A 55,599-nucleotide genomic window follows, 5' to 3' on the forward strand; every position below is an offset into this window, starting at 1 on the left:
GGCAGGCACGACGAGTCGTACAGCAGCACGAACAGATCGGCACGATCGAGCGCGGCGGCAATGTCGGCGGGTGGGGTGCTTTCGAGGCAGAGTGTGGTCGCGTCGAGCGAATCGGGCAGGGCGGAAAACGCGCGCAACGCGATGTCGCGGTTGCGGGTGTCATGGCCGACCAGCAGTTTTCCCGACTCGCCGCGCGCCAGCTTGTCGCGCAGCGCGGGGTGGAAGCCCAGTGCGCGGTGCAGGTTCAGCATGCGTGTCTCCGGAAACGGCGGAAGGGCCGCAGCCCTTCCGCGAGAACGGGTGGCCCGCTCAGACCGGCCAGAGCGCGGTGCCGAACGGCACCACGGCGTCCTCGACCATCATGTCGACGGCCTCGGGGTGCGTGTCTTCCTGCATCCAGTCAAGCAATTCGATCTGCTGAGTGTCCTGCATGTCAATTCTCCTGTGGTGAACATGAGTGATTCAACATGAAAGCGCGGCTAAAAAGTTGCCACTCCTCATCACGCATTTCGTGAATGCGCGGCGAGTGGCGTTGATATTAGTCTGACGAATTTGCGAAAGCAATGCGTTGCAAGGTTTTTAGCCGAGACGTGCTAAACACGGCGGATTTGTGGATCACGTGCCGTAATACAGGGATAAAGCGAATGACGGATTCGATGTCATTTTTTCAATGAAATCGAATCTCGATCGATGCATTGCATCCGGCGATTTTTCATCGGGAATTCAATCGCCGCGATCATCGTGATCGAAGGCGTTCGCCGCGACCGTGCATGCGCGTGAACGTGTCGTCGATCATCGGCGGCGCGTCGGCGGCTCGACGCCCGTGTCAACCGAGCAGCGCCTTGCCGAGCGGCTTGGCCGGCTCGGACCGCAGCACCAGCGACGTCGTGACCGCGCCGAAGCGGGCAATCGCATCGATGATGGTTTCCAGTTGTCCCGGTGTCGGCACCAGGACCTTCAGCAGGAAGCAATCCTCGCCGGTCATCCGGTGGACCTCGATGACGTGCGGCATTTCCCCGAACGCGCGCAGCGCCGGCTTGATGTGTTCGTGCGTCGTCTTCAACCGGATGATGGCCATCATCCCCAACCCCAGCGCGGCCGGGTCGATCCGTGCGCCATAGCCCGAGATGATGCCGCGCTCTTCGAGGCGCTTGACGCGCTCCGACGTGGCCGGCTGCGACAGGCCGATACGGCGCCCCACTTCGGACAGCGGCATCCGCGCGTTTTCCTGCAGCGCCTCGAGGATCGACAGATCCAGGCGATCGAGCTCTCCGTTCGACATGTCCGCTTTCCCGTTCCGTTAATTCATCGGCATATTGTCTCAATATCCGATGATTTGCCATTCCCGGCCGGTTGCCGGCAAGCCAGACTGCGAGCTCGCTTATTCATGGAGACGGAGATGGACCAGACGATCGTGATCGTGCCGGGGATCGGCAACTCGGGACCGGATCATTGGCAGAGCCACTGGGAGGCCGCGCTGCCGGGCGCCGTGCGCATGGCGCCGGCGTCATGGGATGCGCCCGACCTGCGCGACTGGATGGCGGCGCTCGATGAAGCCGTTGCGCAAGCCGCGACGCCGCCGGTGTTGATCTGTCATTCGCTGGGTTGCCTGCTGTTCGCGCACTGGCGTGCGGCGTCGACGCGCGTCGTGCGCGGTGTGTGGCTCGCGGCGGTGCCCGATCCGGGCGGCCCGCGTTTTCCGGTTGCGGCCAGGGCGTTCGCGGATGTACCGGGCGGCGATTTCGGTGACGCGCCGGTGCTGGCGGCCGCCAGTTCGGATGACGGGTACGACCCGTCCGGGCGCGGTATTGCGTGGGCGAGCGAGCGTGGCGCGACGCCGTTGCTGCTCGGCGCGCGCGGCCATCTCAATACGGAAGCGGGATTGGGGGAATGGCCCGAGGGACGCGCGCTGTTGACCGCTTTTATGGCCGGATTGCGGCGGTAGCGCGGGCAAATTGCCGACCTGCTCGCGCGACGGCCCGCGGCGGGCGAGGCATGGACGATCCGGCTGCTGCGGCCGGGTTCCTGTTGGCCACGCATGCCGGCCCGCGACGGCTCAAGTATGATCGCTCGACAGAATCGGAAGCCTCGACAGTCGGGATCGCCGCGTGCGGAACACCGGTGCCGCCGTCACGATGCGTCGCGGCTTCGAACGACACAGGAGACACGCGATGCGCGCAGCGCCGCAACCGGAACATGCCGGCCCGTCGCGGCCGGGCACCGGCGCGACCAGCACCTACCCGGACCGTGACCGTGACCCCGATCGCATCGCCGCGTGGCGGCTCGCGATCTGCCTGTCGCTCGGCAGCGCGATCGCGCTCGGCCTCGCGCGTTTTTCGTATGCGCTGCTGCTGCCGCCGATGAAGGCCGATCTCGGCTGGACGTTCGCGCAGGCCGGCGCGCTGAACACGGCGAACGCGGCCGGCTACCTGGTCGGTGCCCTCGCGTTTCCGTTGCTGTCGCGGCGCTGGCGAGCCGGCTCGCTGCTCGCGGCCGGGTGCGTGCTGACCGCGTTGCTGATGGCCGCGTGCGGGCTCACGTCCGGCATGCACGCGCTGCTCGTGCAGCGGCTCGCGACCGGCGTCGGCAGCGCGCTGATCTTCATCAGCGGCGGCGTGCTGGCCGCGCGGCTCGCATCTGCATCGCCGCGCGACGCGGGTTTGCTGCTCGGCCTCTACTACGGCGGCACCGGATGGGGCATCGTCGCCGCGTCGCTGCTCGTGCCGGCGACACTCTCACGCGGTGTGCATGGCTGGCAGCCCGCGTGGTTCGCGCTCGCGTTCGCGTGCGTGCTGTTCTCGGCGGTGGCCGTGTCGGCTGCACGCCGCATCGAGCGCGTGCATGCGGCTCCGACCGTACCGCGGGACGGTGCGGCGCCCGCCGCGACCGCGAGCCCCGCGCGCTTCGCACTCGCGCTGGCCGGTTACGGCCTGTTCGGCGTCGGCTATATCGGCTACATGACCTTCATCGTCGCGCTGCTGCGCGGCGCGGGAATGAGCGGCACGGTGGTCGCCGCGTTCTACGTGATGCTCGGCGTCGCGACCGTCGTGTCGGCGCGGCTGTGGTCGGGGCTGCTCGACCGGATGCGCGGCGGCCAGGCGCTTGCCGTGCTCAACGCGCTGCTCGGCATCGCGACGCTGATGCCGGCGATGTTCGTGCATCCGGTGGCCGCGTTCGCGTCGGGCGTGCTGTTCGGCGCGACGTTCCTGTCGGCCGTCGCGTCGACGACGGCCTTCGTGCGCCACAACCTGCCGCCCGACGGCTGGGCGAAGGGGATCAGCGCGTTCACGACGGTCTTCGCATTCGGGCAGATCGCCGGGCCGGTCGCGATCGGCTGGGTGTCGGACAGTGCAGGGCTCGCGCGCGGGCTCGTGTACTCGGCGCTGACGCTGTTCGCGGGCGCCGCGCTCGCGGCCGGGCAGCGCGCGTTGCGTGCCGCCGCGTAATCACGCGCGAGAGGCGGCATTCACCGCACGCACGCGGTGCGCGACACGCGATGGAACGCACGGCTGAAGTAGATCAGGCTGTCGCCGTCGTCGCGCACGCGGATCGACGTCGCCTCGATGAACATCACCGAATGCGAGCCGACTTCCTTCATGTCGGCGATCGTGCCCTGCAGGCTCGCGAGCGCGTCGCGCAGCACGGGCACGTCCTGCTCGCCGCGATCCCACACGGGCAGGTCGAAGCGCCGCTCCATCGGCAGGTCGGTGAGCCCCGCGAAATGCCGCGCGAGCTGCTCGTGTTCGGCTGGCAGCACGTTGATGCAGACGTGGCGGTTGCGTTCGAACGTCGCACGCATCGCGCTCGACCGGTTCAGGCACACGAGCAGCGTCGGCGGCGTGTCGGTGACGGAGCACACGGCGCTCGCGGTGATGCCGCAGCGGCCGTGCGGCCCGGCGGTGGTGATCACGTTGACGGCCGCACCGAGGTGGGCCATCGCTTGCCGGAAGGCCTTCTGTGCGTCGGTCGGTTCGACGCGTGCCGGTCGCTGGATATCGGTCGTGGAAGACATGGGCGCTCCTGGTTGGACGAATGCGGCGATCGCGTGGCGCTGCCGGTGCAGCGCGGATCGCCGACGATGATCCAAGCGTACGACGCGAAAATGCCGGCGACCATTCGCACGATTGACGATGGAGATGGCGTTCTCGCCAACGCGTCTAAAGGTTCTACCTAGATGCGCGCCGCACCGCGCGAAAATATCGGAGATTGCACGTTCATGCGGCACGTGAAGGGGTTTTCAGCGGGTTTTCGGCTCGTTATGATGTGCCGCACACCCCCAGCGAACGACGCGCGCGACGAGCCGGAACCGGCCCCGTATGCGGCGCGTGCGATACCGATACTGATATTCAATGAGACACCCGCGATGACGTCACCCGCACCGATCGTATACATCGTCGACGACGACAACGGCATGCGGACGTCGCTCGCGTGGCTGCTCGAATCGGTCGGCATCGCGTCCGAGGGGTTCGCGAACGCCACCGATTTCCTCGCGCGCTTCGACGTGAACCTGCCTGCGTGCCTGGTGCTCGACGTGCGGATGCCGGAGAAGAGCGGCTTCGACGTGCAGGCGGAACTGAACGCGCGTGGCGCGACGCTGCCGGTGATCTTCGTCAGCGGGCACGGCGATATCCCGATGTCCGTGCGTGCGCTGCAGAACGGCGCGATCGATTTCGTCGAGAAGCCGTACAACTCGCAGCAGATGCTCGAGCGCGTGCAACGCGCGCTGCGGCTCGCGCAGCAGCGGCATGCGGTGGGCCAGCGTCACCGCGAACTGCGCCAGCGGCTCGATGCGCTGACCGCGCGCGAGAAGGAAGTGCTGCGCGGCGTGGTGGACGGCAAGGGCAGCAAGCAGATCGCGTCGGATCTGTCGATCAGCGTGAAGACCGTCGACGTGCATCGCGCGAGCATCAAGGAGAAGCTCGGCGCGACGTCGATCGCCGCGCTCGTGCGCGACGTGATGGTCGTGTGGGGCGACGACGGGGAAGCGTCGCGTTAGCGCGTCGCCGGAGCTTCGGCGACGCGCTAACGCAATGCACGGCGCTCAGCGCTCAGCGCATGTACAACCCGCCGTTGATGTCCCAGCATGCGCCGTTCGCGAAATGCGCGTCGCCCGACGCGAGCAGCACGGCCGCATCCGCAACGAAGCCGGCCGAGCCGAGCTTGCCGCCCGGCAGGCTCGCGAGCACCTGACGCAGCTTCTCCGGCGCGACGCTTTCATACACGATCGGCAAGTCGAGCGGGCCCGGCGAGATCGCGTTGACGGTCACGCCGCGGGCAGCGAGATCGCGCGCGAACACCTTGGTGAGCGTCAGCGTGCCGCCCTTGGCGGCCGCGTAGTGCGCGCCCGTCGCCGAGCCGCCGTTCTGCCCGGCGAGCGACGCGATGTTGACGATGCGGCCCGCGCCGCGTGTCGCGAAGTACTGGCCGAACACCTGGCAGCCGAACAGCACGCTGCGCAGGTTCACGTCGATCACCTGGTCGAACTGCTCGGCCGTGATCTCCATCGCGGGGACGACCTTCGATGCGCCCGCGTTGTTCACGAGCACGTCGATCGCGCCCCAGCGCGCGACGAGCGCATCGCGCGCGGCTTCGAAATCGCGTTTCGACGTGACGTCGAGCGGCAGCGCGATCGCGCGTTCGCCGCTCGGGTCGAGTTCGCGTGCGTGCGCCTCAATGGCGTCGGCGGCGATATCGGCCAGCGCGACACGGTAGCCGGCCGCATGAAAACGTTCGGCGATGACGGCGCCGAGCCCGCGCGCGGCGCCGGTGACGAGGACGACTCGGTCTGACATGGTGTGTGCTTCCGTGGTTCGCGAGCGCGCATCCGACGATGTCGCGCCCGCATCGTGGTTCATGAGGCGAGTGCCGCTTCGAAGTGTGCCGCAATGGCGCAGACATGTTCGTCCGCCCCCTTGCGGCCGATGATTTGCAGGCCGGCCTTCAGCGGCGAACCGGCGAGCGGCAGCGGCAGGCTGAGTGCCGGATGGCCGCTCAGGTTGAACGGCCGGATCAGCGACGACATCGCGATCACCGATACGCCATCGCGCGCCTGCTGCAGCGTGATCGGCAGCGCGGGCAGCGTCGGCAGCACGAGCACGTCCGCACGCTCGAGCGCGGCGTCGACCTGTGCGGTGAAGCGTGCGCGCACGGCTTCGGCTTCCTTCAATGCCGCAGGCGTGGTCGTCGCGGCCGCACGCAATCGTGCATCGAGGTCGGCGCCGAGCTTGCCGGTTTCGACGAGATGGCCGAATGCGCGCGACGTTTCCGCGTTGATCACGGTGAGCCCTGCGGCGAATGAAGCCGGCATTTCGTCGAGCACGACCGCGTGCGCGTGCAGGCCCGACGCGCGTACGGCCGCGTCGAGCGCGGCGGCGATGGCCGGGTCGGCATCGACCGTGACGTGCGCCACCGTACAGCCTGCCGCCGAGGCAGCCGCTTGTGCACGATCGAACCCCGGCGCGATCGCGGCCATTGCCGCAACCAGCGTGCGGATATCGCGGGCGAACGGCCCGACGCAATCGAGCGTCGTTTCGGCGGGCGCGACGCCGCGCCGCGACACGCGGCCGAACGTCGGCTTCAGTCCGGCCACGCCGCAGCAGGCAGCCGGCCCGCGGATCGAGCCGCCCGTGTCGGTGCCGAGCGCCGCATCGACCATGCCGAGTCCGACGAGCGAAGCGGAGCCGCTCGACGAGCCGCCCGGAATGCGCGTCGCGTCCTGCGGATTGACCGGCGTGCCCGTGTAGTCGTTGATGCCGGTCATGCCGAATGCAAGCTCGTGCATGTTCGCCTTGCCGGCGATCTGCCAGCCCGCGTCGAGCAGCAGGCGGACGACGTCCGCGTGTTGCACGGCCGGCGGGGCGTCGGCGAGCGCACGGCTCGCCGCGCGGGTCGGATAGCCTGCGATGTCGATCGTGTCCTTGATCGCGATCGTGGGGCCGGGGCCGCCGAGCGTGAAGGTGTCGATGAAGCCTGTCATGGTCGGTATCGTGAGCAAGCGTTGGAAAGCATCAGGACCGTGGCGCGGCGGCGATCGGCCAGGGGCCGTCGAGCACGCGTTCGGTGCGGAAATGGCGGATCAGCCACGCAGAGCCGTCGCCGGCCGGCGCGAAATCGACGGTCAGCCGCGCGGCGATCAGTTCGGCCGAGCCGTCCGCGTAGCGCGACGCCTGCAGCATGATCCAGCGGCCGCGCGCGCTCGCGTTGCCGGCGCCGATCTCGATCGACTCGGAGGTCAGGAAGTGCAGGTTCGCCGCGAAATGCGGATCGGGCGGCAGGTAGCGGCCCAGCATCGCGACGATCGCGGCCGTGCCTTCGAGGCGGCCGAACTTGCGCGCATACTGCGGGCCGATGCCTTCCCACACGGCATCGGGCGTGAACAGCCCGGCGAGCGCCGGGCCGTCGCCTGCATCCTCGGGCACGTCGCACAGCGCCATGTAGCGCGTGATCGTCGCGCGCACCGCGCGCTCGGCGTCGAGCGCCGCCAGGCGCTGCGCGAGCGCATCGATCAGGCCGGGAGACGGGGCGGTCATCGCGCGCCTCACGCCGCCGGCTTCGCGGCCGGCGGCACCGTCAGCGCACGGCCGACGCGCGCCTCGATCTTGCCGTAGCGCCACAGGTTGTATTCGCCGACCGGCGTCGTGCGATACAGGTTGCACACGGCGACCGTCGTGTCGAAGTCGGCGACGTCGGCCATGATGTAGAAGGTCCACGGCGCGCCGTCGGCCTGGCCGACCACGAGGCGGTCGTCATCCATCACGCCGAGCACGCGCACGCCGGGCATCGCTTCGACGGCGGCGAGCATCGCGCCGTACGCCTGCCACACCTCGCCGATCTTCTCGCGCGGCAGGTCGAAGAAGTTTTGCGACACGCCGCAGCAGAACAGGACGCGCAGCGGCAGCGGATTCGAATCGGACATCTGAGGTTCTCCGGAGGAAACGGTTGAGGGGACGAGCCGGCCGGCGAAGGTGCTTCGGCATCGGCGTCATGCGTGTTCAAAAAGGCTTCGGGCAAACGCGGGTTACAGGTAGCCGGGAAACGGCGTGACGCCGGTGAACACCGCGCCGGCGCCGTCGAAGTTGCCTTCGCCGAGGAACGCGTGCTGCGTGACGACCATCGCATCGCGCAGCAGCCGCTGCAGCGGGTGCGTGCGATAGATCGCCGCCGTGCCGCCGAGGCGGTACGCGCGTTCGACGACGCTCGCGCCTTCGCGTGCGATCTGCGTGGCCGCGAGCCGCAGCAGGCTGACCTGGTCGGGCGTCACCGGGTTGCCGGCGAGGATCGATTGCCACACCCCGTCGGTTGCGTCGTAGAAGAACGCGCGCGCCGAGCGCAGTTGCGCTTCGGCCTTCGCGAGTTCGATGCGGTAGTACGCGCGATCGGCGAGGCGCGGTGCGCCCGTCGTCGTCTGCCGGCCGCCCGACATCCGGTTCACGACGTCGAGCGCCGCGCGTGCGAGGCCGAGGTTCACGACGGCCAGCACCTGCGCCGCATACGCGACGGTCGGATAGCGGTACAGCGGCTCGTCGACGGTCGGCTCGCCGCCGCGCACGAAGGTCCATGCTTCGGGCACGAAGCGGTCGTCCACGCGCAGGTCGTGGCTGCCGGTGCCCTGCATGCCGACCACGCTCCAGTTCTCGACGATCTCGACTTCGGCGGCACGGAACACGGCCGTGCGCGGCTTGTTCGGCGCGGCGTCCTGCGCACCCGGCACGGCGATGCCGACGCCGAGCCAGTCGGCCCCCTTGCAGCCGCTCGCGAATTTCCACGTGCCGTTCACGCGCCAGCCGCCCGCTGCGGGCTGGGCCGGCTGCACCGGGAACAGGCCGCCCGCGAACACCTGGTCGGGGCCGCTCGCATACAGTTCGGCCTGGGTGTCGAGCGGCAGCGCGGCGAGATACACGTTCGCGGAGCCGAAGCTCGCGACCCACGCGGCCGAGCCGTCGGCAGTCGCGATCCGTTCGATCATGTCGAGGAACGCGGCGGGCGCGAGCGCATCGCCGCCGAAGCGGCGCGGCGTGCCCGCGCGATAGATGCCGGCCTCCTTGAACAAGGCGATCACGTCGCGCGGCACGTGCGACAGGCGGTCGAATTCTTCGCGGCGCGCGGCAACCGTCTCGATCACGGCGTCGAGCGGCGACAGCCGGGCGGCCGGTTCGCCGGCCGCGCGGGAAGCGCTCGGTGCGGTGTCGAGGGCGAGGGCGACGTGGGGCATGGCTGTCTCCTGGGGCGGATTGGGGTTCGAATGCGGGGTGGTCACGACGATGCAACCAGTCTAGAAACGCCGAAAACGCGCAGCAATTGGTGCGTTGGGCCGTGCGACTGGTGAGGTTCCGTGCCGCACTAAAGAAATCTTCAGATGCGGGCGGCGCGCGCCGGTGCTATGTTGGGTTTCCGGCCGCGCGATGCCGCGCGGCCTCATCCGAAGCCGATCATGAGTTTTCCCGACGAAGACGATTTCCACCGGTTGCTCGACGCGCTGACGACCTGCGTGCTGCTGCACGACGCGCACACCAAGGCGATCGTGTGGGCGAACCGCGCCGCGTGCATCGCGCTCGGCTTTTCCGTCGAGGAACTGCTGCCGCTGAAGGCGCCGGACATGACGCGCCCCGAACCGAAATACCAGCGCGAGATCGCCGTGAGCGCGTGGGACCGCGCGCTCGTCGACGGGCCGCAGGTGTACGAGTGGTGCTACCGGTCGCGCACGGGCGTCGACATGCTGTCCGAGGCGACCGCCACCTACGTGCCGCTGCGCGGGCGCGACGTCGTGATGGTGCAGTTCCGCGACATCAGCGCGGAAGAGGCGGTGCGGCAGCAACTGCGCCGCTACGAGGCGCGGCTGCGCGAATTCATGCAGGACCTCGACGAAGGCATCGCGGTCGTCACGCCGCACGGCGGCGTGCAGTTCATCAGCGAGTCGGGCCGCCGCGTGCTCGGCCTCGCGCCCGACGAAGCGCTCGGCGAGGTGCTCGACTACTGTTCCGAGGCCGACCGCGACCGGCTCGTCGCGCAACTGCGCGATGCGCCGTCCGCGTATCCGTCCGCGCCGCAGCGCTACCGGATCGTGCGGCGCGACGGCTCGCCGTGCTGGCTGCGCATCCTGTGCCGGCAGGTCGCGATCGAGGACGATCTCGACGGGCTGCTCGTGCAGTTCCGCGACGTGAGCGACGAAGTCGCGATCGAGGAGGCGCGCCGCGCGGAAGCGCGCATGCTCGAACACGCGGGCCGTTACAACGCGATGGGCGAGATGGCGAGCGTGATCGCGCACGAGCTGAGCCAGCCGCTCGCGGCCGTGCGCAATTTCATCGAAGGCGCGGTGCAGCGGCTGAACGGGCGCGGCGCGATCGACGACGCGATCTGGGGGCTGCGCAGCGCGGACCGGCAGGCCGAGCATGCGGCGCTGATCATCAAGAGCGTGCGCGAGTTCATCGTGAAGCGCGAGCCGGTCGTCGCGCTCGCCGACCTGCGCGACATCCTCGCGGACGTCGCGTATTTCATCGAGCTGCGCGCGAAGGAAGCCGGCGTGACGGTCACGATCGTGCAGGCCGACGAGCCGCTGCCGATCCGCTGCGAGCGCGTGCTGATCGGGCAGGTGATCCTGAACCTCGCGTTCAATGCGATCGAGGCGTTCGCCGGTTGCGAGCGTGTGCCGCGCATGCTGACGCTCGGTACCGCGAACGTCGGCGGGGATGCCGAGCTGCGCGCGATCGACAACGGCCCGGGGATCGCGGCCGATGCGCACGACCGGCTGTTCGACGGTTTCTCGTCGTCGAAGGCCGGCGGGAACGGCATCGGGCTGTCGCTGTGCAAGAGCATCGTCACGCGCCACGGCGGCCGGATCGCTGCGAGCCCGGCCGATGGCGGCGGGCTCGACTGCCGCGTGACGCTGCCGCTCGCCGGGATGAACGCGAATGCAAGCGCATAGTCGCGGGGGCGTGCGCGATGCCGCCGCCACCCGGCGGTCGTCGCGCACGAGCGGGCAGGCTCGCATGCCGCGCATGGTCAGCGCCCCAGCGCCCGCGCGGTCTGGCCGCCGATGCCGAAGTCGGTGTTCGGAATGTCCTTGATGATCACGCGGGTGGCTTGCAGCGGTGCGTCGAGCACGCTGGCGCTCGTCTCCGACAGCGCGGCGATCAGCGCACGCTTCTGTTCATCGGTGCGGCCCGCGATCAGGATCGCGACGATCACCGGCAGCGACGGCGGCGCGCCGTCCGCGGCGCTGCGCCCGCCCAGGCCGATGTGCGTCGCGGGCAATTCGGTCAGCAGCACGCGCACCGATTCGGTCGGCGCACCGATCGAATCGACGGTCGCGCCGGTCAGCCGTGCGATCAGTTCGGCCTTGCGGGCGTCGTCATGGCCGGCCGGCAGGAAAACTTCGAGTGTGGGCATGGTCGTCGGGAAAGGTGAAGGTGACCGGCTCACCTTTGCGTTTGCGGCGGTGAACCGGTCGGTGCTTACAGGTGAAGGTGACCGGCTCACCGTTGCAGCGGGCGGTGGTGAACCGGTGGTCGCGTGCAGGTGAAGGTGGCCGGCCCACCGTTGCGTTTGCGGCGGTGAACCGGTGGGTGCTTAAAGGTGAAGGTGACCGGCTCACCGTTGCGCGGGCGATGGCGAACCTGCGGCCGCTTACAGCAGGAAGCCGATCGCGCTGAGCGCTTCGGTCGAATCGATCAGGCGCACGACCTTCTCGGCGATCCGCATCTCGCCTTCGGCGTCGACGTGCAGCTTGTGCGTGACATCGGCCGCGAACAGCGTCGCGACGCCGCGTTTGTACGCGACGACGACCTGCGCCGATTTCAGCTCGACGGTGCCGGCGCTGCCGCTTTCCAGCGTGAAGCGCGACACGGTGCGCACGGTGCGCGCCGCGTCGGTCGCCGACGCCGAATAGCCGGACACCATCCGCTGCACGCGCTTCTCGCGCATGTCCTGGTCGTCGAACACGTAGTTCAGCGTCGCGGCGAAATCGGTCGTGTCGGGATCGATCGGCACCACGTAGTGGCCGGCGGGATCCCACAGGTCGAGCCACGCGCGATAGTCGCGGCGGTCGAGCATCTCGGCTTCGCGCCACACGAATTCGACCGCGCGGGCGAAGGTCTGCTCGGAAAAGAGGGCGTTGCGGTCGTCCATCATTGTTGCTCCATCATCTTGCGCCATTGCTGGTAGGCCTCGCGCATGCCGGTTTCGTCGGTCGCATGGGCGGTCTTTTCGCCGTTCGCGGCGGTCGTCTCGCGGTTCAGCCCGCGATTCACGAGGATCGGCACGTCGGGGCCTGCGTGCGCGCCGCGCTGTACGCGCTCCCATGCTTCCGCGTCGTCGGGGCTGCCGAAGCCGAACGGGCCCTGGAAGTGCTCGTGAATGCGCAGCCGCTCGCGGTTCGCTTCGTCGGGGCCGCCGTCCATCGCGAGCGCAACATGGCGGATCTCGGTTTCGTTCGCGGAGATCGGCCGCAGCACGCGGAAGAACGCCATCGACAGCGCGAGGTTCGGGAACAGGTTCAGGTTGAAGCCGACGCCCATCAGCGAGCGCACGATGCGGCGCACTTGTTCCGGCGAGTGGCGCTCGGCGAGCTTCGCCGCGAGCGGCGCGAAGCGCTCGGGCAGCGGCGCACCGTCGTCTTCGTCGAGGTCGATCAGCTCCGGCATCAGCACCGCGAGGCTGTGGCCGTTGCCGAGCCCGCGGCAGAACGCATCCTCGCTCGTCATGAAGCTCGTGATCGCGGCGGCCGTCTCGTCGTCGATCGACTTCATCCACGACTTGTGCACGACCGGGAAGTGATAGAGGTCGGTTGTGTTCTCGAGCTGGATCTTCCAGTTGCCCTTGAACTTGAACTTGTGCTCGCCGTTCGCCTTGATCGGGTAGCCGGCGCCCTGTTTCATGAACAGGTCGATCCACGGCTTCGCGCCGCCGAGGAAATCCTCGAGCGGTTCGATGTCGTCGTTGAAGCTCGCGAAGATCAGCCCCTGGTACACGCCGACGCGCAGCTTCACGAGCGGCAGGTCGCCTTTCTCGCACACGCCTTCGTAGCCGTCGCCGTACGGCAGCGCGCGCAGCGTGCCGTCGAGTGCGTACGACCAGCTGTGATACGGGCACGTGAAGCCCTTCGCGTTGCCCTTGTGCGATTCGCACACGGTCGCGCCGCGATGGCGGCAGCGGTTCTGCAGCACGTTGATCTCGCCGGTCTTGTCGCGCACGACGATCACCGGCTGCCGGCCGATCGTCGTCGTGATGAAGTCGCCCGGGTTCGGCAGCTCGCTTTCGTGCGCGACCCAGATCCAGGTGCGGTAGAAGATGCGGTCGAGCTCGGCTTCGAACAGCGCGGGATCGTGATACATCGCGGGCGCGATGCGGTCGGGTTGCGCGAGGCCGTGCAACGCGCTGGTGTCGATCGTCTGGTAGGAAATGTCGCTCATCGTTGTGTGGGGAAAGAGTCGCGAAATCGGGCCGCGTCGCGCGCGGTGTCGAGTACCCAGTCTCGTCTTCCACTGCATATCCGTCAAATTGATCTAAAATTGGCTTGTCAATAAATACGGCAAATGATGGAGGCTACGATGACATCGGTCGATCATCTCGATCTGAACCTGTTGCGCGTATTCCAGGCGATCGTCGAGGAACGCAGCCTGACGAAGGCCGGCGAGCGGCTCGCGCTGTCGCAGCCGGCCGTCAGCTATTCGCTCGGCCGGCTGCGCACGCTGTTCGACGATCCGCTGTTCGTGCGCACGCGCTCGGGCATGCAGCCGACGCCGGTCGCGCTCGAGCTCGCGGGGATCGTCGGCAAGGCGCTCGACATGGTGCGCGTGGCGCTGCGCTACGCGGAGCGCTTCGACCCGGCCACCAGCACACGCACGTTCCGGTTGTCGTTGTCGGATGCGGGCGAGATGGCGTACCTGCCGGCGATCTGCCAGGCGCTGCGCGAGCGCGCGCCGCGCGTGACGTTGAGCGTGCAGCCGCTGCCGGTGGAGGAGATCGAGGAAGCGCTGCGCGCGAGCCGGCTGGATTTCGCGATCGGCAACCTGCCGGAGCTGATGCCGAGCACGCGTCACCAGACGCTGTTCGAGGAAACCTACGTATGCATGACGGGCCGCCGGCGCGGGGTGCCGAGCGGCGCCGCGCTGAGCCTCGACCAGTTCGTGCGCGCCGCGCACGTCAACGTGAAATCGGTCGAGCACAGCCACCACGCGCTCGACGATGCGCTGCGCGCGCAGGGCGTGGGCCGCAACATCGCGCTCGAAGTGCCGCACTTCGTCGCGCTGCCGAGCGTGCTGTCGGTCACGGATCTCTATGCGACGCTGCCGAAGCGGCTCGCGCAGATCCTGAACCGCGACAATGCGTTTCGCCTCTATGCGCTGCCCGTCACGCTGCCGCCCGCGCCGGTGACGATGCACTGGCACGAGCATTTTCATGAAGACGAAGGCAACGCGTGGATGCGCACGCTGCTGGCCGAGCTTGTCGCGCGGTTCGACGATGCGTGATCCACGAGGGCGAGCGCAACGCGTAGGTGCGCGCGTTGTCGGCCGAGATCGGCGAGCGATTGGACGACTCGTGGACCTACGAGGTGAGGGCAACGCATGGATGCGCACGCTGCTGGCCGAGCTTGTCGCGCGTTTCGATGACGCGTGACCCATGACGCGGAGGGCAACGCATGGATGCGCGCGTTGCTGGTCGCGTTTGTCGAGAGATTCGACGGCGCGAGACGTCCTGAACGGGCGTTGCTCGTGCCGCGCGCGTCAGTGATCAGAGATCCAGAACGAGCACCGCCGAGCGCGCACGCGACACGCAGCAGCAGATCACCGTGTTGCCCGCGCGCTCGGCTTTGCTGAGGCAATGGTCGCGATGATCGGGCTCGCCGTCGATCACGGGCACCATGCAGGTGCCGCACACGCCTTCGCCGCATGACGTGTCGACCTCGATGCCGATGCGCGCGAGTGCGTCGACGATCGACGTGTCGGGCGCGACGCGCACCGATTGCCCGCTGCGCTGCAGGCGCACTTCGAAACCGTCGGCGGCATCCGTGCTGCCCGCAGCGGCGGCAGCAGGTTCCGCCGCGAACCGTTCGAGATGGATCGAATCTTCGGGCAAGCGCGCCGCGGCCGCCGCGACGACCGCATCCATGAACGGTCCCGGGCCGCACGTATAGACGTGGGCGTGCGCGTCGACCGATTCGACGCAGCGGCCCAGCTCGGCCGCAAGCGCGTCGGGCTCGACACCGTAGTGGAACGTCACATGCGACGCGAACGGCTCGGCCGCGAGTTCGTCGACGAAGGCCGCATGTTCACGGCTGCGTGCGAAGTAGTGCAGCCGATAGCGCGCGCCGCGCTTGTGCAGCGCATACGCCATCGACAGCAGCGGCGTGATGCCGATGCCGGCCGCGATCAGCACGTGCTCGCTCGCGCTATCCGTCAGACGAAACAGGTTGCGCGGCGCGCCGATCGACAGCTCGGCGCCGATCTGCACGTCGTCGTGCAGCGAACGCGAGCCGCCGCGCGACTGCGCTTCCTTCTTCACCGCGAACAGGTAGCTGCCGCGCTCGTCGGGGTTGCCGCACAGCGAGTATTGCCGCGTGACGCCGGACGGCGCGGTCACGTCGATATGGGCGCCGGGTTCGTACGCGTCGAACGGCTGGCCGTCGACGCGCGAAACCCGGAAACAGCGGATGTCCTGCGCCGCGTCGATCAGCGCGTCGATCCGGACTTGGTGGCGGTTCGCTTGCATGGGTAAATCCGTGGGGTAGGAGGAAAGCGGCGCGGCAAATACCGCGCCGTCGTGCGATCGAGAATAGGGACGGGCATCGCATAAATCAAATCGATTAAAAAGCGATGCCTGAATCAGTTAGATGGATGATGGTCGGGGCGCGATTGCACCTGATGTTCAGCGCGCGGCGATCGCGTTGCCCGCGTCGGCCGTGTGCGGCGCGGCGGCCGACGCATGGCCGCGTTCGCGATCGAGGCTGCGGCGATAGTGCCGGCACCCGGCGGCGAGCAGCAGCGCGGCGAGCGTGGCCGCCGCGACGTTGACGATCGACATCGAATGACCGACCGCCGCCGGCGCGCCGAACACGCGGTCGGTGAACAGCGCGACGACGGTCGTGCCGATCCCGAGCGCGATCAGGTTCGACACGAGCAGGAACAGCGCGGAGATCTGCGCGCGCATCTGGTTCGGCGCGAGCGTCTGCATCGCGGCGGTGGACGTCGGCATCGGGAACGACGCGAAGAACATCGCGACGACGAGCATCGCGAGCGACGCATGCAGCGAATCGAGCTGCGTGAACAGCGTCGCGGGGATCACCATGCACGCGGCGCCGATCGCGCCGGCGCGCATCGGCGCATCGCTGCGGCCGCGCTTGAGCAGCCAGTCGTTGAGCCAGCCGCCGCAGAACACGCCGGCCGTGTTCGCGACCAGCAGCACGATGCCGAGCGTGTAGCCGGCTTCGACGGCCGTCATCCCGAAGCGGCGGATATAGAACGCGGGCGTCCAGCTCAGCAGGCAGTACAGCGTCATCGCGTAGAACGAGAAGCCGAGGTAGTGACACGAGAAGGTCGCGCGATGCGTGCCGACGAAACGCAGCGAATCGCGCATCGACACGCGCCGCACGGCGCCCGAGCGATCCTGCGCGAGCCCCTTGCGTTGCGGGTCGCGCACGGTCGCGGCGAACAGCAGTGCCACGAGGATTCCCGGCAGCCCGACGATCAGGAACGTGACCTGCCACGCATGCACCTGGCCGACCACCGGCAGCGTGAACGCGCTCGCATGCTTGAGCAGCGCGATCACGTAGCCGCCGATCAGGAACGCGACACCGCCGCCGATGAACGAGCCGAGCGAATACACGGCGATCGCGCGCCCGAACTTCTCCTTCGGGAAGTAGTCGGCGAGCATCGAATACGCGCCGGGCGACAGCGCGGCTTCGCCCACGCCGACGCCCATCCGCGCGATGAACATCTGAACGAAATGCTGGCTGAGCCCGCACGCGGCGGTCGCGACGCTCCACAGCGCGATGCCGAGCGAGATGATCCGCGGCCGCGCGTAACGATCGGCGAGATAGGCGACGGGCAGCCCCATCACCGCATAGAACAGCGAGAACGCGAAACCGTTCAGCAGGCTGAACTGCGTGTCGGACAGGTGCAGGTCGCGCTTGATCGGCTCGATCATCAGCACGAGGACCTGGCGGTCGACGAACGAAAAGACGTACGCGAGCATGCAGATGACGACGACATACCATTCGTACGTATAGCGCTTGCCGTCGGCAGCGCGGGCCGTGGATGCGGACATGCGGATTCTCCAGGAGCGGGCGGTGGAAACGCGCGGCAGCGGCCTGGCGGGCCGGGCGCCGTCGCGGCGCGAAAGCGTGCGGGGGCACGTGTCGGAGACGCAGCGTAGTCGGCCAAATCCGGCCGCCATAGCCGGAGTGACAGCCGCGCCACACGGGCATTTACCGACCCGGATAAAGAAAACACCAGGGTCTCGCGCGCCGGCCGCCGCGCAGCGCGCCTGCGGCGGGGCGCGCGTGCATCATGCGGCGCATCTATAAGCGTTATAGAGCGCATTGCGTCGACGTCCGAAATTGTCGTTCCTAGACTCGGCCCGTTTTTGATCGGCAGCGTTGGCCCTTTGCGGCGAACGCGCTTCATGCCACGCGGCGCGATGCCGACCGGCGCCGCAAACTCTACGGGACGACGACGATGAACCAACCGAACGGGCGGGCCGACCGGCTTGCCGTACCGCTTGCCGCGCTGCTTGCCTGCGCGGCGCTGCCCGCATTCGCGCAATCGAGCGTGACGCTCTACGGCCGCATCGACACCGCGATCGAATACGCGAACGCCGGGCCGAACCACGTGACGCGCATGGGCAGCGGCAACCTGTGGGCGTCGCAGTGGGGGCTGAAGGGTGTCGAGGATCTCGGCGGCGGCTACGCGACGATCTTCAAGCTGGAAGACGGCTTCAATGCGGGAAGCGGCGCACTGTCGAACGGCAGCGCACTGTTCGGCCGCGAGGCGTGGGTCGGCGTCACGGGGCCGTTCGGTGGCGTGCAGTTCGGCGAGCTTTACACGATCCTGCACACGACGCTCGTCACGTACAGCCTGCCGGGCCTCGGCGCGGGGCTCGCGTGGGGCAACGCGACGAACAACTTCGTCGGGCCCGCGTTCCTGCGCGTGCGCAACTCGATGCGCTACACGTCGCCGCGCGCGGCGGGCTTCATGCTGAGGGCGATGGCCGCGCGCGGCACCAACGGCGCGGCCGGCCAGCCGGCGACGCTCGGCGATACGTACGGCGCGGGGCTCAACTACGTGCAAGGCGGCCTGTCGGTCGACGTCGACTACATGCAGCAGAAGTTCAGCCCGGTGGCTGCGGCCGCGCTCGGCGACACGAGCCCGGCCGCGAACGGCAACTACACGCTGGGCGCGATTTCGTACGATTTCCGCGTCGTGAAGGTCGCCGCGCTGTACATGCGCCATCGCGGCGGCCCCGACGTCGCGACCGCGATCGACAGCCAGAGCGCGTATCCGCACAGCGACATCATGGAGCTGAGCGCGACGGTGCCGATCGGGCGTGCGTCGCTGCTGCTGAGTGTCGGCCATTACCACAAGGTCGCGGACAGCGACGGCAACGCCGATTCGTACGGCATCCGATTCGACTATCCGCTGTCGAAGCGCACCGTGCTGTACACGGGCGCCGCGATGGTGCGCAACGGCGCGCACGCACGCTTCGTCGTGAACGGCGCGGCGGGTGGCGGCGCCGCGGTCGCGAAGCCGGGCGCGACCGCGAGTTCGATCGTCGCGGGCATCCTCACGTCGTTCTGAACGCTTCGGACGATTCGGACGATTCGGTCGCTTTGGTCGGTTTGACCGCCTAGCACCTGCGTGCGCATCCGCACCCGCTTGTGCCGCTACGCGCAGGCGGGCGGTTGCGGCGCGAGCCATGCGTCGAACGGCGCCAGCTCGCCGATGTTGAACAGTTCGAGCAGCAGCGCGCGCAGCCAGCGATGGCCGGGGTCGGCGTCGAAGCGCCGATGCCAGTATGCGTTGACGGCCCATTCGCCCGCACCGGCGATCTCGTACAGCGCACACGGCTGCCGCGCCGCGAACGTGATCGCGATCGTCTCCGGCAGGATCAGCGCATAGTCGCCGTCCTGCAACAGCGCGGGCACCACCAGGAAATCGGGAAGCGCCGCGCGCACGCGCGGCATCAGCCCGTGCCGCTCCAGCAGCTGCATCGATTGCGGATGCGACGCGACCGCGACGAAGCGCAGCGTCTCGGGCGCGTCGCCATCGAGCACGTAATCGGCGGGCAGCGCGACGCGCTGCGCGGTGCGGCGCGGCATCAGCAGCACGCAGCGCTCGTGCAGCAGCGCGGTGCGCTGGAAGTGGCTCGACGCGTCGGCAAAATGCCCGAGCGCGAAGTCGATCCGCCCCGATTCGAGCGCGACGTTGAGCTGGCATTCGTCGACGTGCAGCGTCTCGATCACCGCACCCGGCGCGCGGCGGTCGAATGCGGCAAGCAGCGTCGGCAGGAACGCGCTCGCCGCGAAATCGCTCATGTGCAGGCGGAACACGCGCTGCGTGCTGTCGGGCGTGAAGCGCGAGCCTTCGTCGAGCACGTCCTGCAGGATTGCGAGCGCCTTGTCGACCGACAGCGCGAGCCGCTGCGCGCGCGGCGTCGGCTCGACGCCGGTGCCGGTGCGCACGAACAGCGCGTCGCGGAACATCAGCCGCAGCCGGCCGAGCGCGTAGCTGACGGACGGCTGCGTGACGCCGAGCCGCAGCGCCGCGCGGCCGACATGCCGCTCCTCGTACACGGCACGAAACGTCTTCAGCAAGTTGAGGTCGAGATCCTGCACGCGCAGTTCGGACGGGTCGGTGTCGTGCGGTGCGGATTCGTTGCGGGCCGGGGCCGCCGGGCGGCCAGGTGCGGAGTACGTCATCGGGGTTGCCTCGCGGTGACGGAAGGCGCGTGGCCGTACCGCCGCGCATATGCCTTCGCGAAATGGCCGAAGCCATGGATGCCGTGTGCGATCAGCACGTCGGTCACGCTGCGCGCGTCGCCGCATTGCAGCGCCGCGTGCACGGCGGCGAGCCTGCGATCGCGCACATAGGCGGCCGGCGTGGTGTGCAGGAATGCGCGGAACGCGTGCTGCAGCGTGCGTGGCGCGACGCCCGCGACGGCCGCCAGCGCGGCGAGTGCGAGCGGTTCGCCGAGGTGCGCGTCGACGTGATCGCATGCGCGCCGCACGTGTGCCGGCAGCGGCGGCGTGCCGCGCGTGAGCGCATCGCTGTACGAATGCGGCAGGTGCGTGAGCAGCAGCGACATCAGCCACGTCGTGAGGTCGGCGCCGAAGGTCGTCGCGGCCGTGCCGATGCCCGGCTGCGCGCCGAGCCGGCACAGGTATTCGAAGGTCGGCAGCAGCAGCGCGGCGCCCGCGCCGGTGCCACCGGCCGCGAGATCGAACTGCAGCGGCCGCGTGAGCGTGGCCTGCAGCATGTCCTGCAACTTGCGTTCGAGCGCGCCGCGTTCGAGTCGCAGCACGAGGTTGCGGCAATCGGGGCTCGTGCTCAGGCGGCTCGCGAGCGCCGGCGACGACACGGTCAGTTCGCCGGGGCCGGCGCGCGCGACGACGCTGCCGGCCTGCAGCTCGCATGCACCGGCGAGCGTCAGCCTGAACAGGAAGTGGTCGGCGTCGTCGCCGAAATCGATGCGCGTTTCGCGGCCATAGCAGAGTTCGAGCAGCGCGCCGTGATGCAGCGGCACTTCGTACAGCTCCGCATGAAACGGATCGAGGCCGCGCGCGGCCATCCGGTGTGGCCCGAGGCGGTGCGCGACCGCGCGTTCGACTTCATCGGGGGCGTGCAGTGTGCCGAGCCGGTTCGGCGCATGGCGGGACAGGGCGATATCCATTCACGAACCTCGTAGCGGATGCGGATGCGGCGGGCGCGGCGGCGTGCACATTGCCGCGATTGCGTTGCGCGAACGGGCGCGCCGTTGCGCGTTTTGAAGCGACGCGGTGAAAGCCGCCGCGTAGTCTGGGAAACACTCAATCACCGGGAGAAGACGATGAAGGTATGTGTTCTGGGCGGCGGCCACGGGTGCCATGCGGCGGCGATCGACCTGCTCGAGAAGGGCCATGACGTGACGTGGTGGCGGCGTGACCGCGAGCCGCATGCGCGGTTGCGCGAGCTGGGCGTGCTGAACGTGACCGACTATCGCGGCAAGCGCGCGGTGCCGCTCGGCGATGCGCCGGGTGCGATCCGCCTGACCGGCGATCTCGCGGCCGCGCTGCGCGGCGCGCAGTTGGTCGTGGTGCCGCTGCCTGCCACGTCGCACGACGCGCTCGCCGCACAGGTTGCGCCGTTGCTGGAGGACGGCCAGGTCGTGTTTCTGCCGCCCGGCACGTTCGGCAGCTTCGTGTTCGCGCAGGCGGCGGCTGATGCCGGAAACCGTTCGCGCGTCGCATTCGCCGAGACGGGCACGCTGCCGTACCTCGTGCGCAAGCATGGCGACAACGACGTCGTGATCAGCGCGTATGCAACGCGCTTGCCGACCGGCGTGTTGCCGGCGACTGCGGCCGGCTGGGCGTTCGACGTGCTGCGCGCGGGCTATCCGTCGGTCGAGCCGGTCGAGGATGCGTTGTCCGGCGCGCTGATGAACGCGGGGCCCGTGATCCATCCGCCGCTGATCCTGATGAACGCCGGGCCGCTCGAACACTTCGACGCATGGGACATCCACAACGAAGGCACGCAGCCGTCGATCCGCCGCGTGACGAATGCGCTCGACGCCGAACGCATCGCGTTGCGTGACGCGCTCGGCTACCGCGCGCCGCATTTCCCGCTCGCGGATCATTACGCGACCGAAGGCGACGAATGGATGTACGGGCGCGGCGCGCACGGCAAGCTGACCGATAGCGGCGACTGGCGCGAGAAGATCGATTTGCGTACCCATCGCTACATGCTCGAGGACACCCGGCTCGGGCTGTCGTTCATCGTGTCGTGCGGGCGCTGGGCCGGCGTGCCGACGCCGGTTGCGCAGGGGCTGCTGAGCATCGCGAGTGCGGTTGCGGAGCGCGACCTGTATGCGCAAGGGCGCACGCTGGAGCGGCTGGGCATTGCGGCGCTGTCGAAGGACGCGATGCGTGCGCTGCTCGACGTGGGCGTCACGGGCGTCACGGGAGTTTCAGCATGAGCGCGGCCGAATTGACGCGCGTGCACGTGCTCGGCGCGGGGCGCATGGGGCAGGGGATCGCGCTCGTGTTCGCGTTCGCGGGGCTCGACGTGACGCTGATCGACTTCAAGCGGCGCGATGCGGTTGGCCAACGCGCCTTCGACGATCGCGCGCGCGACGAGATCGCGAGGCCGTTGCACGCGCAGGTCGCGCTCGGTCGCATCGACGCCGCGCAGGCCGATGCGGTCGTCGCGCGCATCGCGATCGTCGCGCGGGACGGCGCTGCCGAAGCCGTGCGTGATGCGGAGGTCGTGTTCGAGGCGCTGCCCGAGGTGCTCGACGCAAAGGCGGATGCATTGCGCTGGCTCGGCGAGCATGTCGATGCGCGCGCAACGATTGCGTCGACCACGTCGACGTTCGTCGTCACCGAATTGCAGCGCCATGTCGTTCACCCCGAACGGATGCTGAACGCGCACTGGCTGAACCCCGCATTGCTGATGCCGCTCGTCGAGATCAGCCGCAGCGACGCAACCGACCCGTCGGTGGTCGATGCGCTCGCCGCGCTGCTTGTGCGCGTCGGCAAGAAGCCGGTGATTTGCGGGCCGGCGCCCGGCTACATCGTGCCGCGCATCCAGGCGCTCGCGATGAACGAGGCCGCGCGGATGGTCGAAGAGGGTGTTGCAAGCGCGGAGGATATCGATACGGCCATCCGCACGGGTTTCGGCCCGCGCTTCGCGGTGCTCGGGCTGCTCGAATTCATCGACTGGGGCGGCTGCGACATCCTGTACTACGCGTCGAAGTACCTGGCCGGCGAGATCGGCCCGCGCTTCGCGCCGGCCGCGAGCGTCGTGCGCAACATGGAAACCGGGCGCGACGGTGTGCGCACGGGGGCCGGCTTCCACGACTATGCGAACGTGGACGTGCCCGCATACATGCGGCAGCGGCTCGGCGAATTCGCGCGGCTGCTCGATCACCTGGGATTGGCGCCGGTGTTCGACGGCGGGCGGCGCGACCCGCGCGAGTAGTGCTGGTCGCGCGGACCACCCGGCCGCGCGCGCTCGCGGTGCCACGATAGCGCGCACGTGGCACCGTGAGCCGGTGAGCCGCTCGCCCGCCGGAAACGGCGAAGGCACGGATGCGGCCCGCGCGTGCAGCACGCTCACGCCGTGTCGCCACGCGTGCCGGCGTCGGGCGCGACGTGCGTCTCGCGCATCACGCACAGCGTCGCGACGGTCACGAGGCCGAGCGCGATGAGGAACAGCGATACCGGCCACGACGCCTGGTAGCGCACGAGCAGCGCGGTCGCGATCAGCGGCGACATCCCGCCCGCGAAGATCGATGCGACTTCATGCCCGAGCGCGACACCGGAGTAACGCACCTCGGTGCTGAACAGCTCGCCGACGAGTGCGGGCAGCGTGCCGATCATCGCGCCGTGGCTCACGGCGGTGCCGACCGTGAGCGCGAGCCACACGAGCGGCGTCGCGCGTGTGTCGAGCAGCCAGAAGAACGGGAACGCGCACGCGACGAGGCTCAGCGCGCCGATCAGGTACACGGGTTTGCGGCCGATCCGGTCGGACAGCCGGCCCCACGCGAGCATCGCGCCCATCTCGACGATCATCGCGATCATCACGCCGGTCAGCATCACGCCGTTCGGGATGCCGACGTATTTGCCGTAGACGAGCGAGAACGCGAGGAAGATGTACGCGCCGCCGTTCTCGGCCACGCGCAGCCCCATCGCGAGCAGGATTTCCTTCGGATGGCGGCGGATGCACTCGACGATCGGCAGGTGCGTGTGCGCGCCGCGCTTGCCCGCCTGCTCGAAGTCGCGGCTTTCGGGCAGGTGGCGGCGGATATAGATGCCGATCGCGAAGATCACGATGCTCGCGAGGAACGGCAGCCGCCAGCCCCAGGTGCGGAACGCGTCGGCCGGCAGCGCCTGCGCGGCGAGAAACGCGGCCGACGACAGCACGAAGCCGCCGCCCACGCCGAGCTGGCTCCACGCGGCGTAGTAGCCGCGCTGTTCCGGCGGGGCGTTCTCGCTGATCATCAGCACGCCGCCGCCCCATTCGCCGCCCGACGCGATGCCTTGCAGCAGCCGCAGCACGACGAGCGCGGCCGGTGCCCACAAGCCGACCTGCGCATAGGTCGGCAGCAGGCCGATCGCGAAGGTCGATGCACCCATGATCAGCAGCGTCCAGACGAGTGACGCCTTGCGCCCGTAGCGATCGCCGACGTGGCCGAACACGATCCCGCCGAGCGGCCGCGCGACGAAGCCCAGCGCGAAGGCCGCGAACGCGGCGAGGCTGCCGGCGAGCGGCGATGCGCCGGGCGGAAAGAACACGTGGCCGAATACCAGCGCGGCGGCCGTGCCGTAGACGAAGAAGTCGTACCACTCCATCGCGTTGCCGGCGACGGAGGCGATGACGATCCGGCGCAGCTGCCGGTCGGCGAGCGGCCGGGCGGCGCTCGGGGATTGCACGGTGTCGGTCGGATACATGGCGGACTCTGAAGGGGGAGGCAGGCGCGTGCCGTCTGTGCAGCACTGCGGGCTAGTGTTGTCGGCACCGCGCCCCCGGTCAAATCCGCAGAAAAAGGGGAGGGTCATCACTCCCGCTGATGATGGTCATGCGGCGCGCGGCCGTGCCCGCGCGCCCGGCATGCCGTTACCGCTCGATCTGCCGGTTCCAGCGCGTATCCCACTGCGCACGGCGCGCGTTGATGGCCGTCCAGTCGACGACCGTCACCTTGCGCACGAGATCGTCGACGTTGCCGAGGCTCTGCTGCATCGCGGCGGGCATCTTCGCGACGCGGTTGGTCGGGATCTGCTTGCCGGCTTCGGCGGCTTTCGTCTGCGCGGGTGCGGACAGCAGGAACTGCGCGAGCTTTTGCGCCAGTTGCGGATCGGGATTGTTCGCGACCACGCACAGGTCGACGAGCAGCAGCACCGGGCCTTCCTTCGGGTTCGCGTACGCGACCGGGATGCCCTTGTCCTGCAGGTCGCCGACGCCGGTCGGCGTGAGCGGGAACAGGCCGGCCTCGCCGGTCTGCACCATCTCCGAGATCTTCGCCGAGTTGGGGATGTACTCGACGACGTTCGGCCCGACCGTGCTCGCCCACTTGCTGAAGCCGGGCTCGACGTTCTGCTCGCTGCCGCCGAGCAGCCGGTTGATCGCGAGGAAGCCGTGCAGCCCGAACGTGCTGCTCGACGCCGACTGGAACACGACCTTGCCCTTGTATTTCGGATCGGCGAAATCCATCCACGACGTCGGCGGCGCCCAGCCTTTGTCCGCGAACAGCTTCCGGTTGTACGCGATGCCGGTCATCCCGAGCTGCACGCCCGCGCCCACGTCGTCCTTCATCCGCGCAAACGGGTACAGCTCCTTCAGCACCGGCGAATCGTCGAGCTTCTGGCACACGCCGAGGCTGACCGCGCGCGCCATCACGCCGTCGTCGAGGAACGCGACGTGGATCTGCGGCTTGTTGCGGTTCGCGAGCAGCTTCGCGAGCACGTCCGACGACGTGCCGGGCACGATGACGACCTTCACGTTGTTCGCCTTCTCGAAGTCGGGCAGCACCTGGCTCGTATAGGCCTTCTCCATCGGGCCGCCGTTCATGCCGACGTAGATCGTCTTCGTTTGCGCGAACGCGGGCGCGCTCGCGCCGGCGACGCAGAGGGCGGCGGCGGCCGCGATCGTTCCGAGCAGTTTCACTTGTGGGTCTCCTCTTGAGGGAAAGGGATGGTCGGCGTGGCTTGCGGGGCGAATCGACCGATCGAGAACGCGTCGAGCGGCGTGGCGGTTTCTCCGGTCGTGACGAGATCGGCGAGCACGTCGCCCACGCCCGGCGCGAGCAGGAACCCGCCGCCGGAAAAACCGAATGCATGCAGCAGGCGCGGCGTCGTGCGGCTCGCGCCGATGATCGGGTTGTGGTCGGGCGTGCAGCCTTCGACGCCGCTCCACGTGCGAATCAGCAGCGCGTCGCGCAGCGCGGGCAGCAGTGCGCACGCGTCGCGCATCGCCGCACGTGTCGTATCGACCGACGGCTGGCCGAACTCGCCGTCGCCGCGGCCGCGCCCGCCGCCGATCACGCAGTTGCCGCGCGCGACTTGCCGCGCGTACACGCCGCCGCCGTATACGCCGAGGTTGTGCGTGATGAACGGCGGCAGCGGTTCGGTCACCCACATGTTCGGGTAGATCGGCTCCATCGGCACGGCTTCGCCGAAGCGCTCGGCGATCGTGTTCGCCCACGCGCCGGCCGAATTGATCAGCCACGTTGCGCTGCACGCGCTGCGGCCTGCTTGAAAGTGGAAGCGCGTGCCGTCGTGGTGAACGTCGCCGACCGGCGTGTGCTCGAACACGTCGGCGCCCGCCGCGCGGGCCGCGCGCGCGAACGCGGGCGACACGAGGCGCGGGTTCGCGTGGCCGTCGGTCGCGCACAGCGAACCGCCGAGCGCCGCGCGGCCGAGCCACGGATAGCGGCGGCGGAACGCGTCGCCGCGCATCACCTGCAGCGGCAGGCCGTGCTCGCCGGCGAGCGTCGCGTATGCGTCGAGCGCGTCGAGATCGGCGTCGCTGCGCGCGAGCCGCAAGTGGCCCGACACGACGAATTCGCCGTCGATGCCGATCAGCTCGGGCAGGCGATCCCAGATGCGCCGTGCACGCAGCGCGAGCGGCAGCTGCTCGGCCGGACGGCCCTGGCAGCGCACGCCGCCGTAGTTCACGCCGCTCGCCTGCGCGCCGCAGTCGCGCCGCTCGAACAGCCCGACGTGCAGGCCGCGCCGTGTCAGCGCCAGCGCGGCCGATGCGCCGACGAGGCCACCGCCGACGATCGCGACGTCGTAATGCCGGTGCTCACTCATCGCGCGCCTCGTCGGGAATCGCCGCGACATCGTCGCCCGCGAGTGCGGCCGAGATCGGGAACGGCTTCACGGGTGGTTGCACGCGCAACCGGCCGATATCGGCAAGCGGGCGGCCGGTTTCGGCGGCCAGGACGAGCGCGGCCGCATCGCCGCACATGCGGCCCTGGCAGCGGCCCATCCCCACGCGCGTCAGTGCCTTCAAGCGGTTCAGTTCGGTCGCTGCGCCGTCACGGATGCAGCGGCGCAGCGTGCCCGCATCGATCTCCTCGCAGCGGCACACGATCGTGTCGTCGGCGCAGCGCGCGGCCTGCTCGACGGGCAGCGCGAACGCCGCTTCCAGGCCCGCGCGGAACGTGCCGATGCGCGCGAGCGTGCGTTCGAGCGTCGCCGCATCGGGCTTGCCGGACGGCGACGGCGGCGCGATGCCGGCATCGTCGAGCACGGCGAGCGCCGCGCGCCGGCCCGACGCTTCGGCCGCGTCGGCGCCCGCGATGCCCGCGCCGTCGCCCGCGACGTAAATCCCGCGCACCGACGTGCGGCCGGCCGCGTCGCGCTCAGGCAGCCACGCACGGTTGACCGGGTCGAAACCGAACCGGCAGCCGGCAAGATCGGCGAGCTGCGTTTCCGCACGCAGGCCGAAGCCGAGGCCGAGCGCATCGCAGTCGAGCTCGCGCGGCGGTGCATCGGCGCCGGCTGCGCGCCAGGCGAGCCCCGTCACATGGTGCTCGCCGAGCACGCGCTCGAGCGTGACGCCCGTTTCGATCGCGATACCCCGCGCGCGCAGCCAGCCGATGTAATAGAGCCCCTTCGCGAAGATCGACGGGATGCGCAGCAGTGCGGGCGCGGCGGCAGCCTGGCGGCGCAGCGGGCTCGTGTCGAGCACGGCCGTGATCTGCGCGCCGGCCTTCGCATACTGGTATGCGACGAGATACAGCAGCGGCCCCGTGCCTGCGAACACGATGCGCCGGCCGATCGCGCAGCCCTGCGCCTTCAGCGCGACCTGCGCGCCGCCGAGCGTATAGACGCCTGCGAGGGTCCAGCCCGGCACCGGCAGCATGCGGTCGATTGCGCCGCTTGCGACGATCAGGTGCGAATACGGCACGGTGACTTCGCGGCCGCCCTGCAGCGTATCGACGCGGCCCGCACCGCACGCCCACGCAAGCGTGTCCGGCCGGTAGTCGACGTGCGGCAGCAGCGCTTCCATGGTCCGGTGCACGGCGTCGGCCTTGGCGGCTTCGAACCCGTACAGCGTTCGCTTGCTGCGCACGAAAGCGCCGCTCGCCGGCGGTTGCCGGTAGATCTGCCCGCCCCAGCGCGCGTTCTCGTCGATCACGACGGGGCGCAGCCCCGCGTCGACCAGCGCCTCGGCCGCGCGTACCCCGGCCGGGCCCGCGCCGACGATCACCGGTTGCAGTGCGTCGTTCATCGCGAGTCTCCGGTTGCAACGGGCTGCACGCCTGTGAGAATCCGCATGCCGTCGGCGATCGGCGTCGAGCATGCGCGCACGCGTGCGCCTGCCTCGGTGCGCACCCAGCAGTCCTGGCACGCGCCGATCAGGCAGAAGCCCGCGCGCGGCAGGCCGCTGAATTCGCTGGTACGCACGCGGCGCTGCGCGACGAGGATCGCGGTGAGCACGGTGTCGCCGGCAAGTGCCTGCGCGGGGCGGCCGTCGAGCGTGAACGCGACGGCGGCACGCTCGCGCTCGGCGACGCGCACGAACTGCGCGCCGTCGTCGACGGGTTCGGTTGAACGGGAAACGGAAGTCATCGTCAGTGTTGGCCGATCAGGATGCGGTTCAGGCCGTACACGCGATCGAGCAGCAGCATCGCGCCGGCGGTGATGAAGATGACGAGCGCCGACACCGACGCCATCATCGGGTCGATCGACTCGGTCGCGTACATGTACATGCGCACCGGCAGCGTGACCGTCTGCGGCGACGTGACGAAGATCGACATCGTCAGTTCATCGAAGCTGTTGATGAACGCGAGCAGCCAGCCGCCGGTGATGCCGGGCACGATCATCGGCAGCGTGATGCGGCGGAAGATCGTCCACGGGTCCGCGCCGAGCGAGCACGCGGCCTGCTCGATGCTGCGGTCGAGGCCGGCGACGGACGCAAGCACGAGGCGCATCACGAACGGCGTGATGACGATCATGTGCGCGAGCACGAGCCACGCGAACGAGCCGGTCGCGCCGATCAGCGCGAAGAAGCGCAGCAACGCGATCCCGAGCACGAGGCCGGGAATCACCAGCGGCGACAGCAGCAGCCCGTTCAGGAACGCGCGGCCCGGAAACGTCGCGCGGCCGATCGCGAGGCCCGCCGGCAGCGCGATCGCGAGCGACAGCGTCGCCGACGCGAAGGCGAGCTTCAGGCTGTTGAAGAACGCGGTGACGAAGTCGGGGTAGTCGAGGATCGCGCGGAACCAGCGCAGCGACAGCCCGTGGGTCGGCAGCGTCAGCGTTTCGTCCGGCGTGAACGCGACCAGTACGACGATCGCGAGCGGCGCGAGCACGAACACGATCACGAGCGTGTGGAACGCGAGGGCGAAGGGGCCGTTCTTTCTCATCGGGATGCGCCTCCGAGGCTGCGCGCGTAGCGGCGTTCGAGCACGCGGTAGTAGGTGAGCATCACGACGAGGTTCGCGACCAGCAGCAGCACCGCGATCGTCGCGCCGAGCGGCCAGTTCAGCGAGCCGAGGAATTCGTCGTACACGGCCGTGGCCGCGACCTTCAGCCGGCGTCCGCCGAGCAGGCCGGGAATCGCGAACGCGCTCGCCGACAGCCCGAACACCATCAGGCTGCCCGACAGCACGCCCGGCATCAGCTGCGGCAGCACGATGCGGCGCAGCGTCGTGAACGGCGACGCGCCGAGCGACAGCGCCGCGTACTCGGTCTGCGGATCGAGCCGTTGCAGCGCGGTCCACACGGGAATCACCATGAACGGCAGCATCACGTGCACCAGCGCGATCACGATCGCGAAGGTCGTGTATTCGAGCTTGTACGGCCCGAGGCCGACGAGCCCGAGCGCCTGGTTCACGAGCCCGCTCGTGTTCAGCAGCATGCTCCAGCCGAACGCACGCACGACGACCGACACGAGCAGCGGCGCGAGGATCGCGAGCAGGAACAGCGAGCGCCACGGGTCGCGCATTTTCGACAGCACGTACGCTTCCGGCGTGCCGATCGCGACGCAGATCGCGGTGGTCAGCGCGGCGATCCCGAACGTGCGCAGGAAGATCGTGTGAAAGTACGACGAGCCGAGCACTTCCGCGTAGTTGCCGAACTGGAATGCGGCGATCGGGCCGGTCGCCGGGTCGTAGCGGTAGAACGTCAGCACGAGCGTCATCGCGAGCGGCACGAGCACGAGCGCGGCGAACAGCGCGAATGCGGGGGCGCACATCAGCCACAGCGGCGCATGCGCGCGCCAGGTCGCGCGCGGTGCGCGTCCGGCGGCGGTGCGTGCCGGCGTGGCCGCCGGCGCGTCGGGCTGCGCGAGGCTGGCCGGCACGCCGTCGGTGGTCAGCGGGCGGGAGGGCTGTCGCATTCAGGCCTCCCGGCGCATCACGCGCACCGCGTCGCTGTGCCAGTCGATGCCGACCGGCGCGCCTTCCGCGAGCGGTTCCGCGCCTTCGTTCTGGCAGCATACGAGCACTTCGCCGAGCGCGCTGTCGACGCGGTACAGCCACTGGCTGCCGAGAAAGAAGCGGCTCGTGACGGTCGCGGCGAAGCGGCCGGCGTCGGGGGTGCACAGCCTCAGTTTTTCCGGACGGATGCAGACCGACACCGCGTCGCCGATGCGCACGTCGCGCTCGCGCGGCGGCAGGTGCGCGGTATGGCCCGTCTCGGTGAGGTCGTGCCCGAGGTCGATGCGGATCGCGTCGCCGTCGTGCGCGACGATCGTGCCGGGCAGCAGGTTCGCCTTGCCGATGAACTGCGACACGAAGTGGTTCTCCGGGCGTTCGTACGCGCGGTACGGCGTGTCGGTCTGCGTGATGCGGCCTGCTTCCATCACGACCACGCGGTCGCTGATCGACAGCGCTTCCGATTGATCGTGCGTGACCATGATCGTCGTCGTGCCGATCTTGCGCTGGATCGCGCGCAGCTCGAACTGCATGTCCTCGCGCAGCTTCGCGTCGAGGTTCGACATCGGTTCGTCGAGCAGCAACACGGGCGGTTCGATCACGACTGCGCGCGCGATCGCGACGCGCTGCCGCTGGCCGCCCGACAGCTCGCGCGGAAAGCGGTGCGCGAGGGCGTCGAGGCGCACGAGCGCAAGCGCCGCGCGGATGCGCTCGGCGCGCTCGGCCTTGTCGACGCCGCGCATGTCGAGGCCGAAGCCGACGTTTTCCGCGACGCTCATGTGCGGAAACAGCGCATAGCTCTGGAACACGATGCCGAGCCCGCGCCGGTTCGGCTTCAGGTGCGTGATGTCCTGCCCGTCGAGCGCGATGCGCCCGCGCGTGACGTCGACGAAGCCGGCGATCATCTGCAGCGTGGTGGTCTTGCCGCAGCCCGACGGCCCCAGCAGCGACACGAATTCGCCTTGTTCGACCGACAGGTTGACGTCGGCGACGGCGGTGAGGTCGCCGAAGGTTTTCGTCAGATCCGTAAGCGTGAGAAACGACATGGGAAGCTCCGGGTTCGCACACCGCGTGGCCGGTGTACCGATGACGCGGACTCTAGCCAGCCATATTTCGGAGCGTCAATTTCGAATTCTGCTGAACGGGATGAATCTCGAAAAAATTCCGGTCAGCGGAATGGATGGTCGAATCCCGTGAAAATCGTTCCGCTGGATGACGAGCGGTCGAGCCGCGAAACACACGCGTCAATCCCGTGTACACCCGGATGCCCGCGGATTTTCGGCCGGACGACAATGGCGGCTCGCATATTCCGTTCAATGAAATCACCGAGGAGAGCCGGCATGCAGGAACCCCATTCGCCCGGAACGTCGCGGGCCGCACGCGCGGCGCACCCGGACGAGGACGCCGCCGATCCGGCCGGTGCGCCGGGCACCGGCATGCTGCAGCGTGCGTTCGCGATCTTGCGCGCGCTGGCCGGCATGCAGCAGGACGGCGTGCGCGTCACGCATCTCGCGAAGGCCGTCGGCCTCACGCAGGGCACCGCGCACCGGATCCTGCAATCGCTGATCGCCGAAGGGATGGTCGAGCAGGACGAGCAGTCGAAGCTGTACCGGTTGAGCGTCGACTTCTTCGCGCTCGCCGCGCAGGCCGGCAACCCGAGCAGCATGCGCACGCTGTGCCGCCCCGCGTTGCTGCGGCTGTGCGCGAGTCTCGGCGAGACGATCTTCCTGCTCGTGAAGAGCGGCTTCGACGCGGTGTGTCTCGACCTGTGCGAAGGGCCGTTCCCGATCCGCTCGTTCACCGGCGACATCGGCGGGCGCATCGCGCTCGGCGTCGGGCAGGGCAGTCTCGCGATTCTCGCGTTCCTGCCCGAAGCGGAGCGCGAGGAAGTGATCCGCTTCAACGTGCCGCGCATTCGCGGCTATGGCGTGCTCGACGAGGTGTATCTGCGCACCGAGATCGAACGCGTGCGGCAACTTGGTTACGCGGGCCGCAACAGCGGCGTGCTCGACGGGATGGCCGGCGTCGCGGTGCCGATTCTCGATCGCACCGGGTATCCGGTCGGCGCGCTGAGCGTCGGCACGCTGGCGTCGCGCCTCGGCAACGACCGCATGCCGATGGTCGTCGAACTGCTGCGGCGCCAGGCCGATGCGATCGGGCCGCGCACGAACCCGTTCGACGCCGCGCTGCGGCGGCCGATGCACGGGCTATCCGGGAAAACCGCATAGGCGCATCACGCGTCGCCGTTTCGTCAGCTTGCTTACGCGAGCCATTCACGTCTGAGCAAAGCGCGCCGCGTCCAGCGGACTTGCGCGCTTTCGTTTCTCTTGCAGCGGCGCACCGCCCCCGCTCATCTCCCCGTCATTCGAATTTCAACTGCCGCCCAGTTGAACATTTCATTTCTTGATGTGATTGCGGCTGGATACCATCCAGCGACTGTCTATACAACCCGATCGGCGCGTGTGGGCAGGATCAAAAAAACACAACACATCAATGAACAGGTTCGGAGAGGAGAAGACGGAGATGGTGCGAATGAAGGGTGGGAAGACGGGCGCCGCGTGCATGAGCGCGGCCATCGCGATGGTGTTCGCCGGCGCCGCGCACGCGCAGTCGACGGTGACGCTGTACGGGATCGTCGACGCGGGCGTGACCTACACGAACAACGCGAAGGGCCATGCGCTGTGGCAATTCACCGGCGGCAGCGAATCGGGCCCGCGCTGGGGCTTGATCGGCACCGAGGATCTCGGCGGCGGGCTGAAGGCGAACTTCCGCCTCGAGAACGGCTTCAACGTCGCGAACGGCGCGCTCGGGCAGGGTGGCCGGATGTTCGGGCGTTCGGCGTGGGTCGGCCTGAGCGGCGCGAACTGGGGCGCGGTGACGCTCGGCCGCCAGTACAACTCGACGCAGGACATCCTCGGCTCGCTTCAGATGAGCAGCTTCCTCGCGCAGTACTCGACGCACCCGTTCGACAACGACGACATCAACAACACGTTCCGCACCAACAACGCGGTGAAGTACGTGTCGCCGACGATCGCGGGCCTGCAGGCGAACCTCGTGTACGGCTTCTCGAACTCGACCGGCTTCGCGAACGACAACACCTGGAGCGCGGGCGTCACCTACGTGAACGGGCCGCTCAACGCGGGCGCCGCGTATGCACGCGTGAACCATCCGGCGGTCAGCACGAGCGGCGCGGTTGCTTCGGATAACTACTATCCGGCGTCCGCATCGGTGTTCGGCGCGAGCCTCGGCAACGCGATCCGCCAGCAGATCTGGGGCGCGGGCGGCAGCTACGCGATCGGGTCGGCCACCCTCGGCCTGCTGTACACGGGCTCGAACTTCGGGCAGGCGACGGGCGGCGCGCTGCGCTTCAACAACTACGAAGGCAGCCTGCGCTACCTGATCACGCCGGCGCTGATGGCCGCGGCCGGCTACACCTATACGCAGGTTGCGCGCGCCAGCGACAGCGGCCACTACCACCAGGTATCGGCCGGCGCGCAGTACCTGCTGTCCAAGCGCACCGACGTGTACGTAAACGGCTTCTACCAGAAGGCGTCGTCGGGTGTCGGCCGTGCGTGGATCGACGGGACCGACGGCCCGTCGTCGACGACGTCGCAGGTGGCGGTGGTGGTCGGCATCCGCCAGAAGTTCTGATGTCCTGACGCGTTCGCGTGTCTTCCGGAGGAGACGGAAATGAAACTCAAACTGTTGCTGGCGGCGTTGCCGTTCGTCGGGATGTATGCGGGCGGCTCGATCGCCGAGGTGCGGCCGCTGCTGTTCGGCCTGCCGTTCCTGCTCGTGTGGAACCTGATCTGGATGGCGGCGACCGCCGCGATCCTCGCGATCCTGTTCCATCTCGATGAACGCGACGAGCGCGACGCGGCCCGCGCCGGCCGCTCGGGAGACACGCGATGAACGCATCGATCCTCATCATCGCGGCGTTCGCCGTGTTCGCGTTGGCGATCGGCGTGATGGCGCGCCGCGGCCGCAAGCTCACGCTCGAGCAGTGGGCGGTCGGCGGCCGCGGCTTCGGCTCGCTGCTCACGTTCCTGCTGATGGCCGGCGAAGCGTTCTCGACGTTCTCGTTCCTCGGTGCGAGCGGCTGGACCTACAGCAAGGGCGTGCCCGCGTTCTACATCCTGTCGTACGGCTGCCTCGCGTTCGTGATCGGCTACTGGATGCTGCCGGCGATCTGGCGTTACGCGAAGGCGCGCGGGCTCGTGTCGTTCGCCGACTACTTCGCGGCGAAGTACGACAGCCGGGCGATCGGCGTGCTGGTGTCGGTCGTCGCGGTGTTCGCAATGGTGTCGCTGCTGATGATCCAGTTGCGCGGGCTTGGCGTGATCGTGTCGGAGATGTCGTACGGGCTGATTCCGCAAGCGGCCGCGATCTGGATCGCCGCGACGCTGATGGCCGTGTACATGGTCGTGTCGGGCATCCACGGCTCGGCGAGCATCGCGATCTTCAAGGACGTGCTGATCCTCGCGATCGCGATCTTCCTCGGCCTGTACCTGCCGATGCATTACTACGGCGGCCTCGGCGCGATGTTCGCGAAGATCGACGCCGCGCATCCGGAACTGCTGCGCATGCCCGAGCATGGCTTCAACCTGAGCTGGTACAACTCGACGATCCTGCTCACGTCGCTCGGCTACTACCTGTACCCGCACGGTTTCACCGCGATCTACGTCGCGAAGGACGAGAGCGCGCTGCGCCGCAACGTGATCCTGATGCCGCTGTACCAGGTGCTGATCGCGTTCCTGTTCCTCGTCGGCTTCGCGGCCGTGATGACCGTGCACGGGCTCGAAGGCGCGCAGGCCGATCTCGCGCTGCTGCGCCTCGTGAAGCAGACGTTCCCCGCATGGTTCGTCGGCATCGTCGGCGGCACGGGCCTGCTGACCGCGCTGGTGCCGGGTTCGCTGATCATGCTGAACGCGTCGACGACGATCGCGCGCAACATCTACCGCGAAGGTTTCGCGCCGAACGCGACCGACCGCGAGGTGACGCGCGTTGCACGGATCGCGCTGCCGATCTTCACGCTGGTGGTCGTCTACTTCGTGCTGCGCGGCGGCGCGACGTTCGTCACGCTCGCGATCTTCTCGTCGAGCCTGCTCACGCAGCTCGTGCCGATGCTCGCGTCGAGCTTCCTGAAGCGGCCGTTCGGCACGCGTGAAGGCGCGTTCGCGGGCATCGCAGCCGGCGCGATCGTGATCGCGATGACGAACTACTATGGCGTGACGCTCGCGTCGCTGTTCCCCGGCGCGTCGAACACGCTGACGTCGATCAACCCCGGGCTCGTCGCGCTCGCGGTGAATGCGGTGGTGTTCATCGTGATCAGCGCGGGGCAGCGCAGGCTGAAGGCGCGTATCGCGGCGCCGGCCGGGTCCGTGTGACGGCGTGACGGCCGGAAGGCATTGAAATCAATCGAACGACAACAGGACACTGTGCGATGACTACCGAGGGCAATCAAGCGGACAACCGCGAAGCGATCGACACGCTGATCGCGAACGGCTGCGTGATCACGATGGACCCGCAGCGGCGCGTGATCGAGCGCGGCGCGGTTGCCGTGAGCGGCGATCGTATCGTCGCCGTGGGCGGCACCGATGAACTGCAGGCCCGCTACCGGGCCGCACGCACGATCGACGCGCGCCGCAAGGCCGTGCTGCCGGGCCTGATCGATGCGCATGCGCATGCGGGCCACGCGATGCTGCGCACGATCGGCGGCGCGGACGGCGACGCATGGTCGGCCGCGGCCGAGACGATCTACACGCGCGCATCCGACGAGGCATTCTGGGAAACCGAGTCGCACCTTGCCGCGCTCGAGCGGCTGAAGGCCGGCGTGACGACGGGCGTGTCGCTGCTTGGCGGCGGCAATTCAATCATGCGCGTCGACGATCCGGTCTATGCACGGCGCCATTGCGATGCGGTCGTGCGCACCGGTACGCGCTCGATCGTCGCGGTCGGCCCGTCCCGACCGCCCGCGCCGCGTGCTTATACACGCCACACGCCGGACGGCAGCGACACGCGCGACATCGACTTCGACACGATGTACGCAGTGTCAAAAAGCATCATCGACGAATGCCACGGCGATGCCGATGGCCGGATCCGCATCGCGCTCACGCTGCCCGTGTACGGGCCCGAGCACGACCCCGAACTCGCGCGGTACGAACACGACTTCCGCGACCAGGCCGCCCGTTACGGCGCGCTGGCGCGCGAGCGCGGGCTGACGTTCACGCAGGACGGCCACCGCGCGGGCACGCTCGCGTTCGCGCATCGCGAGCTCGGCCTGCTCGGCCCGACGTCATTCATGTCGCACAGCATCGACCTGACCGACGACGACATCGCGGCATGCGTCGAGACGGGCACCGCGATCGTTCATAACCCGAGCGCGATCATGTCGATCCTCGGTCGCTGCCCGGTGCCCGAGCTGATCGATGCGGGCGTGACGGTGGCGATCGCGTCGGACGGCGCGGCGCCCGATCGCGGCTACGACATGTTCCGCCATATGTGGCAGTGCATGCATTACCACCGCCGGCATTTCCGCGACCCGGACGTGCTGCCGCACGGCAAGGTGCTGGAGATGGTGACGATCGACGCGGCGAAGGCGCTGTCGGTCGATCACGAAGTCGGTTCGCTCGAAGCCGGCAAGCTCGCCGACGTCATCCTCGTCGACCTGTTCCGGCCGCACATGATGCCGATGAACATGCCGGTGTATCGCGTGACGTGCTTCGCGAACGCGGCCGACGTGTGCATGACGATGGTCGGCGGCAGGGTGCTGATGGAGGATCGGCGCGTGTTGTCGGTCGACGAGCGTGCGATTCTCGAGCGGGTGAACGAAGTCGCGGAAATCACGATCGAGCGCAGCGGGTTGCGTCATTTGCTCGACGAGCCGAAGACGCTGTGGGGGCGCAGCCGCTATTGACTGACATAATTTGACACGACGGGCAGAACTCTTGTCGGTGTTGCGGCGACTAAGGAATCGCCACATTGACAGGAGTAGAGATAAATGAACGCCAGGATTCCCCTCGCCGCTGCCGCGCTGATCCTTGCCCAGGCCGCATGGGCCGCGGGCCCCACGCCGACGAAAACCTGGACGATGAGCGCGATCCCCGGCGATCGCGCGGCGAGCGATGCGTTCGCCGCGATGAAGAAAGGGCACACGGTGCCTGCGTGGGCGACGAACGGCACCGAATCTCCGGGAACCACCGTCGTGTTCGGCGGGCACGACGTCTACGTGATGACCGCTTGCAAGCCGCACAGGTGCGGGTCGGAGCGCATCGCGGTGCTGTACGACCCGCAGAAGAAGGTCATGTACGGGGTGCTGTCGGTTGCCGGTCCGAAGGAGGGCGCCGAGAAGCTGACGTGGCTCAATATCGGCGGCGGTAACGAATCGATCGACGGACGGACGATTCTGTATGCGGCACTGACGGGCAGCCTCGAGAACCACCCGGACGCGTTCAATTACAAGTGACGCCGGCCGATTGACGGCCTTTCAGGCATCGATCGCCATCGCTGCACGAACGGGCCGGCCGAAGTGAAGCAGGGGCGTCGCGCGATCATGCGCGGCGCCCTTTTTCTTTTGCCGGCGAGGCGCGGTCGGCATGCAACTGCGAAGATCAGCGACGGTAAATGAACTCCAGGTCGGTCGCTTCCCCTACCTTGAAATCGTACGTGCCGACCTTCCTGAAACCGGCTTTCTCGTAGAAGGCGATGGCCTTCGCGTTGCCGGACCACACGCCGAGCCACACCGGGCCGGGGCGCTCCGTGGCCAGATAGTCCAGTGCGGAATCGAACAACGCGCGCCCGGCGCCGGTCCCTTGCGTCCCGCGCCGAAGGTAGATCTGATGGATCTCCCCCGACCCGTCGGCCACCTCCGGGTGCGGGAGCTTGCACGGCCCCGCGTGCGCATACCCCACCAGCCGGCCGTCGTCGCTTTCGGCGACCCACGTGCGGCACTGGGGATCGTTGAGCTGGCCCGCGACCGTTTCCACCGAGTAGGCCTGGGTCTCGTACGCAGCCAGATCGTGCGGCGGGTAGTCGATATTGAATCCGTCTTGCAGAAAGGTTTCGCGGAACGTGTCGCGCTTCAGTTCGGCGAGCGGGATGGCATCGGAGGGCGTGGCAACGCGGATCAACATGAAGGATGGCTGGGTTGGTGGGTCGGGCCGACAGTTTATCCCGGCTGACGACAGGCTTGCGAGCGCCTGGTCGATCTGCGTGCGAGCCGCGCCAGGGGCGTGTGCGCCGGAACCTGATCGACCGCAAGGCGATCGTGCCGATGCCGGTGGTTGACCGCCGACGGACATGCTAGGATTTCCGACAAACAACTTCGGAGACTGCCATGCCGTTCATCTGCGAAAACGTTGCATGCCGCGCCGTGCTGGCTCGCGGGCAGGTCAGGCCCCATCAAGAGGACTCCGGGTGGTGCTTCTACTGCCCGGACTGCAACACCCGGAACGAGTTGATGTATGTCGACGTGGCCGGCGGCGCCGTCGAGCTGGTTCAGCCGGAGCGGGCCAGCCCGCCGCACAAGGTGGTTGCGACGGCCCGACCGCTGCAGGATGGCAAGTACGCGGCACAGTTGAGCGTTCAGCGGGCGCTCGCCGTGAAGGGAACGTACGCGGCCGAAGAACACTGGGATGAACTCGGTGTGTTCGGCGACGCGCAGGAAGCCGTCGCGCACGCGAAGTCGTTCGCAACCGACCTGCTGCAGCGAGCCGCGTAGTCTAAATCATTCGGTCAACGAAGAAGCGGTGTCGCGCACGCATGCGTGACACCGCTTTGCGCTGTCCGTTCTCGCCCGTCAGTTGTAGATGTCGAACGAGAAATACTTCTTCGCGATCCGCTGGTACGTCCCGTCCTGGATCAGGCTCGCAAGCGCCTGGTTGATCTGCGTGCGCAGCGCGTCGTCGTCCTTGCGCACGCCGATCGCCGAACCGACGCCGAGCGTCTTCGGGTCATGCAGCGGCGGCCCCGCGAATTCGAAGTTCGCGCCCTTCGCGGTTTTCAGGAAACCGAGGTCGGCCTGCACCGACGATTGCAGCGACGCATCGAGCCGCCCCGACAGCAGGTCCTGGTAGACGAGATCCTGCGTCTGGTACGTGCGGACGATCACGCCCTTCGGCTCCCAGTACGTGCGCGCATAGGTTTCCTGCGTCGAACCCTGCTCGACGCCGACGCTCTTGCGCTGCAGCGATTCGGGCGTCGGCTGCAGGTTCGAGCCGCGCCGCGCGACGAGCCGGGGCGGCACGTTGTTGATCTTGTCCGTGAACGCGATCTGCGCGAGGCGCTTCTCGGTCACGCTCATGGACGACAGCACGCCGTCGAACTTGCGCGCCTTCAGCGCGGGGATCATCCCGTCGAACGCGTTCTCGACCCACACGCAGCGCACCTTCATCCGTTCGCAGATCGCGTTGCCGAGATCGATGTCGAAGCCGACGAGCTTGCCGTCGGGCGCGAGCGATTCGAACGGCGCATAGCTGGGGTCGACGCCGAGGCGCAGCACCGCCGGGTCTTTCGCGGCGGCGGCGCCGGCCGTCAGCGCGAGCGCGACGGCCAGCACGAGTTTTTTCATGTCTGTCTCCAATACCGATTGATCGTGTTTGTCTTGAAGCGAACCAGCGGCCGTCGGGCGTGACTGCCCGCGCCCGGCCATGCGCGGGCGGCTGGACGTTGCGCCGGAAGCGATCGGCGAAACGTCCGGATTCGAAGGGGGCGTTAGCGGGCGGCGCCGGTGATGCGCACCATGCCGTGCCGGTAGCCGGCGGGCGCGAACGCGGCGTTCAGGGCTGCCATCGCGGCGATCACGCCGAGATGGATCCACCACGCGATCGCGAAGCCGCCGCCCGCGTCGCGCAGCCAGCCGATCAGCCAGGGGCTTGCCGCGACGGTCAGGAAGCCGATGCCCTGCACGAACGCGGCGAGCGCGCCGGCGAGCCGCGCATCGGGCAGGTGGTCGAGCGTGACGATCAGGCTCATCGAGAAGAAGCCGCCGAGACCGAGGCCGACGCTCGCGACCCAGAACCACGGCGCGAGCGCGGGCAGCGTCGCGAACCCGATGAAGCCGGCCGCCTGCAGCGCGAGCGTGAGCCACAGCACGGCGCGGCGGTCGGGCGAGCGTTTTGCGAGCATCGGCATCGCGAGCGCGCCGATCGCCTGGAACAGTGCCATCCACGCGAGCAGGTTGCCGCTCGCTTGCGGACTCATCCCGATGCTGTGGTAGAACGCGGGCAACCACGCGACGAGGCTGGCGTAGCCGCTGTTGCTGAGCCCGAAGAACAGCGCGAGCAGCCACGCGCGCGGAACGCGGGCGAACGCGGTGAGCGGAACCGATACGGCCGTCGCGCGCACGGCGTCGCGCGGCGCCTTCGCCCGCCACAGCGCGAGCGTGACGAGCGCCGGTACGGCCCACACGGCGAGCGCGAGATGCCAGCCGCCATGCGCGGCGAGCCACGGGCTCGCGACCGCGCCGAATGCGCCGCCGCCGACCAGCGCGGCCGAATAGAGGCCCATCGCGAGCGGCAGCCGGTCGACGAACCAGCGTTTGGCGAGGCCGGGTACGAGCGCACGGATCACGGCGACACCGGCGCCCGCGACGATCGCGGTGCCGATCAGGCCGGTGCTGCCGCCGGTCCACAGGCGCGCGGTGCAGCCGGCCGCGATCAGCGCCAGCGCGACTGTCAGCGCGCGCTGCTCGCCAACGCGCCGCGCGAGCCCGACGCCGACCCCGGCGACGACACCCATCAGCACGAACGGCAGCGTGGTCAGCAGCGCGGCCGCGCGAAAGCCGAGGCCCGTGTCGGCGCGTACGACGTCGAGCACGGGGCCGAACGCGGTCAGGAACGGGCGCAGGTTGAGGCCGGCCAGCACCAGCAGCGCGAGCGCGCCATAGGACACGGAAGCCGCATGCGGGCGGTGGACGGCTTGCGCGGTGCCGGGGTCGGACATCGGGATGCTCCAGGGAGGGGCCGGTGGCCCTGAGATGCGATGCCGAAAGGGTAAGCGCGCGCTGCGCCAGGTGAAAATTAAATATTCGACTGGGAATCAGTGCGAAATGTGATGGGGCGGAGCGGGGCGACGGGGACGGATGGGGGCCGCCGGCGGTGGCGGGCGATACGGCGTGACGGCATCTTCGTCAGATGAAACACGCACCGTCACGCGACGGGCATCTGCTCGGCCAGCGCTTGCGCGCGCGCGGCCACCAGCGTCCGGACGAGCGCGCGATCGGCCGCCGTTTCCGGCGTAAAGATCACGAGCGTCTGGTCGGGCCGGCCGCTGACTGCGAACGCCGAGTATTCGAGCGCGATGCGCCCGACGGCAGGATGGTGGATCTCCTTGGTCCCTTCTTCGTGCGAGCGGACATCGTGGTCGCGCCACAGCGCGTCGAATTCCGCGCTCGCCGCGCGCATCTCGTCGACGAATGCCTGAACGGCCTGCGTCGCACCGCCGCGCGCGACGTCGGCGCGAAACGCGCCCACCGCGAACCGCGCGACGCGTTCCCAGTTCGCCTGCACGCGGCGCACGTGCGGATCGACGAAGATGAGCCGCAGGATGTTGCGCCGCTCCGGCGACAGCGCGGTGTAGTCGGTCAGCGTTGCCGCTGCCGCGTCGTTCCACGCGACGACGTCCCACGTCGCCGAGCGTACGATCGCGGGGCTCGCGTCGAGCGAATCGAGCACGTGCTGCACGCGCGGCGACACATGGTCGGCTGCGTGATAGCGCACTTCCGGCAGGTGGCCGACGCCGATCAGGAACAGGTGCTCGCGCTCGGCATCGTTCAGCAGCAGCGCGCGGGCGAGCCGGTCGAGCACGTCGGCCGACGGCGCACCGCCGCGCCCCTGTTCGAGCCACGTGTACCACGCGGTGCTCACGTGCGCGCGCTGGGCGACTTCCTCGCGCCGCAGGCCCGGCGTGCGGCGGCGCGTGGCCGGCAGGCCGAGCGCGGCCGGGTCGAGTTTTTCACGGCGGGCCCGAAGGTATGCGCCGAGCAGGTTGTCAGGGGCGTCAGCCATAGCCTGTTAGTTCGTTTACCGGTAAAACCGTCACGACTTCACCGTGCGCGGCGATCGACAGATAGTAAGCCTCCCTGCCATCCGGAGGTGTTGAACATGCGTGTCTTTGTTACTGGAGCGTCGGGCTTCGTCGGCTCTGCCGTCGTGGCCGAACTCGTTGCTGCCGGGCACTCGGTGCTCGGTCTCGCGCGGTCCGATGCGGCCGCGTCGTCGGTTGCGGCGGCCGGCGCCGATGTCCATCGCGGGTCGCTCGAGGATCTCGACAGCCTCACGCGCGGCGCCGAAGCCGCCGACGCGGTGATCCATACGGGATTCAATCACGACTTCTCGCGCTTCGCGCAGAACTGCGAGCTCGATCGCCGCGCGATCGAGACGATCGGTGCGGTGCTCGCGGGCTCGGCGCGGCCGCTGGTCGTCACGTCGGGCCTCGCGCTCGTCGCACCGGGGCGCGCGGCAACCGAGGACGATCCGCCCGTGCCCGTGTCGTCAACCTACCCGCGGGCGTCCGAAGCGACCGCGGCCGCGCTGGAAGCGCGCGGCGTGCATGCGTTGGTCGTGCGTCTGCCGCCGTCCGTGCATGGCGACGGCGATCACGCGTTCGTGCCGCGCCTGATCGCGTTCGCGCGGGAGAAGGGCGTGTCGGCCTACATCGGCGAAGGCGACAACCGCTGGCCGGCCGTGCACCGGCTCGACGCGGCGCGCGTGTACCGGCTCGCGATCGAGCGTGGTGCGGCCGGCGCACGCTATCACGCGGTCGACGATACGGGTGTGCGGTTCAGGGACATCGCGGAAGTGATCGGCCGGCGGCTTAACGTGCCGGTCGTCGCGAAGACGGCGGCGGAAGCGGGCGAGCACTTCGGCTGGTTCGCGATGTTCGCGGGAATGGATGCGCCCGCAACGAGCGAGCGCACGCGTGCATCGCTCGACTGGGCGCCGACGCAGCCGGGGCTGCTGGCCGATATCGACCGGCCGCGGTATTTCGAAGGCTGAGCGGGGCGGCGGGCGTGCCGTCGTATCCAAACAAGCGGCACGCCCGCGTTGCAGCGTTCAGACCGTGACGACGACCTTCCCGACTTGCGCGCCGGCTTCCATGTAGCGATGCGCTTGCGCGATGACGTCGAATGCTTCGCCAGTCGCATCAAGCATCTTCATCGTTTCGCCTTTCGTTTCAGCCGCCATCCATCTCGTGCGCAGAATTGCTTTTTATTCATTCAAATCTATATTGGGATCTGTTCGTTTCGATGCGAGGAATCAAAACGATGACGACTCAATCGAATGTGCTCGAGAAGTTTCAGATGTGCGCGGCCGTACGAGGCGACACGTCGGCCGTGGTGTCGGAACAAGCGTGCCTGAGTTACCGCGAGCTCGATCGTCGGAGCGACGCGATTGCCGGTGCATTGCGAGGCCGGGGCATCGGGCGCGGCAGCCTGGTGCCGATCGAGGCCGCGCGTAACGTCGACTTCATCGTCGGTATCCTCGGCATCCTGAAGGCCGGCGCGACGTATGTCCCGATCGACGAACGTTATCCCGACGCCCGCAAGGATCTCATCCTGCAGCAATGCGATGCGTCGCTGGTGTTGACGGCCCGCGCGACACAGCGGGACGCGGCCGTTCCGTTCATCAGCGTGGCGGACCTGTCGGTGCGGCGGCCCGACCGGGACGACGCGCATGCGACGCAACCCGCCGATGCGCCGGAGGGCGCGATCTACGTGATCTTCACGTCCGGCTCCACGGGCGCGCCGAAAGGCGTCATCGTCGAACATGCCGCCGTGGCCACACTCGTCGGCTGGCACAACGCGCGTTTTTCGATGAATGCCGAAAGCCGCGCGACGCTGATGGCGGGCCTCGGCTTCGATGTATCGCAGTGGGAAATCTGGTCGGCCCTCTGCGCGGGGGCGACGCTGTTCCTGCCGGACGACGAAACGCGTTTCGACGCCGATGCGCTCGTCGGCTTCTTCACCCGTCACCGGATCACGCATGCGTACGTGCCGACCGTGATGGTGGCCGACGTGGTGGGTGTCGGCCAGCCGACGGACCTGAAGCTCGAGTATCTGTTCACGGCCGGCGAAAAGCTCGATCCGGTCGATACCGATCGAGTCAGTTACACGGTGGTCGATTACTACGGGCCGACCGAAGCGACGATCTTCGCGACGTATCACGTCGTTCCGAGCGCGACGCTTGGCCGTCCGGCATCGATCGGACACCCGGTCGGCAATACCGAGATCCTGATCCTGAACGATGCGCAGGAAGCGGTGGGGGAGAACGACGTCGGCGAGATCTGCATCGGCGGGCCAGGCTTGGCCCGCGGCTACCTGAACAACCCTGCGTTGACTCGCGAGAAATTCCGTCCGCATCCGCAACGGCCGGACCGGATCATCTATCGCACGGGCGATCTCGGGCGCCGGCTGAACGACGGCTCGATCCAGTTTCTCGGCCGTCTGGACGATCAGGTCAAGATTCGCGGCAACCTGGTCGAGCTGAGCGAAATCCAGGCGGTGCTCGCCAGAGCGGACGTGGTACGCAAGGCGCTGGTGCTGGCGTTGCCCCGCATCGCCGGAACCGGCAAGGAACTGGTTGCGTTCGTCGTGCCGGCTGATCCCGCCGTGCCGCCCGAGCAGGTCGTCGACGCGCTGAAGGCAAGCGTGCGGCAATACCTGCCGGATTACATGTGGCCTGTCGGTCACGTGCTGCTCGACGACATCCCCGTGACGGCGAACGGCAAGACCGACCGGGCCGCGCTGCAGCAGCGTTACCACGACGAACTGCGCAACCGGACCGAGCAGGAGTCGTATACCGCCGTCGAGCGGATCTTGGCGGATGCTTTCGTCGCGCTGACCGGCCATGCGTCGTTTCGCAAGACCGACAGTTTCTTCGACATCGGCGGCAATTCGCTGCTGACGGCGAAGCTTGCCAGGGCGCTGTCGGATGCCGCGGGCACGAAGATGCTGATCCGTGACGTCTACGAGCACTTGTCGGTGGAAGGGCTCGCAGGCGAGATCGAGCGGCGTGTCGCGGCGGCGCTCGAGATCGACCGCGAGCCCGTTTATGCGCTCTCGAACGATATCCGCGTGCCGGCGCAGGCGGATTTCAGTGGCGCCTTCGACATCGCGCTGCTGGCGCGCCCGCGCACGATTCTGCTGACGGGCGCCACGGGGTTCGTCGGCGTTCATTTGCTGGCCGAACTGCTCGCGACGACGTCGGCGATCGTGCATTGCCTGGTGCGTGCGGAAGATGCCGCCGCGGGACGTGCGCGGATCGACGAAAAGCTGCGTGCCTACGACGTGAACCTCGGGCCGGACGAGCGATCCCGCATCCGCGTGTGGGCGGGTGATATCACGCAGGCGCGCTTCGGGCTGGACGAGCGGCACTACGCGGCGCTGGCGGACGAAATCGACATCGTTTACCACTCGGCTGGCGCGGTCAATTTCATCCAGCCGTATTCGTTCATGAAGAAGATCAACGTGGACGGCCTGACCCAGATCCTCGCTTTCGCCGGGTGCAGGCGCACCAAGGCGCTGATCCTGCTGTCGACGATCTCGGTGTACAGCTGGGGGCATCGCTTCACCGGCAAGGCCATGATGACCGAAGCGGACGACATCGATCAGAACCTGCCGGCGGTGCTCGAGGACATCGGCTATACGCGCAGCAAATGGGTGATGGAAAAAATGGCCGACCTGGCGGCGCAGCACGGCCTGCCGCTGATGACGTTCCGTCTCGGCTACGCGACGTTTCACGGCGAGACCGGCGTCAGCGCCGATTATCAATGGTGGGGGCGGCTCGTGAAGACGTGCATGGCGCTCGGTACCGTGCCCGACCTGGAGGACCTGCGCGAAGGGCTGACGAGCGTGGATTACATGACGAAAGCGCTTGCGTGGATTTCGCGCAATCCGGCGGCGCTGGGGCGGAAATTCAACCTGATCAATTCGCCCGAGGCCAACCTGACGCTTCGGGAGTTCTTCTCGAGGCTGGAACGCTACTTCGGCTTGCGGTTCCGGGTCGTGCCGTTCCGCGAATGGCGCGATGCGTGGAAGACCGATATCGACGCACCGCTCTATCCGCTATTGAGCCTGTTCGACGACAACATTCGCGACGGGATGTCCACGGCCGAGCTGTATCAGAACAATTACGTGTGGGACTGCCGCAACGTGATCGAATTTCTCGAAGGCAGCGGCATCGCGCAGCCGGCATTTTCCCGCGAGCAACTGGCGCGGTACATGGAGCGGTCGATCGGCCATCGGGTTGCGGGGTGAGCGCGACAACCGCATACCGCTCGCCCCCGGGCGGCGTCGATGCACCGCCGCCCGCCGCCCGTCATTCGACCGGATGCAGATCCTGCAACAGCGTCGGCACGAGCTCCGACACGGTCGGGTGGATGTGCATCGCGCGGCTGATCGTCGTGTACGGCGCGCCCGCGGCCATCACGTCGAGCATGCCGTGCACGACTTCGTCGCCCGTCACGCCGAGGATCGACGCGCCGAGGATCGCGTGGCTGTCCGCGTCGACGATCACCTTCATGAAACCCAGGCTCTCGCCTTTTTCCACCGCACGGCCGACGCGCGTCATCGGGCGTGTGCCGACGAGCAGCCGGCGGCCGGTCTGCTTCGCTTCCGCGAGCGTCATGCCGACGCGGCCGAGCGGCGGATCGACGTACAGCGCGTACGCTGCGATGCGATCGGACACCTTGCGCGGATCGTTGTCGAGCAGGTTGGCCGCGACGATCTCGTAGTCGTTGTACGCGGTGTGCGTGAACGCGCCGCGCCCGTTGCAGTCGCCGAGTGCCCAGATGCCGGGCACGTTCGTGCGCAACTGGTCGTCGACCTCGATGTAGCCGCGCGCGTCGGTTGCGACGCCCGCGCGTTCGAGCCCGAGATCGTCGGTGTTCGGCACGCGTCCGACCGCGAGCAGCAGGTGCGAGCCCGCGACCTCGCGGCCGCCGCCCGTGCAGTCGAGGCCGACCGCAATGCCGCTGCCGTCGCGCCGCGCGCTCAGGCAGGTCGCGTCGAGCTGCACGTCGATCCCTTCGTTTTCGAGGATCTCGCGCACCGCCTGCGACACGTCTTCGTCCTCGCGCCGGATCAGGCGCGAACCCTTCTCGACGATCGTGACCTTCGACCCGAAACGGCGATACATCTGGCCGAACTCGAGCCCGATGTAGCTGCCGCCGACGATCACGAGATGCTCGGGCAGGAAGTCGACGTCCATCATCGTCGAGTTGGTCAGGTACGGCACCGTGTCGAGGCCGGGCATGGCCGGCACCTGCGCGCGCCCGCCGACGTTGATGAAGATGCGCTCGGCTTCGAGCAGTGCGTCGCCCACGCGCACGGTGGTCGCGCCTTCGAAGCGCGCATGACCGTGGATGACGGTCGCGTTTTCCAGCCCGCGCACCCACTGCTCGACACCCTGGTTCGAGCGCCCCGAGATCTGGTCCTTGCGTGCCTTCACGGCTTTCATGTCGACGGTGACGGGGCCGCCGACCGACACGCCGTATTCACCGGCGCGGCGCGCGAGGTGCGCGGCGTAGGCGCTTGCGATCAGCGTCTTGGTCGGGATGCAGCCGGTGTTCACGCAGGTGCCGCCGAAGCGGCCGCGCTCGATGATCGCGACCTTCATCCCGGCGGCGGACAGCCGCGCGGCGAGTGGCGGGCCGGCCTGACCGGTGCCGATGACGATCGCGTCGAAGTGTTGCGTCATGACGTCCTCCAGTGCGGGTGCAGCGAGGGAGCGTAGGCGGGCGAGCCGCGTGCGCGGCCGGCGCAGGGTCGCGCGACGGCGAGCGCCTATGGTAGTCCTGTTGGCGTGCGCTCGCGAGCGGTGGCGGGGCGGGATGCGATGGCGTCTGACCGAAGCCGCATCCGCCGCCGCGCGACGCAACCGGCCGCGGCGCGTTGCGCCGGCCGCGTCAGTCCTTGCGTTGCCACTGACTGAACGACACCGGCCGGTGCGCGTCGGCGCGCGTGACGGTGACGTGGTCGGGCTGGTCGTCGAGCGGAAACGATTCGGTGACGATCCGGTTCGAAAACAGCCATCCGTGCGTGCGCGCGTCGTAGCGGAACGTCACGTAGTCGCTCCAGTGCTGCCCGCACGCGACGAAGTTCTGCACCGTGAAATAGCGGCCTTTTATCGCGAAGCCGTTGTCGGCGGCATCTTCGGGATCGAACGGATCGCACTGGCCGCCTTCGTTCGCGCGCAGCACGACCTGGTCGTTGCGCGCGACGAGCCGGAATGCGTGATCCGGTTGTTCCTCGAAGATCAGCAGCGGACGCGGCGACGGCTGCTCGCGCGTATCGACCGCCCGATGCACGACGACGAGGAAGCTGCGCCGCCCGTTGTCGAGATCCGGCCCCGCATGCGCGAGCAGCGGCTGGTAGCCGGGCGGTAACTGCGCGGCGACCGATTTCGGCAGGTCGGCTGCGCGGGCGTTGAACGAAAACGCGGCGAGCAGCGGGAGGAACACGATGGGTAGGCGGGAAACGCGCATCACGGGGTGTCCGGTCGAATGGAGGAAGGCGGTGCCGATGGCGAGGATGTTACAAGTCCCGCCCGAGAAACTCGGCGCCCGGCACCGGGTTGAACGCGACGGGCGGTGCGGGCGCGAAGCCGAGCGACGCATACAGTTTCCTGGCGGCGACGAATTCGGGCAGCACGTCGAGGCACATGCGCGCATAGCCGGCCGCTTTCGCGTCGTGCAGCAGCCGTTCGACGAGCTGGCGGCCGACGTTCAGCCCGCGCGCTTCGGGGCGCACGTAGACGCGCTTCATCTCGCACGTCGTCGCGTCGATCTCGCGAAACGCCGCGCAGCCCACCGCGCGCCCGTCCCGCCACGCGAGCAGCAGCAGCCCGCGCGGCGCAGCGTACTTGCCCGGCAGCGCGGCGATCTCGGGCTCGTAGTCCTGGAATTCGAGGCTGACGGTCGGGCTCGCGATGTACTCGCGGAAGATCGCCTCGACGGCACGGGCGTCGTCGGGATAGCGGGCGGTGCGAATCTCGATCATGGGCAGGGCGCGAATGACAGGAAAGAGGGCCAGCATAGCAGCGACAAGCCGCTTTCGGCCATGCGCGAAGCGTGCCAGAATCAGCGGCTCGACCGTCGGAAACGACACGCCGGCGCTGGCGATTCGGCGTCGCTCACCAAGGAGACTTCGATGACTGCATCGGCTGCCGTACTCGCCATCCTGGCCGCGCTGTTTCTCGGCGCGATGATTCCGGGCCCGAGCTTCGTGCTGGTCGCCCGCAATTCGATCGGATTGTCGCGCCGCGACGGGCTGGCCACCGCGCTCGGCATGGGCATCGGCGGCATCGTGTTCGGCGGTATCGCGCTGGCCGGGCTCTATACGCTGCTGCAGGCCGTCGAATGGTTGTACGTGGGCCTCAAGGTGGCGGGCGGCGCGTACCTGATCTACATGGCGTCGAAGATCTGGCGCGGCGCCGACCGGCCGATCGCGATGGACGATCCGCAGGCGATGGCCGGCGGCAGCGCGCGCAAGTCGTTCTGGACGGGCCTCACGACCCAGCTCAGCAACCCGAAGACGGCGATCTGGTACGGCAGCATCTTCGCGGCGCTGCTCCCGCAGCATCCGCCGCTGTGGTGCTATCTGGCGCTGCCGCCGCTCGTGTTCGGCGTCGAGTTCGGCTGGTACACGATCGTCGCGCTGTGCTTTTCCACGCGCCGGCCGCGCGAGCTCTACCTGCGCGCGAAGAAGTGGGTCGACCGCATCGCCGCCGGCGCGATCACGCTGCTCGGGCTGCGACTGATCCTGAATGCCCCGAAAGCGGGCATCTGACCGCTTCCATTCCCGATCCGCATCGCCCGTCAGCCGGGCATTCCCGTGGCCGGCTGCCGGCGCACACCGCGCGAACGCGAATCGGCATCAGGCTTCGCTGAACCGCGCCAGCAGCGCCGCGAACCGCGTGTCGTCCGGGAATGCCTTCACTTCATAGCGCACCGGGCGATGCACGGTGGCCGTCATCAGGTCGCCGCACGTGTGCAGCAGCTCGGCCAGCGGCACGTAAGCGGACTGCCCCGTCGAGCCGCGATGGAGCGCGACGATATCCGTCTCGGGCAGCAGGGAAGGCACGCCGTCGCTCCACACGCCGACGCTGAACAGGCTGCCGTCCTGGCGCTTGTACACCGAGTAGGTCGCCACGAAGATGTCGGTGCCGTCGCGCTCATGCACGTCGTTGAGCAGCATCCGCTGATCCTGGTAGTCGCCCGCGAGCTCGCCGATGCGCAGCGCATGCAGCTTCGCTTCGAGCCCTGCCGGCACGAAGCGCTGCCAGGCGGCGCCGTCCCAGCGCAGCATCAGCGGAGGCAGCGGGCGCGGCTGCGCCTGCGCCTGTTCGGCGAGGTCGACCATGGCGGCGAGCCCGGTCGGATTGCGGTCGCCGGTGAGCAGCAGCACCGCGCGGTTCGGCGCCATCACGACCGGTGCGCCGGCGATCGGCTGGCGGTGAAGCAGGTCGGTCAGCAGCAGCCGCGCCGCGTCGTAGGAGTCGTCGAATTGCGACAGGAACACGCCGTTCGGCAGCGCGGCCCACGGCTTCGACGATTCGGCCCGCAGGTTGTCGATCGCGATGTCGCAGGCTTCGTCGAACGAGACGCCCCATTGGTCGAGCGTCGCGGTCGGCAGGCGCGCGATGTTGAACTCGCCGTCGTACGCGATGCCGATTTCGATGTTCTCGCAGAGCGGCCGGAACGCCAGCGCCGTGATACCGGGCTGCCCGGCCAGTTGCAGCGTGGCCACGCAGCGCTCGGTCGCGCTGCGGATCACGGGCCGCAGCTTCGCGCGCGCGGCGGCGAAATCCGTCGGGATCTCGTGCTGCATCATCGCGTTCGCCTGCCGCTTCAGCACGGTGTCCCGCTCGGACGGTTTCGCGGCCGCGTAGTCGCGGAACAGGTTGTGCAGGTTGATGATGTTCGACGGCGCATCCGACTGGACGAGGCAGCCTTTCTCGTCCTCGTGCCGCCAGGTGCGGGTGTCGCCCGATGCGCGCAGCGTGGCGATCAGGCGTTCCGCGAAGGCCTGCGGGGTCGGCGGTTTGCCGAAACGGTCGCGCAGGCGCGTGACGAGATTGGCAAGCATCGTGGGCGGTCGGGCCGGGCCCGTCTGTTGTCGTTGTGGGTCGGTGGCGCCTGCTCTCAGGGCGCCGCCCGCGGCCGGCACACGTGGCTCGGCGGGTGTTGCGATGGTAGCGCAACGGGGCCGGTATCGTCGGACGATATTCGCAACCGGTGGGTGATTTGGCGGTGGGTGGCAGGAGCTGGGACAGGATCTGGAGCCAGGGCCAGGGCCAGGGGCAGGGGCAGGGGCAGGGGCAAGGGCAAGGGCAACGGCGCGGCAGGACCGTCCCCGCAGCAGCCCCCGTTCGCCCGCCAAGCCTTGCGCGGCGGGCGTTCGCGTGTGTCGCACGCCGCGCCGAACGGCGCCGCTTCCCCGATTCTGGCGGCCCACCTCCCGGCGACGTGTAAACTGCTGCCTTTTTTGACGGTTTGCAGCATGGTGCAAGCACCTCCGCGCCCGGCACTGAGCGGCCCCGCGCTCGTCCGGCTGCTCGCGCGCCTGGCCGATGCCGACATCGCGGAATCCCGGCAGACGCTGTCCGACCGGCTGAGCCAGTGGCTCGGCTGGACCGACGCGATCACGCTGTCGTCCGCGCTGAACGCGAGCCCGCCCGGCGTCGCGGCCGGCGTGCGCGGCTACGACGCGGAGCGCGACTGCGCGCGCGTGCGCCACGAGCTCGCGCAGGCGATCACGGCCGCCAATCGGCCCCGTGCGCGGCGCCGGCCCGGCGATCCGCCGCCGCCGGCCGCCGACACGGCCGATTTCGCGGACTTCCGGCAGCGTTATCTGTCCCTGCAGCAGGACATGGAAACGGCGATCGGCCAGTTACGCGGCCGCCTGCGGGTCGCGGTTGCCGCCCGCTCGTCCGGGATGGCGCGGCTCGCGACGCTCGACGCCATCATGGAGCGCGTGCTCGGCGCGCGCGAGCGCAGCCTGCTGTCGTCGATCCCCGCGCTGCTCGGCACGCGTTTCGGGCGGCTGCGCGACGCGGAGCGGCAGGCGCTGGCCGATGCCGAATCCGCGGCTGCAGCCACGGCCGATCCGGCCGATGACGGCGCGGTGGCGGCCGATGGCACGGCCGTCGCGGCGATCGTGCCCGGCGCATGGCTCGATACGTTTCGCGACGAGATGCAGAGCATCCTGCTTGCCGAACTCGAAGTCCGGTTTCAAACGGTAGACGGGCTGCTCGCGGCCCTTCGCACCAGCTAATCAACACGCTATGTCCAGAATTCGCCTTGATCTCGTTGTCTTCGTCGCCGGTCTGCTCGCTGTGGGCTGGATCGGCGTCGGCTATGTCGCGTCGAACCCGCTGGCGGCGGCCGTCACGCTGCTGATCGCCGCGTGCTACGTCGCCGGCGCATGGGAGCTGCTGCGCTACCGGCAGGCCACCGCCACGCTGTCGCGCGCGGTCGCCGGCCTGACCGAGCCGCCCGCGAAGCTCGACACGTGGCTCGATACGCTGCACCCGGGCCTGCGCGGCGCCGTGCGCGCGCGGGTCGAAGGCGCGCGCGTCGCGCTGCCGGGCCCGTCGCTCACGCCTTACCTCGTCGGCTTGCTCGTGCTGCTCGGCATGCTCGGCACGCTGCTCGGGATGGTCGTCACGCTGAAGGGCACCGGCGCTGCGCTCGAAAGCGCGACCGATCTCGATGCGATCCGCGCATCGCTGATCGCGCCGGTGAAGGGCCTCGGGTTCGCATTCGGCACGTCGATCGCCGGTGTCGCGACGTCCGCGATGCTCGGGCTGCTGTCCGCGCTCGTGCGCCGCGAGCGGATCGACGCGGCCCAGCAGCTCGACGCGAAGATCGCGACGACGCTGCGCGTGCATTCGTCCGCGCACCAGCGCGACGAATCGTTCCGGCTGCTGCAGCGCCAGGCCGACGTGATGCCGTCGCTGGTCGACCGGCTGCAGACGATGATGACGACGCTCGAAGCGCGCAGCGTCGCGCTGCACGATCGCCAGATCGAAAGCCAGCAGGCATTTTTCGACCGGACCGAGCGCGCCTATGCGGGCCTCGCGTCGAATGTCGGCGACGCGCTGAAGGAAAGCGCCGCCGAAAGCGCGCGCGTAGCCGGTGCCGCGCTGCAGCCGGTCGTCGCCGCGACGATGACCGGGCTCGCGCAGGAGATGGCCGCGCTGCGCGACACCGTGACGGGTGCCGTGCAGCGTCAGCTCGACGGGCTGACGGACGGCTTCGAGAAGACCACCGGCAACGTGACGGCCGTCTGGAACCGCGCGCTCTACGAACAGCGCCGCGCGGGCGATGCCGTCGCGCAGCAGCTGCAGACGACGCTCGGCCAGTTCACCGACACGTTCTCGCAGCGTTCGGCGGACCTGCTCGACGGCGTGGCGACGCGTCTCGAATCGACTGAAAGCCGCCTGTCGGACGCATGGCGCGATGCGCTGTCGCGCCAGGAGCAGGTCGGCGAGACGCTGGCGGGCCAGCATGCGCGCGCGCTGGGCGAGGCCGCCGCGGCGTTCGAACGCCATTCCGGCGCGACGCTTGCCGCGATGCGCGAGTCGCACGCGGGGCTGCAGGCCGACCTGGCGGCGCGCGACGAACAGCGCGTCGCCGCGTGGAACGATTCGCTGGCCGCGATGGCCGCAAAGCTCGGCGACGAATGGCAGCGCGCCGGCGTGCACAGCGCAGCCCGTCAGCAGGAAATCTGCGACGCACTGGCGCAAACGACGCGCGATCTCACGGCGCAGGCTGCGACGTTCGAACAACGTTCGAACGCGTTGCTGTCGACGATCCGCGATTCGCATGCCGGCCTGCAGACGCAACTGGCTGCGCGTGACGAGGAACGCCTCACTGCGTGGAACGACTCGCTGGCCGCGATGGCCGCGAAGCTCGGCGACGAATGGCAGCGTGCAGGTGTACACAGTGCGGGCCGTCAGCAGGAAATCTGCGACGCACTGGCGCAAACGACGCGCGATCTCACGGCACAGGCGTCGACGTTCGAACAACGCTCGAATGAATTGCTGTCGACGATCCGCGATTCGCACACGGGCTTGCAGACGCAACTGGCTGCACGCGACGAAGAACGCCTCACTGCATGGAACGACTCGCTGGCCGCGATGGCCGCGAAGCTCAACGACGAATGGCAGCGCGCAGGTGTACATAGTGCGGGCCGTCAGCAGGAAATCTGCGACGCACTGGCGCAAACGACGCGCGACCTGACCGCGCAGGCATCGACGTTCGAACAACGCTCGAATGAGTTGCTGTCGACGATCCGCGATTCGCACACGGGCCTGCAGACGCAGCTTGCCGCACGCGACGAAGAACGCCTCACTGCGTGGAACGACTCGCTGGCTGCAATGGCCGCGAAGCTCGGCGACGAATGGCAGCGCGCGGGCGTGCACAGTGCGGGCCGTCAGCAGGAAATCTGCGACGCACTGGCACAAACGACGCGCGATCTCGCGGCACAGGCGTCGACGTTCGAACAACGCTCGAATGAATTGCTGTCGACGATCCGCGATTCGCATGCCGGCCTGCAGTCGCAACTGGCCGCGCGCGACGAAGAACGCCTCGCTGCATGGAACGACTCGCTCGCCGCGATGGCCGCCGCGCTGCGCGACGAATGGGCGCAGACGAGCGCGCAGGCCGCGACGCGCCAGCAGGACATCTGCGACACGCTGGCCCGCACCGCGAACGACATCACCGCGCAGGCACAGGTGCACGCGAGCGACACGATCAACGAGATCGCGCGCCTCGTGCAGGCTGCATCGGAGGCGCCGAAGGCCGCGGCCGACGTCGTCGCCGAGCTGCGCCAGCGCCTGTCCGACAGCCTGGTGCACGACACCGCGATGCTCGAGGAGCGCAGCCGCCTGCTCGCGACGCTCGAAACGCTGCTCGGCGCGGTCAACCACGCGTCGACCGAACAGCGCACCGCGATCGACGCGCTCGTCAGCACGTCGGCCGACCTGCTCGACCGCGTCGGCGCGCGCTTCAACGACACCGTCG

At 68.7% G+C, this 55,599-nt stretch carries 52 protein-coding genes (2 of these 52 running past the window's edge); 20 read left to right on the forward strand and 32 right to left on the reverse strand.

Annotation, left to right across the window (positions count from 1 at the left end; translation table 11 throughout):
* The 3 genes from LXE91_RS28475 to LXE91_RS28485 form a co-directional block, all read right to left on the reverse strand.
* On the reverse strand, positions 1–251 hold the beginning of the coding sequence (locus tag LXE91_RS28475; RefSeq protein ID WP_039354583.1) for a M29 family metallopeptidase. The gene continues 703 nt to the left of window position 1, outside the view; 251 of the gene's 954 nt are visible here — the first part of the coding sequence; it begins with the start codon at positions 249–251; its stop codon lies off the left edge, out of view.
* A gap of 58 nt (positions 252–309) precedes the next feature.
* Positions 310–432 (reverse strand): hypothetical protein, encoded by a 123-nt coding sequence (locus LXE91_RS28480; protein ID WP_006766865.1) that lies wholly within the window; start codon positions 430–432, stop codon positions 310–312.
* A 394-nt stretch (positions 433–826) separates the two neighbouring features.
* Entirely contained in the window at positions 827–1,282 is a 456-nt protein-coding gene (locus LXE91_RS28485; RefSeq protein WP_039354591.1) for an Lrp/AsnC family transcriptional regulator, read from the reverse strand.
* A 117-nt stretch (positions 1,283–1,399) separates the two neighbouring features.
* Here LXE91_RS28485 and LXE91_RS28490 point away from each other — a divergent pair, with 117 nt between their 5' ends.
* Positions 1,400–1,945, forward strand: coding sequence for an RBBP9/YdeN family alpha/beta hydrolase (locus tag LXE91_RS28490; RefSeq protein WP_039354593.1), 546 nt, complete (start codon positions 1,400–1,402; stop codon positions 1,943–1,945).
* A 226-nt stretch (positions 1,946–2,171) separates the two neighbouring features.
* Positions 2,172–3,446 carry a YbfB/YjiJ family MFS transporter gene (locus tag LXE91_RS28495; RefSeq protein WP_039354594.1) on the forward strand — a complete coding sequence of 425 codons (1,275 nt, stop codon included), beginning with the start codon at positions 2,172–2,174 and terminating at the stop codon, positions 3,444–3,446.
* A 20-nt stretch (positions 3,447–3,466) separates the two neighbouring features.
* Here the strand turns inward: LXE91_RS28495 and hpaC are convergent, their stop codons facing one another.
* The gene (gene hpaC, locus LXE91_RS28500) at positions 3,467–4,012 is read right to left on the reverse strand and encodes a 4-hydroxyphenylacetate 3-monooxygenase, reductase component (RefSeq protein ID WP_039354714.1); all 546 of its coding nucleotides are present in this window, start codon (positions 4,010–4,012) and stop codon (positions 3,467–3,469) included.
* Between the two features lie 351 nt (positions 4,013–4,363).
* Here hpaC and LXE91_RS28505 point away from each other — a divergent pair, with 351 nt between their 5' ends.
* Complete coding sequence (locus tag LXE91_RS28505) at positions 4,364–4,996, forward strand: response regulator transcription factor (RefSeq protein WP_039364091.1); 633 nt, start codon at positions 4,364–4,366, stop codon at positions 4,994–4,996.
* A 52-nt stretch (positions 4,997–5,048) separates the two neighbouring features.
* Here the strand turns inward: LXE91_RS28505 and LXE91_RS28510 are convergent, their stop codons facing one another.
* From LXE91_RS28510 to LXE91_RS28530, 5 genes are all read right to left on the reverse strand, one after another.
* Entirely contained in the window at positions 5,049–5,792 is a 744-nt protein-coding gene (locus tag LXE91_RS28510) for an SDR family NAD(P)-dependent oxidoreductase (RefSeq protein ID WP_039364228.1), read from the reverse strand.
* Positions 5,793–5,851: 59 nt separating this feature from the next.
* Positions 5,852–6,976, reverse strand: a complete 1,125-nt coding sequence (locus tag LXE91_RS28515; RefSeq protein WP_039364093.1) for an amidase — start codon at positions 6,974–6,976, stop codon at positions 5,852–5,854.
* Between the two features lie 31 nt (positions 6,977–7,007).
* On the reverse strand, positions 7,008–7,529 hold the full coding sequence (locus tag LXE91_RS28520) for a nuclear transport factor 2 family protein (RefSeq protein WP_039364096.1): 522 nt from the start codon (positions 7,527–7,529) through the stop codon (positions 7,008–7,010).
* Between the two features lie 8 nt (positions 7,530–7,537).
* Positions 7,538–7,915 (reverse strand): hypothetical protein, encoded by a 378-nt coding sequence (locus LXE91_RS28525; RefSeq protein WP_011356094.1) that lies wholly within the window; start codon positions 7,913–7,915, stop codon positions 7,538–7,540.
* 102 nt (positions 7,916–8,017) lie between these two features.
* Complete coding sequence (locus LXE91_RS28530) at positions 8,018–9,211, reverse strand: acyl-CoA dehydrogenase family protein (RefSeq protein WP_039364099.1); 1,194 nt, start codon at positions 9,209–9,211, stop codon at positions 8,018–8,020.
* Positions 9,212–9,355: 144 nt separating this feature from the next.
* Between LXE91_RS28530 and LXE91_RS28535 the strand changes: the two genes are divergently transcribed.
* Positions 9,356–10,921 (forward strand): sensor histidine kinase, encoded by a 1,566-nt coding sequence (locus tag LXE91_RS28535; RefSeq protein WP_039364103.1) that lies wholly within the window; start codon positions 9,356–9,358, stop codon positions 10,919–10,921.
* 77 nt (positions 10,922–10,998) lie between these two features.
* Here the strand turns inward: LXE91_RS28535 and LXE91_RS28540 are convergent, their stop codons facing one another.
* The 3 genes from LXE91_RS28540 to LXE91_RS28550 all read right to left on the reverse strand — a co-directional run bounded on the left by LXE91_RS28540 (position 10,999) and on the right by LXE91_RS28550 (position 13,406).
* The gene (locus tag LXE91_RS28540; protein WP_039364106.1) at positions 10,999–11,385 is read right to left on the reverse strand and encodes a tautomerase family protein; all 387 of its coding nucleotides are present in this window, start codon (positions 11,383–11,385) and stop codon (positions 10,999–11,001) included.
* 237 nt (positions 11,386–11,622) lie between these two features.
* Entirely contained in the window at positions 11,623–12,126 is a 504-nt protein-coding gene (locus tag LXE91_RS28545) for an aromatic-ring-hydroxylating dioxygenase subunit beta (RefSeq protein WP_039364109.1), read from the reverse strand.
* Positions 12,123–13,406, reverse strand: coding sequence for an aromatic ring-hydroxylating oxygenase subunit alpha (locus tag LXE91_RS28550; protein WP_039364111.1), 1,284 nt, complete (start codon positions 13,404–13,406; stop codon positions 12,123–12,125). Before LXE91_RS28550 ends, LXE91_RS28545 begins: the two co-directional genes overlap by 4 nt.
* Before the next feature lie 138 nt (positions 13,407–13,544).
* Between LXE91_RS28550 and LXE91_RS28555 the strand changes: the two genes are divergently transcribed.
* Positions 13,545–14,465 carry a LysR family transcriptional regulator gene (locus LXE91_RS28555; RefSeq protein ID WP_039364114.1) on the forward strand — a complete coding sequence of 307 codons (921 nt, stop codon included), beginning with the start codon at positions 13,545–13,547 and terminating at the stop codon, positions 14,463–14,465.
* A gap of 262 nt (positions 14,466–14,727) precedes the next feature.
* On the opposite strand, the gene LXE91_RS28560 is transcribed toward LXE91_RS28555, so the two are convergent.
* The gene (locus LXE91_RS28560; RefSeq protein WP_039364117.1) at positions 14,728–15,705 is read right to left on the reverse strand and encodes a PDR/VanB family oxidoreductase; all 978 of its coding nucleotides are present in this window, start codon (positions 15,703–15,705) and stop codon (positions 14,728–14,730) included.
* A 156-nt stretch (positions 15,706–15,861) separates the two neighbouring features.
* Entirely contained in the window at positions 15,862–17,259 is a 1,398-nt protein-coding gene (locus LXE91_RS28565; RefSeq protein WP_039364120.1) for a spinster family MFS transporter, read from the reverse strand.
* Between the two features lie 410 nt (positions 17,260–17,669).
* On the opposite strand from LXE91_RS28565, the gene LXE91_RS28570 reads away from it, so the two are divergent.
* Entirely contained in the window at positions 17,670–18,788 is a 1,119-nt protein-coding gene (locus LXE91_RS28570) for a porin (RefSeq protein WP_039364123.1), read from the forward strand.
* 86 nt (positions 18,789–18,874) lie between these two features.
* Here the strand turns inward: LXE91_RS28570 and LXE91_RS28575 are convergent, their stop codons facing one another.
* Entirely contained in the window at positions 18,875–19,909 is a 1,035-nt protein-coding gene (locus tag LXE91_RS28575; protein ID WP_039364126.1) for a LysR family transcriptional regulator, read from the reverse strand.
* Positions 19,906–20,880 carry an AraC family transcriptional regulator gene (locus tag LXE91_RS28580; protein ID WP_039364129.1) on the reverse strand — a complete coding sequence of 325 codons (975 nt, stop codon included), beginning with the start codon at positions 20,878–20,880 and terminating at the stop codon, positions 19,906–19,908. The genes LXE91_RS28575 and LXE91_RS28580 overlap by 4 nt, the downstream gene beginning before the upstream one ends.
* 156 nt (positions 20,881–21,036) lie before the next feature.
* Here LXE91_RS28580 and LXE91_RS28585 point away from each other — a divergent pair, with 156 nt between their 5' ends.
* On the forward strand, positions 21,037–22,161 hold the full coding sequence (locus LXE91_RS28585; protein ID WP_039364132.1) for an NAD/NADP-dependent octopine/nopaline dehydrogenase family protein: 1,125 nt from the start codon (positions 21,037–21,039) through the stop codon (positions 22,159–22,161).
* On the forward strand, positions 22,158–23,165 hold the full coding sequence (locus LXE91_RS28590) for a 3-hydroxybutyryl-CoA dehydrogenase (protein ID WP_039364135.1): 1,008 nt from the start codon (positions 22,158–22,160) through the stop codon (positions 23,163–23,165). Before LXE91_RS28585 ends, LXE91_RS28590 begins: the two co-directional genes overlap by 4 nt.
* Positions 23,166–23,299: 134 nt before the next feature.
* On the opposite strand, the gene LXE91_RS28595 is transcribed toward LXE91_RS28590, so the two are convergent.
* The 8 genes from LXE91_RS28595 to LXE91_RS28630 all read right to left on the reverse strand — a co-directional run bounded on the left by LXE91_RS28595 (position 23,300) and on the right by LXE91_RS28630 (position 31,619).
* The gene (locus LXE91_RS28595; RefSeq protein ID WP_039364138.1) at positions 23,300–24,637 is read right to left on the reverse strand and encodes an MFS transporter; all 1,338 of its coding nucleotides are present in this window, start codon (positions 24,635–24,637) and stop codon (positions 23,300–23,302) included.
* A 166-nt stretch (positions 24,638–24,803) separates the two neighbouring features.
* Complete coding sequence (locus tag LXE91_RS28600; protein WP_039364141.1) at positions 24,804–25,850, reverse strand: ABC transporter substrate-binding protein; 1,047 nt, start codon at positions 25,848–25,850, stop codon at positions 24,804–24,806.
* On the reverse strand, positions 25,847–26,998 hold the full coding sequence (locus tag LXE91_RS28605; protein ID WP_039364144.1) for an NAD(P)/FAD-dependent oxidoreductase: 1,152 nt from the start codon (positions 26,996–26,998) through the stop codon (positions 25,847–25,849). The genes LXE91_RS28600 and LXE91_RS28605 overlap by 4 nt, the downstream gene beginning before the upstream one ends.
* Entirely contained in the window at positions 26,991–28,424 is a 1,434-nt protein-coding gene (locus LXE91_RS28610) for an FAD/NAD(P)-dependent oxidoreductase (RefSeq protein ID WP_039364148.1), read from the reverse strand. Before LXE91_RS28610 ends, LXE91_RS28605 begins: the two co-directional genes overlap by 8 nt.
* The gene (locus LXE91_RS28615) at positions 28,421–28,765 is read right to left on the reverse strand and encodes a (2Fe-2S)-binding protein (protein WP_039364151.1); all 345 of its coding nucleotides are present in this window, start codon (positions 28,763–28,765) and stop codon (positions 28,421–28,423) included. Before LXE91_RS28615 ends, LXE91_RS28610 begins: the two co-directional genes overlap by 4 nt.
* 2 nt (positions 28,766–28,767) lie before the next feature.
* Positions 28,768–29,562 (reverse strand): ABC transporter permease, encoded by a 795-nt coding sequence (locus LXE91_RS28620; protein ID WP_039364154.1) that lies wholly within the window; start codon positions 29,560–29,562, stop codon positions 28,768–28,770.
* On the reverse strand, positions 29,559–30,536 hold the full coding sequence (locus tag LXE91_RS28625; protein WP_039364157.1) for an ABC transporter permease: 978 nt from the start codon (positions 30,534–30,536) through the stop codon (positions 29,559–29,561). The genes LXE91_RS28620 and LXE91_RS28625 overlap by 4 nt, the downstream gene beginning before the upstream one ends.
* Positions 30,537–31,619, reverse strand: coding sequence for an ABC transporter ATP-binding protein (locus LXE91_RS28630; RefSeq protein WP_039364160.1), 1,083 nt, complete (start codon positions 31,617–31,619; stop codon positions 30,537–30,539).
* 294 nt (positions 31,620–31,913) lie between these two features.
* Here LXE91_RS28630 and LXE91_RS28635 point away from each other — a divergent pair, with 294 nt between their 5' ends.
* The 6 genes from LXE91_RS28635 (at position 31,914) to LXE91_RS28660 (ending at position 38,038) form a co-directional block, all read left to right on the forward strand.
* Positions 31,914–32,801: an IclR family transcriptional regulator gene (locus tag LXE91_RS28635; protein ID WP_039364162.1), complete on the forward strand. Its 888-nt coding sequence runs from the start codon at positions 31,914–31,916 to the stop codon at positions 32,799–32,801.
* A gap of 295 nt (positions 32,802–33,096) precedes the next feature.
* Positions 33,097–34,224 (forward strand): porin, encoded by a 1,128-nt coding sequence (locus LXE91_RS28640; protein ID WP_135370743.1) that lies wholly within the window; start codon positions 33,097–33,099, stop codon positions 34,222–34,224.
* 39 nt (positions 34,225–34,263) lie between these two features.
* Positions 34,264–34,485, forward strand: a complete 222-nt coding sequence (locus tag LXE91_RS28645) for a DUF3311 domain-containing protein (protein ID WP_039364168.1) — start codon at positions 34,264–34,266, stop codon at positions 34,483–34,485.
* Positions 34,482–35,960, forward strand: a complete 1,479-nt coding sequence (locus LXE91_RS28650; RefSeq protein ID WP_039364170.1) for a sodium:solute symporter family protein — start codon at positions 34,482–34,484, stop codon at positions 35,958–35,960. The genes LXE91_RS28645 and LXE91_RS28650 overlap by 4 nt, the downstream gene beginning before the upstream one ends.
* Positions 35,961–36,016: 56 nt before the next feature.
* On the forward strand, positions 36,017–37,489 hold the full coding sequence (locus LXE91_RS28655) for an amidohydrolase family protein (RefSeq protein WP_039364173.1): 1,473 nt from the start codon (positions 36,017–36,019) through the stop codon (positions 37,487–37,489).
* A gap of 84 nt (positions 37,490–37,573) precedes the next feature.
* Entirely contained in the window at positions 37,574–38,038 is a 465-nt protein-coding gene (locus tag LXE91_RS28660) for an Ivy family C-type lysozyme inhibitor (RefSeq protein WP_039364176.1), read from the forward strand.
* A gap of 145 nt (positions 38,039–38,183) precedes the next feature.
* On the opposite strand, the gene LXE91_RS28665 is transcribed toward LXE91_RS28660, so the two are convergent.
* A complete protein-coding gene (locus LXE91_RS28665; protein WP_039364179.1) occupies positions 38,184–38,705 on the reverse strand; it encodes a GNAT family N-acetyltransferase in 522 nt (173 codons plus the stop codon).
* A gap of 203 nt (positions 38,706–38,908) precedes the next feature.
* Between LXE91_RS28665 and LXE91_RS28670 the strand changes: the two genes are divergently transcribed.
* Entirely contained in the window at positions 38,909–39,292 is a 384-nt protein-coding gene (locus LXE91_RS28670) for a hypothetical protein (protein ID WP_039364182.1), read from the forward strand.
* A 78-nt stretch (positions 39,293–39,370) separates the two neighbouring features.
* Here the strand turns inward: LXE91_RS28670 and LXE91_RS28675 are convergent, their stop codons facing one another.
* From LXE91_RS28675 to LXE91_RS28685, 3 genes are all read right to left on the reverse strand, one after another.
* The gene (locus LXE91_RS28675; RefSeq protein ID WP_039364185.1) at positions 39,371–40,141 is read right to left on the reverse strand and encodes an ABC transporter substrate-binding protein; all 771 of its coding nucleotides are present in this window, start codon (positions 40,139–40,141) and stop codon (positions 39,371–39,373) included.
* A gap of 143 nt (positions 40,142–40,284) precedes the next feature.
* On the reverse strand, positions 40,285–41,514 hold the full coding sequence (locus tag LXE91_RS28680) for a cyanate transporter (RefSeq protein ID WP_278068138.1): 1,230 nt from the start codon (positions 41,512–41,514) through the stop codon (positions 40,285–40,287).
* Between the two features lie 206 nt (positions 41,515–41,720).
* Complete coding sequence (locus LXE91_RS28685; RefSeq protein WP_039364191.1) at positions 41,721–42,578, reverse strand: helix-turn-helix transcriptional regulator; 858 nt, start codon at positions 42,576–42,578, stop codon at positions 41,721–41,723.
* Positions 42,579–42,674: 96 nt separating this feature from the next.
* Here LXE91_RS28685 and LXE91_RS28690 point away from each other — a divergent pair, with 96 nt between their 5' ends.
* Together LXE91_RS28690 and LXE91_RS28695 are read left to right on the forward strand one after the other, a co-directional pair.
* A complete protein-coding gene (locus LXE91_RS28690; RefSeq protein ID WP_039364194.1) occupies positions 42,675–43,568 on the forward strand; it encodes an SDR family oxidoreductase in 894 nt (297 codons plus the stop codon).
* 269 nt (positions 43,569–43,837) lie between these two features.
* A complete protein-coding gene (locus LXE91_RS28695) occupies positions 43,838–46,828 on the forward strand; it encodes a non-ribosomal peptide synthetase (RefSeq protein WP_039364197.1) in 2,991 nt (996 codons plus the stop codon).
* 61 nt (positions 46,829–46,889) lie between these two features.
* Here LXE91_RS28695 and LXE91_RS28700 read toward each other — a convergent pair whose 3' ends face one another.
* From LXE91_RS28700 to LXE91_RS28710, 3 genes are all read right to left on the reverse strand, one after another.
* Positions 46,890–48,269 (reverse strand): FAD-containing oxidoreductase, encoded by a 1,380-nt coding sequence (locus LXE91_RS28700; RefSeq protein ID WP_039364200.1) that lies wholly within the window; start codon positions 48,267–48,269, stop codon positions 46,890–46,892.
* 208 nt (positions 48,270–48,477) lie between these two features.
* Positions 48,478–49,056 carry a hypothetical protein gene (locus tag LXE91_RS28705; protein ID WP_039364203.1) on the reverse strand — a complete coding sequence of 193 codons (579 nt, stop codon included), beginning with the start codon at positions 49,054–49,056 and terminating at the stop codon, positions 48,478–48,480.
* A 49-nt stretch (positions 49,057–49,105) separates the two neighbouring features.
* Complete coding sequence (locus LXE91_RS28710) at positions 49,106–49,570, reverse strand: GNAT family N-acetyltransferase (RefSeq protein WP_039364206.1); 465 nt, start codon at positions 49,568–49,570, stop codon at positions 49,106–49,108.
* Between the two features lie 150 nt (positions 49,571–49,720).
* On the opposite strand from LXE91_RS28710, the gene LXE91_RS28715 reads away from it, so the two are divergent.
* On the forward strand, positions 49,721–50,359 hold the full coding sequence (locus LXE91_RS28715) for a LysE family translocator (protein WP_039364231.1): 639 nt from the start codon (positions 49,721–49,723) through the stop codon (positions 50,357–50,359).
* A gap of 87 nt (positions 50,360–50,446) precedes the next feature.
* On the opposite strand, the gene LXE91_RS28720 is transcribed toward LXE91_RS28715, so the two are convergent.
* Positions 50,447–51,658, reverse strand: a complete 1,212-nt coding sequence (locus tag LXE91_RS28720; protein ID WP_039364208.1) for a DUF1444 domain-containing protein — start codon at positions 51,656–51,658, stop codon at positions 50,447–50,449.
* Positions 51,659–52,072: 414 nt separating this feature from the next.
* Here LXE91_RS28720 and LXE91_RS28725 point away from each other — a divergent pair, with 414 nt between their 5' ends.
* Positions 52,073–52,846, forward strand: coding sequence for a DUF3348 domain-containing protein (locus tag LXE91_RS28725; protein WP_039364211.1), 774 nt, complete (start codon positions 52,073–52,075; stop codon positions 52,844–52,846).
* A 10-nt stretch (positions 52,847–52,856) separates the two neighbouring features.
* Positions 52,857–55,599: the 5' portion of a DUF802 domain-containing protein gene (locus LXE91_RS28730; RefSeq protein WP_039364214.1), read on the forward strand. 305 nt of this gene lie beyond the right edge of the window; 2,743 of the gene's 3,048 nt are visible here — the first part of the coding sequence; it begins with the start codon at positions 52,857–52,859; the stop codon falls past the right edge of the window.

The organism is Burkholderia contaminans (genome assembly GCF_029633825.1).
Lineage (GTDB): Bacteria > Pseudomonadota > Gammaproteobacteria > Burkholderiales > Burkholderiaceae > Burkholderia > Burkholderia contaminans.

What these genes read in the sequence shown, in the direction of transcription:
- LXE91_RS28725 (WP_039364211.1), top strand. Translation starts at nt 52,073, where the DNA reads ATGGTGCAAGCACCTCCGCGCCCGGCACTGAGCGGCCCCGCGCTCGTC.
- LXE91_RS28705 (WP_039364203.1), bottom strand. Translation starts at nt 49,056, where the DNA reads ATGCGCGTTTCCCGCCTACCCATCGTGTTCCTCCCGCTGCTCGCCGCG.
- LXE91_RS28565 (WP_039364120.1), bottom strand. Translation starts at nt 17,259, where the DNA reads ATGTCCGCATCCACGGCCCGCGCTGCCGACGGCAAGCGCTATACGTAC.
- LXE91_RS28525 (WP_011356094.1), bottom strand. Translation starts at nt 7,915, where the DNA reads ATGTCCGATTCGAATCCGCTGCCGCTGCGCGTCCTGTTCTGCTGCGGC.
- LXE91_RS28655 (WP_039364173.1), top strand. Translation starts at nt 36,017, where the DNA reads ATGACTACCGAGGGCAATCAAGCGGACAACCGCGAAGCGATCGACACG.
- LXE91_RS28595 (WP_039364138.1), bottom strand. Translation starts at nt 24,637, where the DNA reads ATGTATCCGACCGACACCGTGCAATCCCCGAGCGCCGCCCGGCCGCTC.
- LXE91_RS28530 (WP_039364099.1), bottom strand. Translation starts at nt 9,211, where the DNA reads ATGCCCCACGTCGCCCTCGCCCTCGACACCGCACCGAGCGCTTCCCGC.
- LXE91_RS28670 (WP_039364182.1), top strand. Translation starts at nt 38,909, where the DNA reads ATGCCGTTCATCTGCGAAAACGTTGCATGCCGCGCCGTGCTGGCTCGC.
- hpaC (WP_039354714.1), bottom strand. Translation starts at nt 4,012, where the DNA reads ATGTCTTCCACGACCGATATCCAGCGACCGGCACGCGTCGAACCGACC.
- LXE91_RS28615 (WP_039364151.1), bottom strand. Translation starts at nt 28,765, where the DNA reads ATGACTTCCGTTTCCCGTTCAACCGAACCCGTCGACGACGGCGCGCAG.
- LXE91_RS28610 (WP_039364148.1), bottom strand. Translation starts at nt 28,424, where the DNA reads ATGAACGACGCACTGCAACCGGTGATCGTCGGCGCGGGCCCGGCCGGG.
- LXE91_RS28535 (WP_039364103.1), top strand. Translation starts at nt 9,356, where the DNA reads ATGCGGGCGGCGCGCGCCGGTGCTATGTTGGGTTTCCGGCCGCGCGAT.
- LXE91_RS28690 (WP_039364194.1), top strand. Translation starts at nt 42,675, where the DNA reads ATGCGTGTCTTTGTTACTGGAGCGTCGGGCTTCGTCGGCTCTGCCGTC.
- LXE91_RS28625 (WP_039364157.1), bottom strand. Translation starts at nt 30,536, where the DNA reads ATGCGACAGCCCTCCCGCCCGCTGACCACCGACGGCGTGCCGGCCAGC.
- LXE91_RS28660 (WP_039364176.1), top strand. Translation starts at nt 37,574, where the DNA reads ATGAACGCCAGGATTCCCCTCGCCGCTGCCGCGCTGATCCTTGCCCAG.
- LXE91_RS28640 (WP_135370743.1), top strand. Translation starts at nt 33,097, where the DNA reads ATGGTGCGAATGAAGGGTGGGAAGACGGGCGCCGCGTGCATGAGCGCG.
- LXE91_RS28715 (WP_039364231.1), top strand. Translation starts at nt 49,721, where the DNA reads ATGACTGCATCGGCTGCCGTACTCGCCATCCTGGCCGCGCTGTTTCTC.
- LXE91_RS28570 (WP_039364123.1), top strand. Translation starts at nt 17,670, where the DNA reads ATGAACCAACCGAACGGGCGGGCCGACCGGCTTGCCGTACCGCTTGCC.
- LXE91_RS28635 (WP_039364162.1), top strand. Translation starts at nt 31,914, where the DNA reads ATGCAGGAACCCCATTCGCCCGGAACGTCGCGGGCCGCACGCGCGGCG.
- LXE91_RS28495 (WP_039354594.1), top strand. Translation starts at nt 2,172, where the DNA reads ATGCGCGCAGCGCCGCAACCGGAACATGCCGGCCCGTCGCGGCCGGGC.
- LXE91_RS28520 (WP_039364096.1), bottom strand. Translation starts at nt 7,529, where the DNA reads ATGACCGCCCCGTCTCCCGGCCTGATCGATGCGCTCGCGCAGCGCCTG.
- LXE91_RS28545 (WP_039364109.1), bottom strand. Translation starts at nt 12,126, where the DNA reads ATGATGGACGACCGCAACGCCCTCTTTTCCGAGCAGACCTTCGCCCGC.
- LXE91_RS28675 (WP_039364185.1), bottom strand. Translation starts at nt 40,141, where the DNA reads ATGAAAAAACTCGTGCTGGCCGTCGCGCTCGCGCTGACGGCCGGCGCC.
- LXE91_RS28590 (WP_039364135.1), top strand. Translation starts at nt 22,158, where the DNA reads ATGAGCGCGGCCGAATTGACGCGCGTGCACGTGCTCGGCGCGGGGCGC.
- LXE91_RS28585 (WP_039364132.1), top strand. Translation starts at nt 21,037, where the DNA reads ATGAAGGTATGTGTTCTGGGCGGCGGCCACGGGTGCCATGCGGCGGCG.
- LXE91_RS28620 (WP_039364154.1), bottom strand. Translation starts at nt 29,562, where the DNA reads ATGAGAAAGAACGGCCCCTTCGCCCTCGCGTTCCACACGCTCGTGATC.
- LXE91_RS28710 (WP_039364206.1), bottom strand. Translation starts at nt 49,570, where the DNA reads ATGATCGAGATTCGCACCGCCCGCTATCCCGACGACGCCCGTGCCGTC.
- LXE91_RS28695 (WP_039364197.1), top strand. Translation starts at nt 43,838, where the DNA reads ATGACGACTCAATCGAATGTGCTCGAGAAGTTTCAGATGTGCGCGGCC.
- LXE91_RS28685 (WP_039364191.1), bottom strand. Translation starts at nt 42,578, where the DNA reads ATGGCTGACGCCCCTGACAACCTGCTCGGCGCATACCTTCGGGCCCGC.
- LXE91_RS28575 (WP_039364126.1), bottom strand. Translation starts at nt 19,909, where the DNA reads ATGACGTACTCCGCACCTGGCCGCCCGGCGGCCCCGGCCCGCAACGAA.
- LXE91_RS28515 (WP_039364093.1), bottom strand. Translation starts at nt 6,976, where the DNA reads ATGACAGGCTTCATCGACACCTTCACGCTCGGCGGCCCCGGCCCCACG.
- LXE91_RS28680 (WP_278068138.1), bottom strand. Translation starts at nt 41,514, where the DNA reads ATGTCCGACCCCGGCACCGCGCAAGCCGTCCACCGCCCGCATGCGGCT.
- LXE91_RS28510 (WP_039364228.1), bottom strand. Translation starts at nt 5,792, where the DNA reads ATGTCAGACCGAGTCGTCCTCGTCACCGGCGCCGCGCGCGGGCTCGGC.
- LXE91_RS28645 (WP_039364168.1), top strand. Translation starts at nt 34,264, where the DNA reads ATGAAACTCAAACTGTTGCTGGCGGCGTTGCCGTTCGTCGGGATGTAT.
- LXE91_RS28630 (WP_039364160.1), bottom strand. Translation starts at nt 31,619, where the DNA reads ATGTCGTTTCTCACGCTTACGGATCTGACGAAAACCTTCGGCGACCTC.
- LXE91_RS28700 (WP_039364200.1), bottom strand. Translation starts at nt 48,269, where the DNA reads ATGACGCAACACTTCGACGCGATCGTCATCGGCACCGGTCAGGCCGGC.
- LXE91_RS28720 (WP_039364208.1), bottom strand. Translation starts at nt 51,658, where the DNA reads ATGCTTGCCAATCTCGTCACGCGCCTGCGCGACCGTTTCGGCAAACCG.
- LXE91_RS28550 (WP_039364111.1), bottom strand. Translation starts at nt 13,406, where the DNA reads ATGAGCGACATTTCCTACCAGACGATCGACACCAGCGCGTTGCACGGC.
- LXE91_RS28605 (WP_039364144.1), bottom strand. Translation starts at nt 26,998, where the DNA reads ATGAGTGAGCACCGGCATTACGACGTCGCGATCGTCGGCGGTGGCCTC.
- LXE91_RS28480 (WP_006766865.1), bottom strand. Translation starts at nt 432, where the DNA reads ATGCAGGACACTCAGCAGATCGAATTGCTTGACTGGATGCAGGAAGAC.
- LXE91_RS28490 (WP_039354593.1), top strand. Translation starts at nt 1,400, where the DNA reads ATGGACCAGACGATCGTGATCGTGCCGGGGATCGGCAACTCGGGACCG.
- LXE91_RS28555 (WP_039364114.1), top strand. Translation starts at nt 13,545, where the DNA reads ATGACATCGGTCGATCATCTCGATCTGAACCTGTTGCGCGTATTCCAG.
- LXE91_RS28650 (WP_039364170.1), top strand. Translation starts at nt 34,482, where the DNA reads ATGAACGCATCGATCCTCATCATCGCGGCGTTCGCCGTGTTCGCGTTG.
- LXE91_RS28505 (WP_039364091.1), top strand. Translation starts at nt 4,364, where the DNA reads ATGACGTCACCCGCACCGATCGTATACATCGTCGACGACGACAACGGC.
- LXE91_RS28560 (WP_039364117.1), bottom strand. Translation starts at nt 15,705, where the DNA reads ATGCAAGCGAACCGCCACCAAGTCCGGATCGACGCGCTGATCGACGCG.
- LXE91_RS28485 (WP_039354591.1), bottom strand. Translation starts at nt 1,282, where the DNA reads ATGTCGAACGGAGAGCTCGATCGCCTGGATCTGTCGATCCTCGAGGCG.
- LXE91_RS28580 (WP_039364129.1), bottom strand. Translation starts at nt 20,880, where the DNA reads ATGGATATCGCCCTGTCCCGCCATGCGCCGAACCGGCTCGGCACACTG.
- LXE91_RS28540 (WP_039364106.1), bottom strand. Translation starts at nt 11,385, where the DNA reads ATGCCCACACTCGAAGTTTTCCTGCCGGCCGGCCATGACGACGCCCGC.
- LXE91_RS28665 (WP_039364179.1), bottom strand. Translation starts at nt 38,705, where the DNA reads ATGTTGATCCGCGTTGCCACGCCCTCCGATGCCATCCCGCTCGCCGAA.